This is a genomic window from Protofrankia sp. Cas8 (genome assembly GCF_963555845.1).
Lineage (GTDB): Bacteria > Actinomycetota > Actinomycetes > Frankiales > Frankiaceae > Protofrankia.
Genome location: NZ_CAUVXI010000003.1, coordinates 35,709 through 85,083, shown reverse-complemented (window position 1 = coordinate 85,083; position 49,375 = coordinate 35,709). Strand labels below are relative to the sequence as shown.

Genomic DNA, 49,375 nt, shown 5'->3' with positions numbered 1-49,375 from the left:
GCGTAACGGATGGAGAAGCGTTGTGAGTGGTGACGATCATTAACTCTCCATGAAAAAGATCTTCAGTCATGGTCCAACCACCGGATCGGGTCGGGACCCGGCCGGGCGGGCGGATGGCACGCGCCGCCGGGACGCTCGGCGGGGCGTCCGAGCGCCCGGCTGCGCGCCATGCCGTCATCGCGTTGGGCGACAATGCCGTGAGCCCGACATCGAGGCTGCAAGGGCTTCGGGGATCGGAGGGAGTCACCGTGGCACAGGTGGCGGGTCTGCGCTGGGGTATCCGGGCGATGGCGGCACTGGCTCTGGTCGTGGGCGTTGCCACCCTCGGGGTAGCGGTTTACTCCGCGGTCAGGGCCAACCATGCCACCGCCGAACGGGGCAACCGACTGGATCCCGCCGCGACCACCGCGGCCATGCTCCTGGCCGACTACGTCGATCAGGAGAGCAGCGTTCGCGGGTATCTGATCACCGAGGATCGCTCCTTCCTCGACTCGTTCGACGAGGCCGGCAAGTTGATCCCGGTGCACTATGCGCGCCTGGAGATGCTCCTGGATGGTCAGGCCACGTTGGTCACCCAGCTGCACGGCGTCGCCGGGGCATACCAGGCGTGGCGCTCGGACGTGGCGCGGCCAGAACTTGCGGCGATGCGGGACGGTGCTGTTGCGGCTGCCCGCGATGTCGAGAGGTCCTCGACGGCCCGGACCCGGCTGAGTGCACTGCGCGCCGATGTGACCAGCCTTGAGATCGCGATTTCCCAGGAGCAGACATCCACCGTCGGTCGGGTCGCCGGCGCCCAGGACCTGTTGCTCAGTTCACTGGGTACAGCGGTGTTCCTGGTCGCGGTCATTGTGGTCACGCTGAGTGTTGTCGCACGTCGCTGGCTCCTGCGGCCGATCGCCTCGCTGCGTAGGGCGGTCAACGCGGTCGCTGCCGGACGTTATGACACCCGTATCCCGGCGGTCGGGCCCAAGGAGTTGGTCGATCTTGCCGGCAACGTTGAGGCGATGCGGGCGCAGCTGGTACGCCTCGTCCGGCAGAACGACCGGCTCTGGGAGGCGCTCGCTCAGGAGGGACCCGCCGTGGTCGCCCTGCGTGACGCGCTCACCCCGTCCACCCTGCACGCGTCCGGGCTGGTCGTGCGCGGTCGGGTAGATCCGGCCGAGGGGGAGCTGGCTGGCGACTGGTTCGATTCGGTGGACCTGCCCGGCGGCCGGGTCGGGGTGGTTGTGGGCGATGTGTCCGGCCACGGCTCGGCGGCTGGTGTGTACGCGCTGCGGCTCAAACAGCTGCTGGGCGCGGCACTGACCGGCGGGGTGTCCGACCCCGGAGCTGCCATCGAGTGGGTCGTGGACAACCTGGGCGAGACCGACGAGGTCTTCGCCACGGCCGTGGTCGCGGTGGTCGACCCGGCGACCGGGACGGTCGAATATGCCAACGCCGGCCATCCGCAGGGGCTTCTGCTGCGCCGGTCCGGCCCGGCGGTCGAGCTGTTCGCCGGCGCCGGGGTCCCTGCCGCCGGGGTCCCTGCCGCCGGGCTTCCGGCTGTATCGGCGAAGCCGGTCGGGGCGGTTCGCGCGGAGCCGCCGGGGTCCCCACGCGATCCGGGGCCTGCTCGTGATCCGGGGTCGCCGCCCGATCGGAGGCCGCCGCCCGATCGGGGGTCGCCGCCCGATCGGGGGTCGCCGCCCGATCGGGGGTCGCCGCCCGATCGGGGGTCGCCGCCCGATCGGGGGTCGTCGCCGGACAGACGGGGCCGATCCGGCCGGTCCGGGGGCCGCCCCGGCCGAGCAGGAGAGCTCCCGGCGACTCCGCCGGGGGAATCGCCGACCGCTGATGTCGTCACGCTCACCGCCATCGGGCCGCTGGTGTCCAGCCTGCTGGCGGCCCCGGGCGCTTGGGCGACCGCGACCATTCGGCTACAGCCCGGCGACGCTCTGTTCATCTACACCGACGGCCTCATCGAGGCCCGCAACGAAAAAGGTGAGCAGTTCGGCGAGGACCGGTTGGTCGCGGAGATCCTGCGGGTCCCTTCGCGGGGCCCGCAGGAACTGCTCGACGCGGTTTTCGAAGCCGTCCGCGCGTACGCTCCCGGGCGTCCGAGCGACGACCGCACCGCGATCATTCTTGCGCGGACGGATGCGAGCGGGTCCGGCGACGGCGGGGTTCTCGTGCCCGCTGCTCGTCCACCGTCGGACCGGTACGGGCCCGGCGGCGCGGGCCGGGCGGGGTCGGGTCGGTGACTTCGGATCATCTTGCAGCCGGGCTGCGGGTGCAGATGGTCGTTTGCGGGTACAAACGTTGCCATGAGTGAAAGGTCTGGCATCGGGTCCGGTATCAGGTCGGGTTTCGTCGCGCTGCTGCGGGTCCGCCTTGGTGTCGCGCGGCTGTTGCTCATCGTCGTCGGTGCCGTGCTGGTTCTCGCCGGCATCGGGTTCGTCAGCGGCTGGCGGCCGTCGCTGACCAATCCGTTCGGTCAGGAGAGGATCGACCGCAGTCCGCCCGCGGTGCTGCGGTCCCTGACCGATCTCAGCGAGTACCACGCGGCCAGCGCCCATTTTGAAGTCGTCGTCGATCTGGCGGATGAGACCAGGTTCATACCGGCCTCGTTGCGTGGCGAGCGGACCTTGTTCGTGGGTGTCGGCAGTGTCGACTCCGTGGTCGATTTCGGAAAGCTCGGTGCGGATGCGGTGACGGTCTCCGAAGACCGGCGGACGGTGTCGGTCCATCTGCCCGCGCCGACGCTGTCGGAACCGCGGGTTGATCCGGAACACAGTTACGTCGTGGCACGCCAAAAAGGCGTGCTGGACCGGATCGGTGGCTTTCTCACCGGCAGCGCCAGCGATGATCGCGAACTCTATGTGGTAGCCGCGGACAGGATGACACAGGCGGCGAAGGCCGATGGTTCCGTCCTGACCCTGGCCCAACGCAATACCACTGGAATGCTGCGAGGTCTGTTCAGCGCGCTGGGTTTCACGACGATCAACGTCAGCTACGCGGACGCACGGTAGCGAGCCGCGCTCGTCCGGTCCGGCTCGCCGAGCCAGGCCGACCACGAGCCAGGTCGACCACGAGCCAGGCCGACCACGAGCCGGGGTGGAGCGCGCCGTCGAAGACAGGCATGTCACCGGGCCGGACCCTCACGTCGCCTGGTGGGGGTGGAGTCGTCTCCCGGCGGCGAGCGCCGGCTCGCGCCTGCCTGGCGGAAAGTCAACCGTCGAGCAGGTGCACGGGAGGCCGTGGGTAGGTGACCGTCGGTCCGGAGCACAGCTACTGGACCGAGACTGCTTCCCGGTTCCGTCATAAGTCTGAGTCTGTTAGGCTCAACAAACATGACATGAGCCCGATCCGTGCGGGGATCGAGCGTGACAGGAACCGCCCTTGAAGGGAGAAGTCATGACCGCCTACCTGTGGGATCCGTTCGCCGCGTTCGGACGTCTGGACCGGGAGTTCGACGAGATCGTTCGTCGTACCTGGGGTGTCCCTGACCGGACGCGGATGGCTCGCACCGGTTTCGTCCCCGCGGCCGATGTCGTCACCGATGGGGATGACATCGTCGTGCAGCTGGAGCTTCCCGGAGTTGACGTCGACCGGGACGTCACGGTCGAGCTGGAGCGGGGCCGCCTGGTCGTCCGTGGGGAACGGACCGAGGCCCGCGCGGGCGACGGCCATCCCGATGACGGCCGTACGGTCGTGCTACGGGAACGTCGCCATGGCGGCTTCCAGCGTGAGTTCAACTTGCCGGACGGCGTCGGCGCGGACCAGATTTCCGCGACCTACGACAACGGCGTCCTGTCGGTGCGGCTTGCCGGCGCCATGACGGTCGGTCGCGGCAGGCGTATCCCGGTCATCGCCGGCGCGCCGCAACGCGATCGGGCCAGCGACCCGGCGGACGCGCCGGCAGGGTCAGGTGCTGAGCCGCGCGTGGCCACCCAGGCACGGACGGCTGACGGGGTACAGGCGGGCTGACCCGCGACCTGCTCACCGCCTGCGGGCCGGCCGCGAGGGTCTCGCCAGCCGGTCAGCCCCGGTCAGCCCCGGTCGGCTTGCGCTGTGCGCGGGGTGAGGGAGGCGGGACCATCGGGCCGATGTCGCCGTCGGGTGCCTCGTCGATGTCGACGACCACCGGCGCGTGGTCCGATGTGCCCGCACCCTTGCGGGCCGCCCGGTCCACCCAGATCGCCCGTACCCGCTCGGCAACCGGAGCGCTGGCAAGGGCGAGATCGATGCGCATGCCCTTGTTCTTGGGGAACATCAGCGACCGGTAGTCCCAGTAGGTGAAGACCTGTTCGTCTGGCCACCGTGCGCGCGTGACGTCCACCAGGCCGAGGTCGGTCAGTCCTCGCAGGGCCTGGCGTTCGGCGTCGGTGACGTGGGTGGCGTCGACGAAGTCGGCCGGGTCCCACACGTCGGCGTCGGTGGGAGCGACGTTGAAATCACCGCAGGCGAGTACCGGCGTGGTCGCCAGGGCCTTTTCCAGGCATGCCCGCAGCGCGGCGAGCCACGTGATCTTGTAGGCGTAGTGCGGATCGTCCAGCGCCCGGCCGTTGGGCACATAAAGCGACCAGACCCGGATGCCGCCACACGTCGCGGCCAGTGCCCGAGGTTCTGGCTCCGGGAAGCCGGGACCATCGGCGAGCCCGCGTTCGACGTCGCCCAGGCCGACCCGCGAGAAGATCGCTACCCCGTTCCACCGGCCGTTTCCGTGATGTGCGACGGTGTAGCCGCGCCGGAAGAGATCTTCATCGAAGAGCTCGAGGAAGGCGTCGTCGGCGAGCTTGGTCTCCTGGAGGCAGACTACGTCCGGCTGGACTCGGTCCAACCATTCGATCAGACGCGCCTGCCGTGCCTTCGCCGAGTTGATGTTCCATGTCGCTACCCGCACCATCCGACGTTAGCGTCGATTCTCGCGCAGCTCTCGGGCACCCCCGCCGGGTCAGTTGGGGCCAGCGGGTGGTCGCCCTGGTGTGCAGCCGCTGGGACAGCGACGCCTTGATGGGTGGCCGGTCCAGCACGAGTGGATGGTTGACATACATTTTCCGCCCGAAAACCGGCGCCTCCTGACGTCTTCCTTCCACTCGTCGCACCGAAGGGAATGCGGATCAAGGAGCGGGGCCGGGGTGCGTGCATCGCGCGGTGGCAGTCCTGGACCCGGCCGAGCTGGGCGTAGATCCAGCCTTCGCGGGTTGCGAGCATCGCCGTCATGCGCGGCATCGGGGTGCGCCGGATGCCGTGCTGAGCGAGCTGGATGAGGTCCAGAACAGCGGTGTAACTCCAATGTCACAATCTGTGCATACGCGCAGGTAGAGGAGGCACCAGATGACCAGCGCGACGACCGAGCCGGCGACGGAGACGATCACGAACAGACCGGCCGGCGCCGACGCGGCGGCACCGGTGCTCGACGAGGCGCTCGCGCGGCGCCTCGTCGAGCAGGCCCGGGCCGAGGGGACGTCGCTGACCGGGCCAGCCGGTCGGACCGGTCGAGCTCCGCTCTCTCCTGCACACGCCGTGTCAGCCCCTCGTTGAGGGGAAACTGCGCCGCCATGTCCACGTCGGCGCAGCCGGTTGACATCCGGCCGGTTCCCTCACACCGCGTCGCCGCCTGCCGCGTCGCCGCCTGCCGCGTCGTCACCGCCACTATTCCGTAGCAGTGCGGCGCCGGCGGCGTCCGTGGTGTGCAAGTGGTATGACTGCATGTACCAAATTGCTCGCAGAAAGTGGCAGGTGACGTTACCGTTCGCACACGGATTTCGGCCTACATGGGCACGGGGAGTAAATGATGTACTTACGGCGGCGGGGAACCGACACTTGGCTCACTGGGCAGTGTCGGACGCCGGGGAGCGCGGGATGCGACAAGCAGATGCCGACCGGCGATCACTCATCGCCCTCGCCGCCGCCGGCCTCGCAGGTCTGGTCACGACCGGGGTGCCCGGCATGACGACACCGGCAGGTTCTCCATGCCCGTACGCAGGCCATGCGGGCCTCTGCTCTGTCCGACGCCGGACGTCCCGCGCAGGCGGTCAAGGCCGCGTCGATGGCCCGAACGATCGCCCGGCATGCAGGTGACACCAGCACCGCCGCACATGCCACGGTGACCCTCGCGGAGCTCGCCGCCGACAGCTTCCAGGATCCGGGCACGGCGCTCACGTTGACGATGTCCGCGCAGACCATGGCGAAGGGCAGCCACGTTGCCGTCCTTGCCGCCGTCATCGAGGCGAACGTCAGGGCCGGCCTCGGCGACGCCCCGGACACGGTCCGCGGGATTGTCGACCAGGCCGAACGACTCCAGGTCGGTGCAGCCAAGGGTCCGATCGGCTATCAGCTGGACGGGGTTCACCCCGGCTATGTCGCCGCGTTCGCAGGCGCTGCGTTGGCTACCGCCGGCGATGCGGACCAGGCCACACCACGGCTGGACATGGCAGCGGACATGTTCGACCCGGTACACGCGAACGGCGCCATGTCCGCCGTCCGGATCTACCAGGCCCGGACGGCGTTGGGACAGCGGCAGTTCGACGAGGCTGAGGCTCTGACAACACAGGCGTTGGCGATCAGCGCGGGCCGTCCGGCGTCCTGGCTGTCCGCTGGGATCATGTCGCTGGCGGACAATGCCCGGCAGGCGGGTGTGGACTGGTCGACGCTGCGCACGCAGGCCCAGGAGTGGGCGCCTGTCATCTGACTGGCTGCCAGCCCGACGACTGATGCTCCGGGTACGGCGAGCCGACGGGCACCACCGGTCGAGGCGGTGTCCTCAAACGGACTCCTGTGGATCGGCGTGGTCGGCCCGGATGCGCCGTCGCGGGCGATAGCGTCAGCAGGTATCGGCGGATGTAGGCGGCGCGCCCTTGCGCCCCTTGCGCCCGATGTGCCGAACGCCCAGAGGGAGGCCGACCGTGGCTCGCAACCGCACCCGGTTCTTACCGATGACGGGGTCGGCGCTCGCGGTCGCGGTGCTCGCGGTGGCGGTGCTCGTCGGACTGGTCGGCTGCGGCTCGGTGTCGAAGGAGACGAAGCAGGCGGGCGCCGATGCGGTCTGCGCCCAGATCGATGCACGGTCGGCCGACGTCCGTTCGAGCGCGCAGACTGCGCGGTTGGTGGCCCTTGTCGTTCGTGATCTTGCACCGGACGAGAACATCCGCGGAATCGCCGACCGTGTCTCGCGGAACCCGGGGGAGATCAACCTGCGGGGACAGCTCGCCGACTGGGTCAACGACACGTGCTCACGATGACAAGTCCGTAACAGGGGTCTTCCGGCAAAGATCGTCCAGGCGGGCAAGGGTCTTTCTGACGAAGGTCATACCGATGCAGTTGTCATGTGATTTGCAGATCGTCGCCCTCTTCCTGCCGCCGGTACCGCACGCACGCGCCGAACGTCCGGCGTCACGTCCGGCGACGCAACGTGATCGTCGGCCAGGGGTCCGCCCCGATGAAGCGCCGTCCCAGCCCGGGGACGCTCTGGATGGTTCGGCTGGTGGGCCAAAGGGCGCGCCACGATCGTCAGATCGCGCGCCCGCAGGCCGCAGTCCTCGGGGCACTGGTGGGAATGCTGTTGGAGGTGAGGCAACTCATGCGACCATCAGGCCGTGAGCATCCCGGCAAGCGCCTCTGCGGTTGAGGATCTGGTCCTGCTGGAACAGGCTGGGCACGCTCTGGATCTTCTTTTCTTCTGGGGGCACCATCCGCCGCGTGGCGGCGGCCGTGGCGTCGGCGTGGGCTGCCTGAGCCAGTGGTGGCCCTCCGCGTTCACTGTTGACGGCCTGCGTTATCCGACGGCTGAGCATTTCATGATGGAACGCAAGGCCCGGCTGTTCGGCGACGTGGCCGCGGCTCGGGCGGTTCTTGCCACCGCCGAGCCGGCCGCCGCGAAGAAGCACGGCCGGCAGGTACGCGGCTTCGATGAGACTGTGTGGAGCGAATGCTCCTTCGACATCGTCGTCCAGGGCAACGTCGCGAAGTTCAGTCAGCATCCGCCGTTGCGTAATTATCTGCTCGGCACCGGCGAGCGGGTGCTGGTGGAGGCGAGTCCGTTGGACCGGGTGTGGGGGATCGGTCTGGCCGCCGACGACGCCCGGGCACAGGTTCCGTCGGCCTGGCCGGGACGCAATCTCCTCGGATTCGCGCTCATGGCGGTCCGGGCAATGATGCGCGCGTCCACCCCGAGCACCGCCGGGTAGTACGACACCCGGGTAGCCCGACAGCCGCGTCGCGCGAGCCCGGGTAGCGGTTCCCGTCTCCGTCCGACGTCTCCGTCCGACGTCTCCGTCACTGTGCCCGGATGCGTCCGGCACCCGGCCGCCCTCGGCCTCATGATCAAAACGAGTGGCGCTCACAACGGGTCCTCGGTCGGGCGTAGGGAGGACGGCGATGACAGACGGTAGCAGCCTGGCTCTACCAGGGATCGTTGTCGGCGTGGACGGCTCGCCGGGTTCCGTCGAGGCGTTGCGGTGGGCCTGGCACACCGCGGCCATGCATCGACGGTCGGTGACCGCCATGCTGGCATGGACCGCGGACGGCCAGCCCAGGCTCGTCCACCGACAGGTGCACACTGCAGATCGTGATGGGTTGACGGCGGCGGCGGCTGCGGTTCTCGAGACGGCACTTGGTCGACTCCCGGCCTGCGACCCATCTCCCGACATCGTCCGGCGGGTGGTCCACGAGCCCGCGCCGCTCGCCCTGTTGGCAGCGTCGAAGCACGCGTTGATGCTGGTCGTGGGCTCGCACGAGCGCGGTCTGTTGCACCGCTCTGTCGGTGGGACGGTGGGCCGGGCGGTCGTCGACCACGGCGAGGTTCCGGCTGTCGTCGTCCGCGGCCGGGGCTTTGGCGTGCCCGGCGACCGCCGTCCGGTGGCCGTCGGGGTAGATGGTTCGCCATCGTCGTTGGCCGCCCTGCGGTGGGCGGCTCGTGAGGCGACGTACCGCGATGTGCCGCTGCGGGTGGTACATGCGCTGGCGGTCGCGTCCACGCCCTATCCGGATTTTCTCGCATCCGTCGGTCGGGCCCTTGTCGATCATGCGAACGATCTGCTCGACGATGCGCTGGCCACGGGGTTGCGGGACGCTCCACCGCAGCTGTGTGTCAGCAGCGAGGTGGTCGTCGACTCCGCCGCCCGCGCGCTGTTGCTGGAGTCCACGACATCGCAGTTGCTCGTGGTGGGCGCCCGTGGTCACGGCGGCTTCGCCGAGCTCCTCCTCGGTTCGGTCGGCGATCAGTGCGTCCAGCACGCTGTGTGCCCGGTCGCGGTCATTCGCCCGCACTGTAGTCCGCACTACAGTTCGCACTACAGTTTGTACTACAATTGATCAACTGTGGTGATGTGCAGGACAGCCGCCCCGGCTTCGTCCGAGGCGGCAAGGTCCACCTCGGCGCTGATGCCCCAGTCGTGGTCGCCGGCCGGATCGTCGAAGATCTGCCGGAGCGTCCAGCGCCCGGGTTCGGAGTTGATGATGAGGAGTCCCGGTCCGCGGGCGTCGGGGCCGGTGCCGATCTCGCCGTGCAGGTCGAAGTACGGCTCCAGGGCTCCCGCCCATCGCTCACGGTCCCAGCCCGCGTCGGCATCGAGCGCACCGAGATCGTCGTAACGGCGCAGCGCGGCCAGCTCCACCCGGCGGAACAGGGCGTTGCGCACGAGTACCCGGAATGCGCGGATGTTGGCCGTCACCGCGGGCGGCCGCTCGTCGATCGCAGCGGATGACGCCTCCGGCGTCGGATTGCGCAGCTTCTCCCACTCGTCGAACAGGCTCGAGTCGACTTGGCGGACCAGTTCGCCGAGCCATTCGGTCAGGTCGGTGAGCTCCTCGGTCCGGGCGTCCTCGGGCACCGTCTGCCGCAGGGCCTTGAAGGTGTCGGCCAGGTAGCGCAGCAGCAGGCCCTCGGATCGGGCCAGGCCGTAGAAGCCGACGTACTCGACGAAGGTCATGGCCCGCTCGTACATGTCCCGGGCCACCGATTTGGGTGCGAGCTCGTGGTCGTCGACCCACGGGTGGCCGCGTCGGTAGATCGCGAACGCGGCCCCGAGGAGCTCGTCCAGCGGCTTGGGGTAGGTGACCGTGTCGAGCAGCTCAAGGCGCCGCTCGTACTCGACGCCGTCCGCCTTCATCTGGGCCACGGCCTCCCCGCGGGCCTTGAACTGCTGCGCGGAGAGGACCTGGCGTGGGTTGTCCAAGGTGGCTTCGATGATGGACAGAACGTCCAGCGGATAGCTTGGCGAGCCCCGGTCGAGCAGGTCCAGGGAGGCCAGCGCAAAGGGCGACAGCGGCTGGTTGAGGGCGAAGTCGAGCTGAAGGTCGACGGTGACCCGCACGGTGCGACCGGTCTCGTCCGGGGTGGCGAGTTTCTCGACGATTCCGGCCGCGAGCAACGCCCGGTAGATCGCGATGGCCCGGCGGATGTGGCGGCGCTGCGCGGGGCGGCTCTCGTGGTTGTCGGTGAGCAGGTGCCGCATGCCGGTGAACGCGTCGCCCGGTCGGTTGATCACGTTGAGCAGCATCGCGTGGCTGACAGTGAAGCTCGACGTCAGGGGTTCGGGCTCCGCGGCCACCAGTCGCTCGAACGTCGGCACACCCCAGGAGACGAACCCCTCCGGCGGCTTCTTTCGGACGATCTTTCGTCGCTTCTTGGGGTCATCACCGGCCTTGGCCAGGGCACGCTCGTTGTCCACCGTGTGCTCGGGCGCCTGCACGACGACGGTGCCGACCGTGTCATAGCCGGCCCGGCCGGCCCGGCCGGCGATCTGGTGGAACTCCCGGGCGCTCAGGTGCCGGGTCCGGGTTCCGTCGTACTTGGACAGCGCGGTGAACACGACCGTGCGGATCGGTACGTTGATCCCGACCCCGAGGGTGTCGGTGCCACATATGATCTTCAGGAGCCCGGCCTGGGCGAGCAGCTCCACCAGTCGCCGGTACTTGGGGAGCATCCCGGCATGGTGGACGCCGATGCCGTGGCGGACCAGGCGGGACAGGGTCCGACCGAACCCGGCCGTGAACCGGAACCCGCCGATCATCTCGGCGATGGCGTCCTTCTCCGCCCGGGTGCACACGTTGATGCTCATCAGTGACTGGGCCCGTTCCAACGCCGCCGCCTGGGTGAAGTGGACGACGTAGACGGGTGCCTGATGGGTGTTGAGAAGCTCTTCGAGGGTCTCGTGCAGCGGGGTGAGCACGTAATGGTGATAAAGCGGCACCGGACGTACGGCGGAGCGGACGACCGCGGTCGGGCGGCTGGTCCGGCGGGTGAGGTCCGCTTCGAACCGGCTCACGTCGCCCAGGGTCGCCGACATGAGGATGAACTGCGTGCGGGGTAGTTCCAGCAGTGGTACCTGCCATGCCCAGCCTCGGTCGGGGTCGGCGTAGAAGTGGAACTCGTCCATCACGACCTGGTCGACGTCGGCGCCGGCTCCGTCCCGCAGGGCGATGTTCGCCAGGATCTCGGCGGTGCAGCAGATGACGGGCGCACTCTCGTTGACGCTGGCGTCCCCGGTCAGCATCCCGACCCTGCTCGCTCCGAACGTGGCGCACAGGGCGAAGAACTTCTCCGACACCAGGGCCTTGATGGGTGCGGTGTAGAAACTGCGCTGCTTGGCGGCCATGGCGGCGAAATGGGCGCCGGTGGCCACGAGGCTCTTTCCGGACCCGGTCGGGGTCGCCACGACGACGTTGGAACCGGACACGATCTCGATGAGGGCCTCGGACTGGGCGGGGTACAGGGTAAGCCCCTGCCCGTGGGCCCACGCGGTGAACGCGTCGAAGATGTCGTCGGGTTCCGGCGTTGCGGGCAGCTGGTCGGCGAGCGTCATGGTAAGTCCGATGGTGCCTGACGGATCGGCGAGCCGGCGCTCGCCTCGATGACCTGGCCGGCCTTGACCTGCCACCGACGGGTGGTATGGACCGCTTGGAGCATCCGGCGGTCATGGGTGACCAGAAGCAGGGTGCCGGTGTAGCCGGCCAGCGCGGCCTCCAGCTGTTCGATCGCGGGGAGGTCGAGATGGTTCGTCGGCTCGTCCAGTACCAGCAGGTTGACCCCGCGTGCCGCCAGCAGCGCCAGCGCCGCCCGGGTACGTTCGCCGGGCGACAGGGTGGCGGCCGCCCGCTTCATGTGGTCCGCCCGGAGACCGAACTTGGCCAGCAGGGTGCGCAGGTCGGCGGTGACCAGGTCGGGTAGCAACCGGGCGAAGACGTCGAGAACCGGGGCGTCCACCGCGAACAGCCCACGCGCCTGGTCGACCTCGCCGATCAGCACTCCGGAACCGAGCGACGCCTGGCCGCGGTCAACCGGGCACCGGCCGAGCAGCGCGGCCAGCAGCGTCGACTTCCCGGACCCGTTGGGCCCGGTGATGGCCACCCGGTCGCCACGGCCGAGCTGGGTGGTCACCGGTCCCAGGGTGAAGTCGCCGCGACGCACGACCGCGTCGGTCAGCACGGCGACCACGGCCCCGGAGCGCGGAGCCGCCGCGATCTGCATCCGCAGGTCCCATTCCTTGCGCGGTTCGGGGACTGCATCGAGGCGCTCGATCAGACGTTCGGTCTGGCGGACCTTGGCGGCCTGCTTCTCCGACGTCTCGCCACGGAGGTTTCGGCCGATCTTGTCGTTGTCGGTGGACTTGCGGCGGGCGTTCCGCACGCCCTTGTCCATCCAGCTCCGTTGGGTCTGGGCCCGTTCGGTCAGCGCGCCGCGGCGGTCGGCGTACTGCTCAAAGGCTTCCCGGGCGTGCCGCCGAGCCACCTCCCGTTCGTCGAGGTAGGCCTGATAACCGCCGCCGAAGAAGCTGATCTGTTGCTGTGCGAGATCTAGCTCCAGCACGCCGGTGACGGTGCGGGCGAGGAACTCCCGATCGTGGCTGACCACCACGACACCGGCCCGCAGTCCCGTGACGAACTCCTCCAGGCGGGCCAGTCCGTCGAGGTCGAGGTCGTTGGTCGGTTCGTCGAGCAGGAAGAGGTCGAACCTGCTGAGCAGCAGTGCGGCGAGCCCCGCCCGCGCCGCCTGGCCACCGGACAGCGCCGTTGTCGGCATCGCCAGGTCGATCGCGAGCCCGATGTCGGCTGCCACCACCGCCACGCGTTCGTCGAAGTCGGCGGCCCCCAGGGTCAGCCAGCGGTCCAGCGCCGTCGCGTAGCTGTCGTCCGAACCGGGCTCCTGTCGGGACAGGGCAACCGATGCGGCGTCCAGTTGGCCCTGGGCGTCGGTCACGCCGGTGCGCCGGGCAAGGAAGGCGTGCACACTCTCGTCGGGATGCCGGTCGGGTTCCTGCGCCAGGTACCCCACCGAGGCGCTCGGCGGGGTGAGCCCGACCGTACCGTGTTCGGGGCTGGCCAGGCCCGCAAGCAGGCGCAGCAGGGTGGACTTGCCCGCGCCGTTCGCTCCGACCAGCCCGATCACATCACCAGGGCTGACGACCAGATCGAGCTGGCTGAACAGCGCCCGCCCGCCGTATCCGGCGGCCAGGCCCTTGGCGACAAGGATGGCGCTCACACATGAACGTTACCGGCACCACCGAGCGGAATCCGCACAGGGCGGGCCGCCTCCAGCCGGTGGCCATCTACTGTCGGTGTTTACTGCCGGCGTTTACTGTCGGTATCCAATGATAGCGTTTCCGTACCCGTCGTGCAGAACGCGACGGCCTGTCGCAATCGGTGTCGCACTCGGTGAGGAGAAACGCGGTGGCTGGTGTCGCACGCTTGGCAGCGATCTCGCTGGACTGCTCCGAGCCCCATGCGTTGGCCCGGTTCTACGCCGCGTTGACCGGCGGTGAGATCGCTTTCAGCAGCGCGGACTTCGTCGCGGTCAAGGGGCCGGCTGTCTGGATCACAGCGCAACGGGTCCCGGACCATCGACCCCCCACGTGGCCCACGGGCGGCATCCCGCAGCAGGTGCACATAGAGTTCGCGGTCGAGGATCTTGAAGCGGCACAGACTCAGGCGCTTGCCATCGGCGCACGACTTGCCGACGAGCAGCCATCCCCGGACCGGTGGCGGGTACTGCTCGATCCGGCGGGGCACCCGTTCTGTCTGACGACTCTCGTGCCGTCGACCTGACGGCCGACGCACTGACGGCCGGGCACCGCGCCGTGGGGGTTCCAGGGGGCTCGGCCCCCGGGTTGGCATGGCGGAACGACCTGGTCCGGCGTATGTCGGACACGGCCCACCCAGAGTGGAGCGGGTGACCGGGATCGAACCGGCATGGCCAGCTTGGAAGGCTGGGGCTCTACCATTGAGCTACACCCGCGGCGCATCGCTTACACTACCCCGTAGGATAGTGAAGCAACGCCTCGGGGCGTAGCGTAGTGGCTAGCGCGCCTGCTTTGGGTGCAGGAGATCGGGAGTTCGAGTCTCCCCGCCCCGACCGGTACTCTCGGCGCGTCCATCCGATCCACCGCCGCATCAGGAGTTAGCCGCGCCGTGAAGGCCACCAAGGAGACCCTCAGTCCCACCCGGGTCAAGCTGACCGTCGAGGTGCCCTTCGACGAGCTCAAGCCGTCCGTCGACGCCGCCTACCGCAAGCTCGCGCGCGAGGTCCGGGTTTCCGGCTTTCGGCCGGGAAAGGTTCCACCGCGCATCCTCGACCAGCGCCTCGGCCGGGGTGTGATCCTCGAGGAGGCCATCCAGAACGCTTTGCCGCGGTTCTACACCGATGCCGTGCAGCAGGAGGAAGTCGACGTCCTGTCCCGGCCCGAGGTCGACATCAGTTCGTTCGCGGACGGTGCCCCGCTGGTCTTCACCGCGGAGGTGGACGTCCGGCCGGACATCTCGCTGCCCGACTACCACGGCCTTGAGGTCACCGTTGACGCGGTCGAGGTGACCGACGAGCAGGTGGACGAGCTGTTGACGACCATGCGTGAGCGGTCCGCCGTGCTCAAGCCGGTCGAGCGCCCGGTGCAGGCCGGCGACTTCATCTCGCTCGATCTGTCCGCGACCGTGGCCGGCGAGGTGATCGACGATGCCGAGGCCGCCGGCATGTCCTATGAGGTCGGCAGCGAGAGTCTGATCGACGGTCTGGACGCGGCGATCACCGGTGCCGGCGAAGGGGAGAGTCGCACGTTTGCGACCGAACTGCTTGCCGGCGAGCTCGCCGGCAGTGTGGCTGAGGTCACTGTCACGGTCCGGGGCGTCAAGGAGCGCGAGCTCCCCGAGCTCGATGATGACTTCGCCACGACGGCCAGCGAGTTTGATTCGCTCGCAGAGCTGATCGCGGACATCCGCGGGCGCCTTGTCCGTGAGGCCGAGATCGGCCAGCTCGGTCAGGCGCGCGAGCGCGTCCTCGACGTCCTGATCGAGCGGGTCGACGCACCCCTGCCGGATTCGGTCCTCGACGACGAGGTTGCGGCCCGCGAGCACCGTTTCGCCCACGAGCTTGAGCGGATGGGCGTTGACCGCGCTGCCTACCTGGAGACGCTCGGCCAGACTGACGAGGAACATCTCGCCGACGTGCGGCAGCTCGCGGCGAAGGCCCTGAAGTCGCAGTTCATCCTGGACGCTGTGATCAATGCCGAGCAGCTCCGGATCGATCAGGGCGAGCTGATGGAGCAGGTGATCAGCCGGGCGCAGCGCATGGGGGTGAGTCCCGACGTCTTCGCCCAGCAGCTGACCCAGGGGGACGGCCTTTCAGCGATCATGGCCGACACGCTGCGGAACAAGGCACTCACGTTCCTGCTGCGGCAGGCGACGGTCCTCGACCCGGCCGGAAGCGAGGTCGAGCTGGCGCTGCCTGCTCCGTGGGTACCGGGCGCTAGCGCGGCCGAGGACGCCGCAGTCGTGGAGGACGACCTCGACGACGATCTTGATAAAGATCTTGATGACGACCTCGACGACGATGTTGACGATGACGCCGACGGTGATCTCGATGCACCCGGTGGCATCAGTGCGGAGAAGGCGGGCGGGTCTACCGATCCCGCACCCAGCGCCTGAACTCTGGCGGCGGCGAACGACGAACCAGCGGCGGCCCCCGGACATCTCGTCCGGGGGCCGCCGCATTCCGACGGGCCAAAGGCGATGCGATCGTGGTTCTTCTCGCATCGCCGGCGGCCGAAGTCCCCGGATCGTCGGCGGGAGGGCGGGCCGGGCGGTCGGACGGCCCGCCGTTGATCGATTGCCCGGAATACCCGGATTGAGCGGCGCCGGGCTCGCTCGCCCTCACGCCCAGCGCGAACATCGAGCGCTAAGCCCCGGAACTGACTCGGGTCACAGATAGTGTCGAGCCGGTCAGATCAACCGTCGCCAGCGCGAGGAAGCCGAGGAGCTAACCGTGAGTGACATCGCAGCCCCGAGCCTGGTCGTCCCACAGCTGCGTTCGCCGGGGCAGAGCGGGGTCGGTTTCGACGAGCAGGTCTTCAACCGTCTGCTGCGCGAGCGGATCATTTTTCTGGGTTCGGTGGTGGAGGACCAGATTGCCAACGCGATCTGTGCCCAGCTGCTACTGCTCAACGCCGAGGACCCGAGCCGGGACATCTTCCTCTACATCAACTCTCCCGGTGGATCCGTCAGTGCCGGTATGGCAATCTACGACACGATGCAGTACGTGGAGAACGACGTGGCGACGGTTGCGCTCGGACTCGCCGCATCCATGGGACAGTTCCTGCTGTGCGCGGGTGCGGCCGGCAAGCGGTACTCACTTCCACATGCGAAGATCATGATGCACCAGCCGTCGGGTGGCATCGGTGGTACCGCGTCAGACATCGCCATCCAGGCCGAGCAGATGCTCTATACCAAGCGGATGATGCAGGAACGGATCGCATTCCACACCGGCCAGGCGATCGAGCAGATCGAGCGGGATTCCGACCGTGACCGTTGGTTCACAGCCGAGGAGGCCAAGGACTACGGGTTCGTCGACCACGTCGTGGCTCAGGCCCGCCAGGTCCCCAGCGAGGGCCCGGTCAGCTAGCCGCGTCCCGCGGACACCCGGCCGACACCGCCGACATCCGGCAACCGACCATCACCCGCCGTCGCGGAGGCACCCATCATGTACCAGCCGATTATTGGCCAGATCTCAGGTAACGGTCTGCCCGTCAGCCACTACGGGATCCCTCGGGTCATCGAGAAGACCAGCCGTGGCGATCTTTACCTTAATCCCTACGAGAAGCTGCTGCGGGAACGTATCGTCTTTCTCGGTATCCCGATCGACGACCTCTCCGCCAACGACGTGATGGCGCAGCTGCTGTTCCTGGAGTCCGAGGACCCCGACCGGGACATCTCGATCTATATAAACTCGCCGGGCGGATCCTTCACCTCGCTGACCGCCATTTACGACACGATGCAGTTTGTCCGGCCGGACATCCAGACGATCTGCATGGGCCAGGCTGCGTCCGCGGCGGCGGTGCTGCTCACCGCGGGGACGCCGGGCAAGCGTTTCGCGCTGGAGAACAGCCGGATCCTGCTGCACCAACCCTCCGGGCAGGGCGAGGGGCAGTCCAGCGACATCGAGATTCAGGCCAGGGAGATCCTCCGGATGCGTTCCCTGTTGGAGCGGATGCTCGCCCGGCACACCAAGCACACCGAGGAAGAGATCCGCCGCGACATCGAGCGTGACAAGATTTTCAGCGCGGCCGAGGCGCAGGAGTACGGCTTGATCGACGAGGTCATCCTGACCCGGAAGTCGTCGCAGTTGACGACCGCGCCGCCAGCGGGTCGCTAGGGCTTGTAGTGATTGGCCCAGCCGAAGGGTGCGCGATCATGGTTTTTCGCGCGCCCGGAGGCTTGTAGTGGTTGGCCCAGCCGAAGGGTGCGTGATCATGGTTTTTCGCGCGCCCGGAGGCGGCGGGGATCCGGCCTCCACCGCGGTTGCCGGGACGGGTGGCGCGTCCACGTTGTTCAAAGGTTCTATCCGGACGGCGTGGACGCGCAAGGACGTGGCAGGTGACCGTAGGCTGACCCACACGAGCCGCGCGATAGGGCTCTCACCGGGCGGCTTCAGGGGGTACGGTCCCCACGGGGAGACAGGCCCTTGCCCATCGCGGCCGGCGCAACGACAGAGCCGTCGGCAGTTTTGGGCAGCAGCAGATGTGGATATGCCGCAGATGTGGATATGCAGCCCGAAGCCGCTGGCGTCATGACGCAGCCGCTGGCGGCAGAGGGCAGGATGGTAACAGACAGGCGACGACCGGGCGGCCTGGCCGCCCCTGACCTGCAGGCGACACCATCGTCTGGACGAAGGGACTGAGTCCTCGGTGGCACGCATAGGTGACGGCGGTGACCTGCTCAAGTGCTCGTTCTGTGGCAAGTCCCAGAAGCAGGTGAAGAAGCTCATCGCCGGGCCCGGCGTCTACATCTGCGACGAGTGTATTGATCTTTGCAACGAGATCATCGAAGAGGAGCTGTCGGAGTCCTCTGATCTCAAGTGGGACGAGCTGCCGAAGCCGCGCGAGATCTATGAGTTCCTGGACGGCTACGTGGTCGGTCAGGAGCAGGCCAAGAAGACCCTGTCGGTTGCTGTCTACAACCATTACAAACGCGTTCAGGTGGGCGGTGGTGACAGCAAGGGTGATGTTGAACTGGCGAAGAGCAACATCCTCCTGCTGGGGCCCACCGGATGTGGTAAGACGCTGCTTGCGCAGACCCTGGCGCGGATGCTCAACGTTCCGTTCGCGATCGCCGATGCCACCGCGCTCACCGAGGCCGGATATGTCGGTGAGGACGTGGAGAACATCCTGCTCAAACTCATTCAGGCCGCCGACTACGACGTCAAAAAGGCCGAGACCGGCATCATCTACATTGACGAGGTCGACAAGATCGCGCGCAAGTCGGAGAACCCGAGTATCACCCGGGACGTCTCCGGCGAGGGCGTCCAGCAGGCGCTGCTGAAGATACTGGAGGGAACGACCGCCAGTGTTCCCCCGCAGGGTGGTCGCAAGCATCCGCACCAGGAATTCATCCAGATCGACACGACGAACGTCCTGTTCATCGTCGGTGGGGCCTTTGCCGGGCTCGATCGGATCATCGATTCGCGGATCGGGAAGAAATCGCTGGGGTTCCGCGCGGTCCTGCATGGCAAGGACGATCCGGATGTGGCCAACATCTTCACCGACGTCATGCCGGAGGATCTGCTCAAATATGGAATGATTCCCGAGTTCATAGGTCGACTGCCAGTGATCACCAGCGTGTCGAGTCTTGACCGGGAAGCGCTCATCCGCATCCTCACCGAACCGAAGAACGCTCTGGTGCGTCAGTACAAGAAGTTGTTCGAGCTGGATAATGTCGATCTTGACTTTACGGGTGACGCGTTGGACGCGATCGCGGACCAGGCAATACTGCGAGGGACTGGTGCGCGTGGGCTCCGAGCAATCATGGAGGAGGTCCTGCTGTCGGTCATGTACGATATTCCCAGCCGCAAGGACGTCGCCCGGGCAGTGGTGACCCGCGAGGTCGTTCTGGAGCATGTCAACCCGACGCTCGTGCCGCGCGACGTCGCCGCATCCAAGCGGGGTCCCCGCCAGGAGAAGTCGGCCTGACATGACAAGTCAGCCGGACACTGTCGTGGACGCCGACACGGCCGCTCTCATCCGGGTGAGCAGGGCGCTGGCCGAACGCTTCCCGCATCGGATGCTGCCCGATCTGGAACGCATGCGGGACCTGGTCGACCTGCTGGGCCAACCCCAGCGGGCCTACCCCTCGATCCATCTGACGGGGACCAACGGCAAGACCTCCACCGCCCGCATGGTGGATTCGTTGCTGTGCGCCTTCGGAATCAGACCCGGCCGTTACACGTCCCCGCACCTGGAGAGCGTCACTGAACGTATCTGTCTGGCTGGTCGACCCGCTCCGGCTGCCACCTTCACCCAGGCGTACGACGACGTCATCCCCTACGTTGAGCTTGTCGACAGCAAGCATCCCGAACGTGTCACCTTCTTCGAGCTGCTGACCGCGATGGCTTTCGCCGCTTTCGCCGACGCGCCGGTCGATGTCGGTGTCATCGAGGTCGGCATGGGCGGGACCTGGGACGCGACCAACGTGCTGAATGCGGCCGTGACGGTGGTGACCCCGATCTCTCTTGATCATCAGGAACTTGGTGCCACCCTCGACGCGGTGGCGGCGGAGAAGGCCGGCATCATTCACGCCGACGCGCTCGTCGTGCTCGGCCAGCAGCCGTTGGAGGCGGCGGAGGTGCTGCTGCGCCGGGCCGGCGAAGTCGGAGCGACGGTGGCGCGCGAGGGGCTGGAGTTCGGGGTTCTCGCTCGCGATCTTGCTGTTGGCGGTCAGAGGGTTACTATCCGTGGGCTTGGTGGTGTCTATGAGGATCTGTTGCTGCACCTGCACGGCGCGCATCAGGCTCACAACGCCGCGTGTGCGCTTGCGGCGGTCGAGGGATTTCTCGGTGGCGGTCGGGAGATTCTCGACCTCGCCGCCGTCCGCGCCGGGTTCGCGCAGGCCGATTCGCCAGGGCGACTGGAGATCGTCCGCCGCTCGCCGACGGTCCTGTTGGACGGCGCACACAACGTCGCGGGCGCACACGCGCTGGTCGCGGCGGTCGAGGAATCGTTCAGCTTCGATCACCTCGTCGGTGTCGTGGGGATGCTCGCGGACAAGGACGCGGCCGGCATTCTGGCTGCGCTGGAGCCCGTGCTGAATGCCGTGGTCGTCACCCAGAGCCGTTCGCCACGGGCCATGCCGGTGGATGATCTCGCTGCGATCGCTGTGGATGTGTTCGGCTCTGACCGGGTGGAGGTTGCCTCGCGTCTGGATGACGCTCTCGACGCGGGGGTTCGCCTGGCAGAGGAGGATTCCCACCTGGCCGGTGCCGGGGTGCTGGTGACCGGTTCCCTTGTGACGGTGGGGGAGGCCCGCCGTCTCCTGCGTCGCTGACCGGTAGGTTGCTAGTGGGCCAAAGGCGGCGCGATCATGTCGTTCGCGCGCTGCCGGCGGTCGTACGGGTCATGTCTGGGCCAAAGGCGGCGCGATGAGTCTTTCGCGCCGCTGGTGGCCGTATGGGCCTAATATCACGTCTGTCCATCTGAGTGACAAGAAGGAGTTCCGTGTCAGGCGAACGCACACTCGTGCTGGTCAAGCCCGACGGCGTGAGCCGTGGCCTCGTCGGTGAGGTCGTCGGTCGGCTGGAACGCAAGGGTCTGACCTTGGTCGCACTTGAACTGCGCACGCTGGAGCGGTCGGTGGCCGAGACCCACTACGCCGAGCACGCAGCTAAGCCGTTCTTTGGCGAGCTGGTCGACTTCATCGTTTCCGGCCCGTTGGTCGCATTGGTCGCCCAGGGGCCGCGGGCGATCGAGGCGGTGCGTGGCCTCATCGGCGCCACCGATCCGGTCAAGGCGGCGCCAGGATCCCTGCGTGGTGACCACGCACTGGAGATCGGGCAGAACCTCGTCCACGGATCCGACTCGCCGGAGTCGGCCAAGCGCGAGATCGACTTGTTTTTCCCGGGGTTGATCTAACTCCACGGCGAGATCCCGGGGCGAGATCGTGATCGGTTCGGCATTGAGGATCATGTGGTCGGTGATGTCGGACCGTTTGCCCGGACCGTTCGCCCGGATTTTTGCCCGGATTATCGAACACCGACGCTCCGGGCGCGCCCCTCGGTCTCCTCGGGTAGCATTCTCGTGACTCCGGGTGTTAGAACTGGTCGTACGGGTTGGGGCTGGCAGGCAGGTTGACCCGACATGGCGAGTGGACCGTCACACGTCATGGATCCCTCACCGGGACGGCAGGCTCGGTTAGCCCGGTTTAGGCTTTTGGTGTCTGCGGGAGCGTCTCTACTGGATTGCCGGACCACTGGATGGGGCTCATCGGGGAAGCAGTGGATACGCCCACGTCACGGACACCGCCTGCCTTACAACTCCAGCACGCCCAGCGTGCGCACCCAGACCGCACACCCGGGAAGGCCGGCATCCGACGATGTCCAGTTCGTTGTCGTTCCTAGGCCGTGACATGGCCGTCGACCTTGGCACCGCCAACACCCTTGTCTACGTGCGTGGTCGCGGGATCGTGCTGAACGAGCCCAGCGTGGTAGCGATCAACACCACCACCACGGGGATCCTCGCGGTCGGTACCGAGGCGAAGCGGATGATCGGCCGCACGCCGGGCAACGTGGTGGCGATCCGTCCCCTCAAGGACGGCGTCATCGCCGACTTCGACACGACCGAGCGTATGTTGCGGTACTTCATCCAGAAGGTCCACCGGCGGCGCCACTTCGCCAAACCGCGGTTGGTCGTGTGCGTCCCCTCCGGAATCACCGGGGTCGAGCAGCGGGCCGTGAAGGACGCCGGATATCAGGCTGGTGCCCGAAAAGTCTACATCATCGAGGAGCCGATGGCGGCGGCGATCGGTGCCGGGCTGCCCGTCCACGAACCCACCGGGAACATGGTCGTCGACATCGGTGGTGGGACAACGGAGGTGGCGGTCATCTCCCTTGGCGGGATCGTGACGAGCCAGTCCATCCGAACCGCGGGGGACGAGCTTGACACAGCGATCATCTCCTATGTCAAGAAGGAGTACTCGCTCATGCTCGGCGAGCGGACGGCGGAAGAGATCAAGATGGCGATCGGGTCCGCCCACAAGATGTCGGACGAGCCCAGCGCGGAAATCCGCGGCCGGGACCTGGTCTCCGGCCTACCCAAGACCATCGTCGTCACTGCCGAGGAGATTCGTAAGGCCATCGAGGAACCGGTGAACGCGGTGATCGATGCCGTCAAGGTCACCCTCGACAAGTGCCCGCCGGAGTTGTCCGGCGACATCATGGACCGCGGCATCGTCCTGACTGGTGGGGGAGCGCTGCTGCGCGGTCTGGACGAGCGTCTGCGCCACGAGACCGGGATGCCGATCCATATCGCGGACAATCCACTGCACTCGGTCGCCATGGGTTCCGGCAAGTGCGTCGAGGAGTTCGAGGCGCTGCAGCAGGTGCTCATATCCGAGCCTCGCCGTTGACCCGACCTGACGTCATCCGATCTGTTCAGATCGTACCGAGTGGGATGTCGATCGGCAGGAACACTGACCGGCGGTTCGCTCGTCCGATGTACTGACGCGGTTCCAGTTTGGCGTCGCCGGGCACCGCGATGCCCGAAGTGGCATCGTCGTCGACGGCGTTGGCACGGACGGCAGGGCCGTGGATGGAATTGCCAGGTATGGAGGCCGGCGGTGGGACGTGAGAACCGGCGCTCCCGGGTGGTCGTCATCGGACTGCTGGTCGTGGCGTTCATTCTGATCACAGTCGACTACCGCTCGAGCGACAGCTCGTCAGGATTGCGGGGCGCGCTGCGAGGCGGATTCGCAACGGTCGAGGGCGCTCTGACCGCCGTTACCCGCCCGATCGGGCGGACGGTGTCCTCCCTGGCGCACCCCAATCGTTACCAACGGCGTGCCGACGCACTAGCCGCGGAGAACGCCGACCTCAAGCGCCAGCTTGCCGATGACGCCGAGGTACGGCGGCAGGCCGCCGGGCTGGCCAACCTGCGGTTGCTCGCGGACAGGGGGCAGTATTCGATCATAGCGGCAAGGGTGATCGCGATTGGCGACATCACCGGGACCGAATGGTCGGTCACCGTCAACGCCGGCAGTGCGGACGGAGTCATGCCGGACAGACTGGTGCTCGACAGCGACGGACTCGTCGGGACCGTGCTGTCCTCGACCGCCCACACCGCGGTGATCCGCCTCGCCTGCGATCCCGCGAGTCACATCGGCGCCCGCTTGGAGGGTGCCCGGTTGCTCGGCGCAGTCGCTGGCACAGGTAGCCCGGACGCCTTGGCATTCACCCTCTACGACGCGACGCGCCAGGTGAAGGTTGGCGACCGGGTGGTCTCCTTCGGCAGTGCGGATTATGTCGGTGGGGTACCAATCGGCGTGGTCACGAAAGTCCTCGACATGAGCGAAGGGCTTTCACGGTCGGCCGAGGTGACCCCCTTCGCCGCCACTGGGTCACTCGACCTGGTCGGGATAGTCGTGGGAAAACTCCCGGCCGACGCGGGCGACCGGGTACTACCCCCGCGGCCTGTGCCCACGCCCGCATCGCCCGCATCGCCCGCATCGCCCGCATCGCCCGCCGCGCCACCCGCCAAGGTTCCGGTGACACCGGCTCTCGCCCCCGCGGCGACCGCTGCGGTCGGCTGAGGTTCGTCGTGTGGGACATGGGAACACGCGACGACGAAATTCGGGGTATGGCCGTCGTGGTCACCGTGATCGCGATGGTCGTTCTGATCGTTGTGCAACTGTCGGTCATAGCCGCACTCGATCTCCCGTTGGGGAGCCCCGACGTTGTCCTGATCGTGTTGACCTTTGTGGCGCTTGCGCGGGGACCGCTGTTCGGCGTGGTCGTCGGGTTCGCGGTCGGACTGATCGCGGACCTGCTTTCGACGCACGTTCTCGGCCAGACCGCGATGGTCTTCTGCCTGGTCGGCTACGGCGTGGGACTGGCCCACGGCGAGATCGGGCGGACGGCCCACGTCCCCATGGCCGCGGCGGCGGCCGCCTCAGCGCTGGGCACGGCCGGCCATGCGGCGGTGGCCGGCATTCTCGGCAATGCCAGCCTGGCCGGAACGCAGGTGCTCCTGCGCTCGGTCGGTGCCGCGCTCTACTCGCTGGTCCTGACCCCGTTCCTGTTCCCGCTGGTGATGGCTGGGATGCGGCGTCTGCACCGCGACCAACCGTGACCCGGCGGCCACGATGGGACGGCCACGATGGGATGGGTGGGACCATGAGGCGGCCACGATGAGACAGGTTGGACCATGAGATGGCGGCGATCATGAGACGGCGGCGACCATGAGGCGGCAGCGGTCCGGTGACGGGTCGCTGGACGACCGCGTCGGGATCAGGCTGGTTGTGCTGCGGGTTCTGGTCGTGTCGTTGCTCGTGACTCTTGGTGCTCGCCTGTGGGCTCTGCAGGTCCTCAACGGGGAGCACTACCGTCAGGTCGCGGAGACCAACCGGGTGCGCGACGTGGTTACACCCGCACCCCGCGGCCTGATCGTGGACGACCGGGGGCGTGCCCTCGTCCGCAACCGCACGTCGTTGGTCATCTCGGTGAATCGGTCGGTGACCGACCGGCAGAAGGACTCCGGGCGGGCAGTGCTGGAGCGCTTGTCAAACGTGATCGGTATGTCCGTCGCCGATGTCACCAAGCGCATCCAGTACTGCTCTGCCACCGTGAAGCCACCGTGCTGGAACGGTTCGCCCTACCAGCCGGTGCCGGTCGCCAAGGACGTCACCCCGAGCCAGGCGCTGGCCGTCATCGAACATCCCGACCGGTTTCTTGGTGTATCTGCTGAGCTGCAGGCTGTGCGCGAGTACCCCTACGGGGCGGTGGCCGCGCACGAACTGGGATATCTCAGCCCGGTCACGCAGGAGCAGCTCGACTCCGACGGTGGCCGGCACGGTTTCCACAACAACAGTCTGGTCGGTGTCGCCGGACTGGAATACACCTACGACAGCGCCCTGCGCGGCGCTGACGGGGTGCAGCGCCTTGAGGTCGACAGGTTCGGAAGGGTCGCGGGCACGGCCTCGTCCAGCGCGCCGCGCAGTGGCGACACCCTGGTCCTCTCGATCGATGCCGGTGTCCAGCAGGCAGTCGAGCAGACTCTGAAGAAAACCGTGGACTCCCTCGGCGGGCGCGCGCGTACCGCGTCCGGGGTCGTCCTGGACGCGAAAACCGGGCGTGTCATCGCGATGGCCAGCCTGCCCTCATACGACCCGTCGGTTTTTGTGGGCGGTATCTCCGAATCCGACTACCAGGCGCTGTCAGATCCAGCCAATGGCATTCCGTTGCTGTCGCGGGCATACCAGGGTTCGAGTGCGCCCGGTTCGACCTTCAAGGGCGTGTCCACCACCACCGTGTTGACCAACCTCGGCGCGTCGACGAGCGGCAACTACGACTGCGGGCCGTCGCTGCAGATCGGCTCCCAGACGTTTCACAACTTCGAGGGATCATCGGCCGGGCCGATCACCCTGCACCAGGCGTTGGTGATCTCCTGCGACGTCATCTTCGACAAGTTCGCCTATGACGCCTGGCTCGCCGACGGCGGACTTCGCAACGGCCGTGGCCCCTATCCTGCGGCCAACGAGTACTTCGTGAAGATGGCCCGGGCCATGGGTTTCGGCAGTAGGACAGGCGTTGATCTGCCGGGAGAGGCCGCCGGGTCGGTCGTCGGGCGTGACGGTGCGAAGGCGATCTGGACGCAGCTGAAGGATTCCTACTGTCGCCGGGCACAGAACGGCTACCCGGAGGTCGCCGATCCGACCAAGGCCGAGCGGTTCCGCCAGTACGCGGCCGAGGCATGCATTGACGGTTACCTGTACAACGGGGGTGCAGCGACCCAGTTCGCGATCGGTCAGGGCCAGTACCTCTCGGTCAGCCCGTTGCAGCTCGCGGTTGCCTATTCCGCCATCGCCAACGGCGGGACGGTGTACCAGCCGACGCTCGCCAAGGCGGTGATCTCGCCGGACGGCACGGACGTGATGCCCATCACGCCCAAGGTTGTCGGGCGGCTTCCGGTCGCACCCGAGACACTCGCCTATATCCGGGCCGCCCTGCACGGCGTGACCAGCGAGGCCGGTGGAACGGCCGCCGGTGTGTTCGCGGACTGGCCCAATGACACCATCCCGATCGCGGGTAAGACCGGTACCGCCGAAGTCGAAGGATCCAAGGACACGTCCTGGTTCGCGTCGTTCGCGCCCGCGAACGACCCGCAGTTCGTCGTGGTCGTGACCATCCCGGATTCCGGCACCGGTGCTGAGTATGCGGCGCCGGCCGTGAAGGCCATCTACCAGAGCATCTATGGCGTCGGGCGCGACGCGGCCCTGTCCGGCGGCGTGCCCCCGGCGGACCTGCCGAAGGTGGAGCAGGACGGGACGTTCACGCCGGCCGGCGCCCCGCCCGATCAGTCCGCTGTCCCGTCCACCACGCCTTCGGGTGGTGGTTCGGCTACCGGTGGCGCCGCGGCTGCGGGGCTCGCGCAGACCGGTGGGGTGGGCGTTCCCGCGCTCGCCGAGCGTGGTCCACCGCCGGCCACAGCGCGGGGCGAACCCGCCGCTGTGGACGCCGGTCGCGCTCCCGCACGCGTCGGGCGGGGACCGCCGTGACCGGTCGGTCCCCGCTGTTGTAATTGATCAAAGATGGAGCGCTCATGACGAGTCCGACGGCCTTGCGATCGTCCCCGGTCCCGCCGCGTGGTCGGATCGGGCAACTGCGCGACCGGGCGTCCGGGCGGCATTCGCCCCTGCGCCGGCTGGACTGGCCGTTGCAGATCGCCGTGATCGCGCTGTCGATTCTCGGCGGGCTGCTGGTCTGGTCCGCCACCCGGAATCGCGAGGCCGACAGTGGCGCAGACCCGCAGCTGTTCCTCAAGCGTCATCTGCTCAACCTGGCCATCGGGCTCGTTCTCGCGGGTGTCGCGACCGTGGTGGACTACCGTATTCTGCGGGCATATGCACCATTTGTCTACCTGGCATCACTGGTTGGTCTGGTCGCGGTCCTGCTGGTGGGGAGCACGATCAACGGTGCGCATTCCTGGATCGTGCTGCCGGCCGGATTTCAACTGCAGCCCTCGGAGTTCGCCAAGGTCGCCCTCATCGTCGGAGTGGCGATGATTCTCGGGGAGAAACACGACGACCGCGACACCGGGATCCGCCTCAATCCCGGCCACTGGGACGTGGTGGGAGTCCTGGGGCTGGCTGGTGTGCCGATGCTGTTGATCATGATGCAGCCGGACTTCGGTACGTTCATGGTCTTCGTGTTCGTCATCCTCGGCATGCTCGCGGTCAGCGGCGCACCGAGCCGATGGGTGATCGGCCTCATCCTTTTCGGCATTCTGTTCGGCGGGGCGATCCTGCAGTTCCACCTGCTCAAGCCCTATCAGGAGGCCCGCCTGACCCAATTCGTCCAAAGTAACCAGAACGCCTCGTCCACCGGATACAACGTCGACCAGGCCATGACGGCGATCGCCAACGGCGGCGTCACCGGCCGTGGGTTGTTCCATGGCACGCAGACCCAGGGTCAGTTCGTGCCCGAGCAGCAGACCGACTTCGTGTTTACGGTGGCCGGGGAGGAACTGGGCTTTCTCGGCGCCGGCGGCGTCCTGCTGCTACTGGGGCTGGTGCTGTGGCGGGCACTGGCGACGGCCTTCGACTCGGGTGACTCCTTTGGAGCGATGATCGCAACGGGTGTGGTGTGTTGGTTCGCCTTCCAGATGTTCGTCAATATCGGGATGACGCTGGGGATCATGCCGGTAACGGGGTTGCCGCTACCGTTTCTCTCCTATGGCGGATCGTCGATGTTCGCGAACCTGTTGGCGGTCGGACTGCTGCAGAATGTCCGGTTGCGGGCCCGTTCCGATCCTTACGCTCTGTGATGCCGCCGCGGGGGGCGGCGAATGTGCCGTAGGCTCGCGGGCATGTCCGGACAGTCGCTGTTCCCCCGTCTGGAACCGTTGCTTCCGCGGGTCCGCAAGCCCGTGCGCTATCTCGGCGGCGAAGGAAACTCCCAGGTCAAGCCTTGGGCGGACGCGGTCGTCCGCTGGTGCCTGATGTACCCGGACGCCTACGAGATCGGCCTGCCCAACCAGGGCATCCAGATCCTTTACGAGATCCTCAACGAGCAGCCGGATGTCCTGGCCGAGCGCACCTACTCGGTCTGGTCAGACCTGGAAGAGCTGCTGCGTGAGCACGGCGTCCCCCAGTTCACCGTGGACGGCCACCGTTCGGTGGCCGACTTCGACCTGCTCGGCGTCAGCTTCTCCACCGAGCTGGGGTACACCAATCTGCTGACCGCGCTCGACCTTGCGGGCATCCCCCTGCACGGCGCGGACCGGGGTGACGAACATCCCATCGTGATTGCCGGTGGACATGCCGCGTTCAATCCCGAACCGGTCGCGCTCTTCGTCGACGCGGTCGTGCTCGGCGACGGCGAGCAGGCGGTCCTGGCGATCACGGACGTGGTTCGTGCCTTCAGGACCGCGGGTTCCCCCGGTGGACGCGACGAGTTGCTCATGCGGCTGGCCCGCCGTGGCCTTGCCTATGTGCCGTCCTTCTACGATGTGGACTACCGGCCCGACGGTCGCATCCGAGCGGTCACCGCGAACCGTCCCGGGGTGCCGGCGCGCCCGGCCAAGCACACCGTCAGCGACCTGGACGCCTGGCCCTACCCGAAGGCACCGCTGGTACCGCTTGCGGAGACCGTGCACGAACGGATGAGCGTGGAGATCTTCCGTGGGTGCACCCGCGGCTGCCGGTTCTGTCAGGCCGGCATGATCACCCGTCCGGTCCGGGAACGGACCATCAGTACGATCGGCGACATGGTGGCCCGGGGCCTGGATGCGTCGGGGTTCGCCGAGGTCGGTCTGTTGTCGTTGTCCAGCGCGGACCACAGCGAGATAGGCGAGATCGCCAAGGGGCTGGCCGACCGCTACGAGGGCACTCATACCTCGCTCAGCCTGCCCTCGACCCGGGTGGACGCGTTCAACGTCACACTTGCCAACGAGTTCTCCCGCAACGGCCGGCGCAGCGGACTGACCTTCGCGCCCGAGGGCGGCTCCGAACGTCTGCGCAAGGTCATCAACAAGATGGTCAGCGAGGATGATCTGGTCCGCACGGTCAGTACGGCCTACGCCCAGGGCTGGCGGCAGGTCAAGCTCTACTTCATGTGCGGGCTGCCGACCGAGACCGACGACGACGTGCTCGCGATCGCGGATCTCGCCCGCAAGGTGATCAAGGCGGGGCGCCTCGCCAGCGGGCACCGTGACATCCGCTGCACGGTCTCGATCGGCGGTTTCGTCCCCAAGCCGCACACCCCGTTCCAGTGGGTCGCGCAGGCCTCGCACGAGGTCACCGACCATCGGCTGCAGCTGCTGCGCAACGCCATCCGCGGTGATCGGGAGGTCGGGCGGGCGATTGGCTTCCGTTACCATGACGGGCGTCCCGGCATCATCGAGGGCCTTCTCGCCCGTGGTGACCGCAGAGTCGGCGCGGTGATCGAACAGGTGTGGCGTGACGGTGGCCGGTTCGACGGTTGGAGCGAGCACTTCTCCTTCGAGCGGTGGGCGCTGGCCTGCGCACGTGTGCTGGAACCACTCGGCGTGTCCCTGGACTGGTACACCACCCGCGAGCGCGACGAACGCGAAGTGCTGCCCTGGGATCACCTCGATGCCGGCCTCGATCGTGACTGGCTGTGGTCGGACTGGCAGGAGGCGCTGCGCGAGACCGAGCTGGACGACTGCCGCTGGACCCCCTGCTACGACTGCGGGGTCTGCCCGACCATGGGGACCGAAAACCAGATCGGCCCGACCGGGCGGACCCTGCTCCCACTGACGCCGACCGGACCCGCCCGTGCCCCGGCGTCCTGAGGGTCCGCCACCACCGCCCGTGGTTGCGCGGGTGCGGGTGCGCTTCGCCAAACGCGGCCGGCTGCGATTTCTGTCTCACCGCGACATCGCGAGGACCTTTGAGCGGGCACTGCGACGCGCGGGCATCCCGATGGCCTACTCGGCCGGCTTCAGCCCGCATCCGCGTATCTCCTGGCTCGGTGCCGCACCGACGGGCGCCGCCAGCGAGGCCGAGTACGTGGAGCTCGCACTGGCCGAACACTGTGATCCCCAGGCGTTGCGACTGGCTCTGGACGCCGCGTTACCACCCGGTCTGGACGTCCTGGCATGTGCGCCCGTCACCGCCACACCTCTTGCGGAGCTGGTGGACGCGTCGCGGTGGCGGTTGCGGATGCCAGGGGTCGGACTCGGCGACCTGACCGCCGCCGTGGCCGCGCTCCTCGCCCGTGACCGGGTCGAGGTGGAGCGGGTGACCAAGGACGGACATCGGCGGTTCGATGTTCGTCAGGCAGTGGTCTCGATGGTTTGTCGTGCGGAGAACGACACCTGTGCGATACTGGACGTGGTTGTGCGGCACACGACGCCCGCCGTGCGACCCGACGACGTGCTGACCGCCCTTTGCGTGGTCGCTGTTTTTCGGCCGCCAGTGCCACCCGAGTCGATTCGGCTCGGTCAAGGTCGGCTGCTGGAGGACGGCACCGTGGCGGATCCGCTCATGCCGGACCGCGACGATGCAGGCCGGCTGGTCGGTCGACTCGATGCGTGATGCAGGGCGTCGCAGGATTCGCCGGCGGTACCCCGTCGGACCGAGACAGCGGTTCCTGAGCGGCCGCGACTGCGCAAGCAGCGCGCCCGGGGACCCCGAGAGGCTTCATAACCCGTGCCCGATGACATCCCGACAGACTCCGATGAGACACCGACCACTCGTTCCGCCCCGCGACGGCGGCGCGCCGCCGGACGGTCCGCAGGACCTCCGCCGGACGTCCTGACCGAGGCCTCGCTTGAGGCTTCGCTGGCGAGCGAACCCCTTCCCGGCACGCTTTCCCCTGGTGGCGGCGAGCCGTCAGAGTCGACCATGAGGTCGGCGGTTGACGCCGATCCGTCGCCACCGGAGCTGCCGCTATCTGATCTTACCGGTATCCCGCCCGTGGCCGGTGCCATGCCCGTGATCGGGGATGGACCTCCGCCGGCGGGCTCGCAGGTGCGTCCGCGCCGTGGGCGGGCGGTCACCATGGTGACCTTCCAGGCGCCCGACACCGCGGCTCTTGACCTGGTACCCCGTCGTCGCCGGCGTGCTACCTCGCCGTTCGACGTCGACCTGGCCGACGTGCCCGACACGGACGCCGCGAACAGCGTCGGCAGGCCGGCCGGTGCCGGACCTGGCCAGACCGCGACGAACGGGGGAAACCCGCGATCAAAATCCGGGCGCGCTCTCGACCTGGCCCACGAGCCCGAGCCCGAGCCCGACCGCCCCACGGCCTACGCCGACGTGGACGAGGAGGAGCTCCCCGACCCGGCCGCGGCTGACGACGGCGACGGTGACGGTGATGGCGACAATTCGACGCGACGCCGCCGCAGAGGCCGCCGAGGTAGGGGCCGTGCCCGGGTCGACGAGGAGCTCGAGGGCGCCGACGATGAGTTCGCGATCACCGTCGATCGGCCGGGCACGCGTTCGGATGAGTTCGACGACGGTGACGGGTCCGGTCGGTCAGGCCGTATCGAGGCCGGAGACTCCCGCGACCCCCGCGACGACGATGATCTCGACGACTCCGATGCCGAAGGCGCCGGGCTTGCGCCCGGCGCAGCGGCGGGCACAGCGGCGGGCACAGCGGCGGGCGGGTACGACGAGGACCAGCCGGTGGGAAGCTCGCGCCGGCGCCGTAGGCGGCGTCGCCGGGATGGCACCGCGATCCCGGACGACATCGCCCCGGACGACCCCCCGGCCACGGTTGTACATGTTCGCGAAAACCGCGTTCGGGACGACGAGGTGCGCGGGGTCAGCGGTTCGACCAGACTGGAGGCGAAGCGCCAACGTCGCAAGGAGGGCAGGGACAACGGCCGCCGCCGTCCGCCGATCGTCACCGAAGCCGAGTTCCTGGCCCGTCGCGAGGCCGTCGAGCGACGCATGGTCGTGCGCAACGCCGGTGACCGTACGCAGATCGCGGTGCTTGAGGACGGGGTGCTTGTCGAGCATTTCGTGACCCGGGCGAGTTCCTGGTCGTATGCCGGGAACGTCTATCTCGGCCGGGTCCAGAACGTGCTTGCGAGCATGGAGGCGGCGTTCGTCGACGTCGGCAAGGGCCGCAATGCCGTCCTCTACGCCGGGGAGGTCAACTACGACGCCTCCGGGCTCGACGGGCGGCCCCGTAAGATCGAACAGGTGCTGAAGTCGGGCCAGTCGATCGTCGTTCAGGTTTCCAAGGACCCGATGGGGCACAAGGGTGCTCGCCTGACCAGCCAGGTGAGTCTGCCCGGTCGATATCTGGTGTACGTGCCGGATGGGCAGAACGCGGGGATCAGCCGGAAGCTTCCCGACACCGAGCGCGCCCGTCTGAAGACGATCCTCAAGAAGATCACTCCTGAGAACGGCGGTGTGATCGTTAGGACCGCGGCGGAGGGCGCCAGCGAGCAGGAACTCGCGCTGGACGTCGCTCGGCTGTCGGCCCAGTGGGAGGACATCCGCCGCAAGGCGGGGAAGGCCACCGCCCCCGCATTGCTCTACGGCGAACCCGATCTGGTGATCAGGGTCATTCGGGACATCTTCAACGAGGATTTCGCCGAGCTGGTGGTCCAGGGAGTCGAGGAGGCCACGATGATCGAGGACTATGTCGACATGGTGGCGCCGGACCTGCGCGAGCGAGTCCGCCGGCATGCCGACACGGTTGACGTGTTCGACGAGTACCGCGTCGACGAGCAGCTTGCCAAGGCCCTTGACCGCAAGGTCTGGCTGCCGTCGGGGGGATCACTCGTGATCGACCGGACCGAGGCCATGACCGTCATCGACGTCAATACCGGCAAGTTCACCGGTAAAGGCGGAAATCTCGAGGAGACCGTTACCAAGAACAACCTGGAGGCCGCCGAAGAGATCGTCCGTCAGCTCCGGCTCCGTGACATCGGTGGCATCATCGTCATCGACTTCATCGACATGGTCCTGGAGAGCAACCGCGAGCTTGTGTTGCGGCGCCTGACCGAATGCCTCGGTCGGGACCGTACCCGTCATCAGGTCGCCGAGGTCACCAGCCTCGGGCTGGTGCAGATGACCCGCAAGCGGGTGGGCCAGGGGCTGCTCGAGGCGTACAGCGAGCCCTGTGCCCACTGCGGTGGGCGTGGTGTCATCGTGCATCTGGACGGCCAGGCTGCGCCGCCCGGGCGGGCCTCCGGTCCGCCGGATCTGCCGGCACTGGACGATCCGCTGGCACCGGACGATGCGCCGGCAGATGCGGCGGCCGACGCCGACCCGAACGGTGAGACGGTGGCCGCCGGCGTCGGGGCTCCGCAGGCCGTGAGCGCGGATCCGAACCCGACTTACGCCGGACCCGGGCAGGAGCCCACGCTCGACGGTGTCACGTCCGACGGTGGCACGTCCGACGGCGTCACGTCCGACGGTGGCACGTCCGACGGTGGCACGTCAGATGGGGCGACGAGCGGTTCGGGGCTGCCGTCGTCCAACGGTCCCCGAGCGGCCGGCGCCCGTGCCGCCGGCCGCCGGCGTGCGTCGCGTGCGGCAGCCGCACCGCAGGAGGCCGGCGAGGCGGCCCACACCCTGTAGCGACCCGGGCGCTCTTTGGCCTTCGGCGGTGCGAGAGGAACCACGATCGCATCGCCGAAGGCCATCTAGATCTTTTTGTTGGTGAGCTGCGGTGGTAGGCGCCCGGTCCAGGGCGAGGCGCTGGACCGGGCAGCTCGGCGGGGCCAGCTCAGTGCCGGCGGGGCCAGCTCAGTGCCGGCGGGGTCAGCTCAGTGCCGGCGGGGTCAGCTCAGTGCCGGACGGGTGACGCGTCGCCGACGGCACGGTAGTGCGTCGGCTCCCTGCGGACGAGGTCGCAGCGTGGGTCGCCCTCGTGCAGGAGCGCGTCCAGCCGTGCGCGGGACCGCCGCAGTGCGCCGTCAACCGCAGCGCTGGCGCGGCTGTTGTCGCCCATCTGCAGGGCGTACGAGGCTACGACCAGGGCCTGGACGACGTCATCCTGAGCTGAGAGCGCATCGCTGTTGGTATCGGGGGCCGGTGCCCGCCCACCGGTGGCGAAGGCGTCGGTCGAAAGCCCGCGAGCACGTACCGCAAGCCAGCATGCCGCGCAGGCTGTGCTCAGCGCCCACGCCGCGCGCACTCCGGCAGGCAGGCCCACCAGGCTGTTTACGGCGACCCCGATCACGGTTGTGACGATGACAGTGGATGCGGCGATCGTGGCTGACCGTCGCCGTGGGTCGACCGTCCGAGCCGAGGTCATCAACGGCCAGCCCACGGTCAGGACAGCGGTGACCGTGGCGGCACCAGCCGCCCAGATCACGACCTGCCAACCCACCGCGACCCAACCCCCGTCCAGGCGAAGGGCGATGCGAGAATCTTGCTTCGCGCCGCCGTCGGCCACACGTTGCACCTGCCAGCCCCGCTCGGGCGCCGGCCCCGTCAGTCCGGGCGCTTGTACCCGTTCGTCCACGTTCCTACCGCCACAGTGCCACCGGTCCGCTCCGTCCGATCGGATGTTCATCCGATGCTCAGCCGAACGGGCATCGGCGGGTCCGCGACGATCCGATGGTCGCGCGATAGTCGGCGACACGCCATGGTCCATCGGTGCCATGGCGGGATGCGTCCCCAGACCCTGACCGATGCCGGGGCCGGCGGTGTCAGGTCGGCGTGCGCGCCTGTTAAGCTAATGCAATCAGGGCCGGACACGGCTGTGTTTTCGCCGTGTGGGAGATGCCCGTCCGACTTCAGCAAGGAGAATCCGGTGTACGCGGTCGTGGCCAGCGGCGGCAAGCAGCACAAGGTCGCCGTCGGCGATGTCGTCGATGTCGAGCTCGTCAAGGGCGAGCCGGGCGCGGCCGTCAACCTGCCGGCGCTTCTGCTCGTCGACGGCGACGTGGTTACCCACGACAGGGACGTGCTCGCGTCCGTCGAGGTGACCGCGGAGGTCGTCGAGATCGTCAAGGGTCCTAAGATCAGGATTCACAAGTTCAAGAGCAAGACCGGCTATCACAAGCGGCAGGGCCACCGTCAGAAGTTCACCCGCCTGCGGGTGACCGGTATCGAGACCGGGAAGGCCTGAACGACATGGCACACAAGAAGGGCGCGAGCTCCTCGCGCAACGGTCGTGACTCCAACGCTCAGCGGCTCGGTGTCAAGCGTTTCGGTGGTCAGTATGTCAAGGCGGGCGAGATCATTGTTCGCCAGCGGGGCACGCACTTCCACCCCGGCTCGCAGGTGGGCCGGGGCAGTGACGACACGCTGTTCGCGCTGGTCGCCGGGCATGTCCAGTTTGGTACCCGTCGGGGTCGTCGGGTCATCAACATCATCTCCGTGGAGGAGCTGGTGGCCGCCTGAGGTCGGCGGCAATCCGATCAACTGGGCCGATGCCGGCGTGAGATGAGGTCGTTCGTGCGTCCGCAGGTTCCACGGCGGGCGCGCTGCGAGTGACGTGCGGCGAGTGACGTAACGACGATGGAGAAAGGCAGCTGTGCCCACCTTCATCGACCGGGTTATCCTTCACGTCATCGCAGGGGATGGCGGGAATGGCTGCGCCTCGGTTCATCGCGAGAAGTTCAAACCGCTCGGCGGCCCGGACGGCGGCAACGGCGGTCGTGGCGGGGACGTCATCCTCCGGGTCGACCCGAGCGTGACGACCCTGCTCGACTTCCACTTCCATCCCCATCAGCGGGCCTCGAGCGGTCGTCCGGGTCAGGGCTCCAACCGGCACGGCGCCGACGGTGTGGATCTTGTGCTGTCGGTGCCGGACGGCACTGTCGTCCTGCGGCCGGACGGCGAGCAGATCGCGGACCTGGTCGGCGTTGGGAGTGACCTGGTCCTCGCCGGTGGCGGCCGCGGTGGTCGCGGCAACGCGGGGCTGGCCTCCGCCCGGCGCAAGGCCCCGGGGTTCGCGGAGCTCGGTGAGCCGGGGGAGCAGCTTGACGCCGTCCTGGAACTCAAGACCGTCGCGGATGTGGCGCTGGTGGGTTTTCCCAGCGCGGGTAAGTCCTCGCTGGTCTCGGTGCTCAGCGCGGCCAAGCCCAAGATCGCAGACTACCCTTTCACCACCCTCGTGCCGAACCTCGGCGTGGCGCTGGCCGGTGATCTTCCCCCGTACACGGTGGCCGACGTCCCAGGTCTGATCCCCGGGGCCAGCTCCGGGCGCGGCCTGGGCCTTGAGTTCCTGCGCCATATCGAACGCTGCTCGCTCATCGTGCATGTGCTGGACTGCGCCACGCTCGAACCCGGCCGTGATCCCGTCAGCGATCTCGACGTCATCGAGGCGGAGCTGGCTGCGTACTCCGCGGACCTCTCGAACCGGCCGCGGGTGGTCGTCCTGAACAAGATCGATGTTCCGGACGGCCGTGACCTGGCGGAACTGGTCACGGCCGAGATCGCCGCTCGCGGGCTGGGTGTGTTCGCGGTGAGCAGCGCCACCCGTGAGGGCGTCCGCGCGCTCTCACTCGCCCTGGCCGAACAGGTTGCCGCACACCGGGCAGCCATGCCGACGCACTCCTCCCCGCGGGTCGTTCTGCGTCCCCGTGCGGTCGATGAGGCCGACTTCACCGTCCGCGCGCACGAGGACGGATTCGTCGTGACCGGTGCCAAGCCGCTGCGATGGGTGCGTCAGACCGACTTCGGTAACGATGAGGCGATCGGTTTCCTCGCCGACCGGCTGGCCCGTCTCGGGCTGGAGGCCGAGCTTGCCCGGATGGGGGCAGAGCCCGGAGTCGCGGTTACCATCGGTGACGTCACTTTTGACTGGGAACCGCACCTGAGCGGACGTGGTGGGCGCGCCGCCCGTCGCGATGCCCTGGTTGCCGATTCTGTTGCCGCCGGATCCGTCGCCGCTGGATCTGTTGCGGCTGGATCCGTTGTCGCCGACTCCGTTTCCGGTGGGTCTGTTGCCGGTGGTTCGCGAGACGGCGAGACCGTTGCGGTCGGCGCCACCCTCGGCCCGCGTGGCAGTGACGACAGGCTCACCGCCACCACCCGACTGACCAGGGCCCAGCGGTTCGCCCGCCGGGCGGCTGATCGCGACGCTGGAAGCGGGTGGGATGACGACGTCGACTCGTGACAGGGTCGACTCGTGACCATTCGTGACTTTGTGATCCGGGCTGACCGGGTCGTGGTGAAGGTGGGATCGTCGTCGTTGACGACCGCGAGCGGCGGTATTGACGGTGATCGTCTCGATGCCCTGGTGCGGGCGCTGGTGGCACGCGCCGGCCGGTTGGTACTGGTGTCCTCGGGTGCAATCGCCGCAGGCCTCGCGCCACTGGGGCTGGCCCGGCGTCCCCGGGATCTCGCGACCCTGCAGGCGGCGGCGAGCGTCGGTCAGAGCATTTTGGTGCACCGATATGCCACCGAGTTCGGGACGGCCGGGCACCGGGTCGGCCAGGTGCTGCTCACCGCTACCGATGTGATCCGCCGCACCCACTACCGCAACGCCCGGACCACCCTGGACCGGCTGCTGGACCTCGGTGTCGTGCCCATCGTCAACGAGAACGACGCCGTTGCCACGCAGGAGATCCGCCTCGGCGACAACGACCGCCTCGCGGCGATCGTCGCGCATCTCGTCTCCGCGGATCTCCTGGTCCTGCTGTCCGATGTGGACGGTGTCTATGACGCCAATCCGCGGCGCGGCCCGGCCACCATGGTCCGCGAGGTTCGGACCGATGCGGATCTCGACGGGGTCGGCACCCGGGGCACCGGCAGCGCCGGAGTCGGGGTCGGGGGTATGGCAACGAAGATCGAAGCAGCTCGGATGGCCGCCTCGGGCGGGGTCGCGACCATCATCACGTCGGCGGAGAACGCAGCCGACGCCCTTGCCGGCGCCGAGGTGGGCACGGTCTTCCACCCGACCGGACCGCGCCGGGCGTCCCGCCTGCTGTGGCTGGAGCACGCGACAATCCCGCAGGGCCGGCTCTTTCTTGACGACGGCGCGGTGGCCGCAGTGGTCGACCGCCGGGTGTCGCTGTTGCCCGCCGGCGTCACGAAGGTCGACGGCGATTTCTCCGCCGGCGACCCGGTGGACCTGGTCAGCCCGGCGGGCCTGCCGGTCGCCCGGGGCCTGGTCGCCTACGATGCGGCGGAGCTGCCGGGCATGCTGGGTCGTTCGACGTCCGACCTTGCCGCCGAGTTCGGCTCATCCTATGAGCGTGAGATCGTCCACCGCGACGACCTCGTCATCCTCCAGCGTCACCATCATCGGCCTAGTTGATTTTTCGAGGTTTGTTCGTCCGAACCGGTAGCACAGATCTCACAACCTCGGCTGTGGCGTCCACACGGGTCCCGCCCCCAGGCTGTGAGATTTGCCGTGTTCTTTCGCGCGAAAGAACGACCTCCGGATCGGACAACTGGGCGGACCTGAGATGATTTGTCTGAAATACAAAACCCCGGGGGCTTGCCGCTCGAGGCGGTAGAGGCCATCCGGGGTGTCCCCGCTGATTATAGAAGTACGGTGACGCGATGTCCAACCCCCAGACCCCGGCGCCCTCGCTCACACCCCTGCTTCGGCAGAGGCTCAGCCCCGAACGGTTTCGTCCCTACGAGATGGCCTGCTCCCACGACGGTGCCCGTGCGGTCCACCTCTACGAGTGGAACATGGAGATCAGTGCTGCCTTTCACGAGAGCCTCGGCCTTCTTGAGGTCGTGCTTCGTAACGCTCTGCACGATCAGTTGACGGTCTGGCATGGTCAAACAGGCAGAAGAGATCACTGGTATGACGATCCCGTCGGGATCCTCGAGGCTCATCGACGTCATGACATCGCTGCCACCCGCGTCAGACTTCAGCGGGAAGGCAAGGCCGTAGCGCCTGGACGGATCATCGCCGAGTTATCCTTTGGTTTCTGGCGGTATCTACTGACCAGACGTTATGAAGCGACGCTCTGGACCCCCGCGCTCAGGCACGCTTTCCCGGGTCTTCGACCAACCCGTCGGGCCAGCGTTTACGCTCCGACTAACGATCTTGTTCGTCTGCGGAACCGAATCGCACACCACGAACCGATTCACAATCGACCGCTTGCCACCCTTCAAGACGACATCTTCCTTGTCGCGGGCTATATCGATCCGGCCGTCGAAGCGTGGATCCGTGGTCTCAGCCGCGTGGGGAACCTCCTGGAGCAGAGGCCCTGAACGGGTCGGTTCCAGAACAGCAGCAGGGCTGCAGATTGTCTGTCGATTGCGCCACCCGGAGCTCCCTCTGCGCCCTGCGCCGCATAGTCACCTCCACCGCGACGACCTCGTCATCCTCCAGCGTCACCATCATCGGCCTAGTTGATTTTTCGAGGTTTGTTCGCCTGAAACGGTGTTATTGATCGTACAAACCTCGAAAAATCATCGCGCGCGCAGTGACAACCGGGATCGGCTGGTGTCAGCGCAGGGTGGTCCGCACCTGGCTGCCGCGGGTGCCCTTGACGACGGTGATCTGGGTGGGGATGCGTTGCCGCAGATCGGCGACATGGCTGACGACGCCGACGAGCCGGCCGCCGGAGCGCAGGTCGTCCAGGACGTTCATGACCTCCTCCAGGCTGTCGGGGTCGAGGCTGCCGAAGCCCTCGTCGATGAACAGCGCATCCATGGCCTGACCGCCGGACTCGGCGGTGACCACGTCGGCGAGCCCCAGCGCCAGGGACAGCGCGGCCTGAAAGGTCTCCCCACCGGACAGGGTCGCGGTGTCACGCCGCCGGCCCGTCCAGGCGTCCTCGACGAGCAGCCCGAGCCCGGCTCGGCGGCGTCGGTCGCGGCGTTCACCGGCGTCGTGGACCAGGGTGAACCGGCCGCCGCTCATCGCCGACAGCCGCCCGCTCGCCGCGGTTGCGACCTCCTCGAGACGGGCTGCGAGCACAAAGCTCGACAGGGGCATGCCCTGGCGGTTCTCACCTCGCCCCACGGCCACATCGGCGAGGCCGCGCACGTGCTCGGCGGCATCGCGCAACGGTGCCACGGCCGCGAACGCCGCGGCGAAGACCGCAACGAGATCGAACAGGCATCTGGCCCGGTCGCCGGCACGCGCAGCGTCGGCAAGGGCCTCCTCATGGGCGTCCCGGGCGCCCAGCGTGGCGGCCACATGATCGGCCACCGGTGCCGGCGCGTGCAGGTCAACGGCCAGCTGGGGGCTGGCCAACCGGGACCGCACCGCAACCAGGTCGTCTCGGTGGGCCTCCAACTGCGTCCGGGCCTCGGCGAGCCAGCGCTCGTCCCGGCAGGCGGCCCGGGCGGTCGCCGCGTCCGGGAAGCCCGCAGCGCGGGCGTCGCCGTCGGCCGTGGCCACCGCCCGACGGTGTTCCTCCTGCGCCAACGCCGTCGCGGCGGCAGCCGTGTGGCATTCGGCGTACGCGTCCGCGAACTGTGCGACCTCACGCTGACGGGCTGCCAGCTGGTCGGCGTCCCGAAGCTCAGGTGGGATGCCCGAACGCGCCCGGGCGGCTCGCGTCCGGAATTCCTCAGCGTGGGTAGCGGCGAGTTGCCGGGCCGATGAGTGGCCGGCCAACTCGGCGGTTGCCCGGGTCTCCTCCTCGCGGAACAGGGCCAGCGCCCGCTCGGCGAGTGGGACGTCGTCCGCGGCGGCGGCGAGTGCCTCGGCATGCGCGGCGAGCTCTGCCGCGGTCCGCTCGAACTCCTCGGCGGGACGTTCGGCGGGAATCTCGGGAGCAGCCGGCAGCGCCGGGCGCCACGAGCCGGCGTCAGCGGCGCTGCGGTGACTGTCATGGCCACCAGCGACATCGCTGGCGTCGCCGGTGCTGCCACCGTCGCCGTGCGACGCCGAGTCGATGATTCCGACCACGGTGACCGTCGCGAACGACTCGACCGCCCGGGACGATTCGCCGTCCGTGTGTGCCGAAATCATGTCCGCCGTCGCCCGGGCGGGTTCCCCGCGGTTGGTCAGTTCACTGCGCAGCGTGCGGATTCGTCCATCGAGCCGGTCTGCGTCGCGGCGCGCGCCGGTTGCCGTCGCTGCCAGCCGGCCGGCCTCGGCTTCGGCGGCCAGCTCGTCGTCCTTGTTGATATGGTCCGCCCGAACTTCGGCCGGGTCGGGATGCACGAACGACCCGCAGACCGGGCAGGGGGAGTCGTCGACGAGCGCGGCGGCCAGCTCCGCGGTGATCGCGTCGAACCGCTGCCGGCGGATGTCGCCGGCCCGGGTGTGGGCGTCACGGGCGGCTCGCTCCGCCTCGTGGGCACGGGCCGTGGCGTCGTGGCGTTGCAGCACGGTGATGGCCAGTTCTGTGGCCACCCGGGCCTGTTCCCGCACCCCGGGCAGCGCCGCCGCGCCGGCACGGGCCCGGTCCAGCCTGGCGTCAAGGACCTGGCGCTGCTGGGGTAGGTCGGTCCGCAGGTATTCGGTGAGCCTGGCGACCGCTGCCGCATGAGTCCCGGCGTCGGCGTCGGCAGCCTGTGCGCCGGCATCGTCGGCTTCCGCCCCGGCCAGGACGTGGGAGAGCTGCTCCAGACGTCCCACGTCGGTGTGGGCGAGGCGGGCCAGCCGCGCCAGCTCGTCGACAGAGGCGTCGTGGCGGGCACCGAGCAGTCGTAGCCGGTTGCGTCCAGCCTCCTGGACACGACGCGCTTGCTCGAGGTTGTCCACGCGTTCCTCCACGTGGTCAACGGCACGGCGCACCGGATTGGCGCGCTGCGCCGCGTCGAGTTCCGCGGCCGTCGTCGTCACCACGGTGAGCTCCGCTTCAAGTGTTTCAAGCCGCGCGACCAGGTCGCGCCGTTCGGACTGGCGCTCGGCGAGATGGCGAGTCTGCTCAAGGGCGTCCTCGGCGCGCCGACGGGTTTGCGCCGCAACAGCGGCCCGATCGCCTGCGGTCGTCGCGGCGGCTGCTGCGTCGGCGGCTAGGCGGGCGACCCATTCCGGGTCGGACTCGGGGTCGGCGGGTTCCGCCGACTCCGCGGCTTGCGCTGCGCGTGCCACCACCCGGGCAAGCTCCCCGCGCGCGCTGGTCACCCTCTCATCCGCGATCTTGGCATGCTCGACGAGCCACTGCTCGGCGTGCTCGAACCGGTCGACTCCGAACAATCGCTTGAGCAACCGTTCCCGGGCATCGTGGTCGGCCTGCAGGAAATCGGCGAAGTGGCCCTGTGGCAACATGATCACCTGGAAGAACTGTTCGGCGGTCATGCCCAGTAGCCGGCTGATCTCCAGCCCCACGTCATCGTTGCGCTGGGCCACAACCTCCCAGCCGGGCTCGGCCCACCGTTCGAGCAGCGCGGTCGGGTTCACCCGCACGCTGCCGCCTCCGCCGCGTTTGGGTCGTTCCCAGGAGGCGGTGCGGGCGATCCGGTAGCGCCGACCGGACAGGCTGAACTCCAGCCGGACCCACGGTTCGGTCCTGGTATCGGCATGGTGCGACCGCAGGTCCCGCGCGCGGGAGCGCAGGCCCGGGACGGTGCCGTACAGGGCGAACCCGAGCGCGTCGAGCAGGGTGGTCTTCCCCCCGCCGGTCTCGCCGCACAACAGCACCAGACCGCCTGCCCGCAGCCGGTCGAAGTCCAGTTCGACACCATCGGGGAACGCCCCGAAGGCGGTGAGTTCCAGCCGGTGGGGACGCATCAGGCGGCATCCTCGGACAGTCGGGCGTCGTCCAGCGCGGCCCGCAGCAACGACCGTTCGCGCTCGCTCGGTTCAGCCCGTACGTGTGTGACGAAGGCCTCGGCGATGGCCAGGTCGGTGCGCCCTGCGATCCGTTGCCGGTAATCGAGCCCGTCGGCGACCGGGCCGACGGCCGGCTCATGGCTCAGGGTGAGCGCGAAGGGGAACCGGCGCTGCAGCGTCGTCATCGCGTCCATCGGGCGGATCGGGTCGGTGAGCACGACCGAGACGAAGTCATCCGTGTGTGCGTCGTGGACGGGCGAGGTCATGAGCTCGGCCAGCTGGCCCCGCAGCCGGGTGAGCCTGCGGTGTACCGGTACCGGGATCTCCTCGACCCCGGCCAGGCCGGTCGCGTCCAGCTCGACCAGCAGGGACGACTTGGTGTCGGATGCCTCCGAGAACGAGTAGGCCAGCGGCGAGCCGCTGTAGCGCAGGCCGTCACGCAGTGTCTGCGGCCGGTGGAGATGGCCGAGGGCGGTGTAGGTGATCCCGCTGAACAGTTCCGCTGGGACGGCCGCCATCCCGCCGACAGTGATGTCGCGCTCACTTTCGCTGCTTTCGCCGCCGTTCACCCATGCGTGGGCGCAGACGATGCTGCGCCCCCCGTAGCGGGCCCGTGCGGCGTGCACGGCACGCATCGCCCGTCGCATGGTTGCGGCGTGGGTCGGCGTCGTCCTGGCAGGTATCGCGCTGGCAGGTACCGCGCTGGCCGGTACCGCGCTGGCCGGCACCGCATCCGTCAGGGTCGTGGCGACCGCAGCCGGTTCAAGGTAGGGAAGGGCATAGACGTGGACCGGGCCGTGGGAGTCCTCGACCGTTACGGGGTCGGCGATGCCGGCCACCTCCGTGCGGATGCGGACCCGGGGATCGAGTAGCCCCGCCTTGTCACCAAGGCGTGCGGGGGCGTCATGATTACCGCTGATCACCACAATCTGCGCGCCGGCGTCGCGTATCCGCGAGAGCGCCTCGTCGAACAGCCGCATGGCCGCGACCGGCGGGATGGCCCGGTCGTGCACGTCCCCGCTGACGAGGACGAGATCGACCTGCTCGGCCCGGACGACCTCGACGAGGTGGTCGACGAACGCGGCTTGGGCCGCTGACAGGTCGAACCGGTGCAGGGCCCGGCCAAGATGCCAGTCGGATGTGTGCAGCACGAGCATGCCATGCACGGTAGGGCGAGCCTCCGACAGTTCCACACGCGGGTCCCGGGTGGATGGTTGCCGTCCCGCCTTGGAGCCCGGGGTCCGCAGCGCCGCGCCGAACGCGCTGCACTGCGCAGGGCCGGTAACCTCGTAGCCGCGTGCCGCGTGCCGGCCGCCGGGTCGGGAGGAACTGGTCATGAACACCCTTGCGGAGGATGTCCGCGAGACCGCGGTCCGGGCCCGTGCGGCCGCGGCCGTCCTCGCGCCGTTGTCCCGCGCGGACAAGGACCGCGCATTGTCCGCGATGGCGGACGCCCTGATTGCCGGCAGCGAACAGATTCTCCATGCCAACGCCGGGGATGTCGCCACCGCCCGCGGCGCAGGCACCGGCGAGGCCATGGTTGACCGGCTGACCCTCAGCGCGGACCGCCTTGTCGCCATTGCCGACGGTCTGCGTAGGGTCGCGGCCCTCGACGACCCGGTCGGCACGGTGGTTCGTGGTCGGTTGCTGCCCAACGGGATGGAGCTGCGCCAGGTCAGGGTGCCTCTCGGCGTGATCGGGATCATCTACGAGGCGCGTCCGAACGTGACGGTGGACGCGGCCGGGCTGTGTCTCAAGAGCGGCAACGCCGTGTTGCTACGCGGCAGCGCTTCGGCCGCACGCACCAATGCGGCGCTGGTCGGGGTGCTGCGGGATGCCGCGGCCGGGGTCGGGCTGCCCGCCGACGCGGTTGCGCTCGTGCCCGGTGCCGACCACGAGTCCGTCAAACACCTCATGCGCCTGCGTGGTCTGGTGGACGTGTTGATCCCGCGGGGTGGGGCCGGTCTGATCCGTGCCGTGGTGGCGGAGTCCACCGTTCCGGTGATCGAGACCGGGGTCGGCAACTGCCATGTATACGTCGACGTCGACGCAGATCTCGACATGGCGTTGGCGATCGTTCTCAACGCGAAGACCCAGCGGGTGTCGGTGTGTAACGCGGCCGAGACGCTGCTGGTGCACGCCGGCGTCGCCGAGGTCTTCCTGCCCCGGGTGCTCGTGGCGCTGCGCCAGGCCGGGGTGACGGTCCACGGCGACGACGCGGTCCGCTCCCACGACCCCGCGGTGCTGCCCGCGACGGAGCAGGACTGGGCCACCGAGTATCTGTCGCTGGACATGGCCGTCCGGGTGGTGGACTCCCTGGACGACGCCGTGGCCCACATCCGCCAGTGGGGCAGCGGGCACACCGAGGCGATCGTCACCCGGTCGCTGGATGCGTCCCGCCGGTTCATCGCGACCTGTGACAGCGCCGCGGTCATGGTCAACGCTTCAACCCGCTTCACCGACGGTGAACGGTTCGGTTTCGGTGCCGAGATCGGCATCTCCACGCAGAAGCTGCACGCTCGCGGGCCGATGGGCCTCACCGAGCTCACCTCGACGACCTGGGTGGGCGTCGGCGACGGCCACCTGGTGCTCTGACGTCGGGATACGGTTCTCACCCAGCAACGGACACGGCTGGACATCCTGTTACCGGTTGCATACACGATCATGCGAAGTTCGGGCGTGGTTGTGCGAGATCAGGTACCCATTGGGTGGGTGTAGTCATGACGGTGTCGAAGGGGACGGATTGTCGATTCGCGAGTCGGACAGCCCATGCGTGGGCGCTGAGTCCGCATCCAGGTCCCGTGCCGCCGATTTGATCATTTCGGGATGTGGCCTCGCGGGGGTCACCGCGGCGGCGGGGGCACTGCTGCCGTGGACGGGCGCGACGCTGTCCGATCGCGGGGCGGTGCTCCTCCCCGTCAGCCGGTCCGGGGTGGAGTTGTCGTCCAACGGCATGGTCGTGCTGGTCCTGGGTGTTGTCTGCGCCGTATCCAGCGTGGTGCCGCGGGATTCGCGGTGGGCGCGTCCGCTGACCCTTGTGCTGGCGCCAGCCGGTCTCGCGATCGCGGTCCTCGCCGCTGTCACGATCAATGCGGGGGATTCCGTGGCTGCGGAACTCCTCCGGTTACGGATCGGTACCTTCCAGACGGACCATCCTGTGGCCGCAGCGCATGTGGGTCCGGGCCTGTGGCTCAGCCTCGCGGCCGGTGGCGCGCTCATCCTCGGCGGGGTCGGATGGCAGCTGGTTGGTCGCTCCACCCGGGAATCGTCGGATCACAACCGGTCCCACCTGTCGAGAACGGGCCGATCTTGGTGGCGTTCCCCCCGTCCCCGGTGGGTTCGTGCGTCGCGGAACGGCATGTGACGCGTGCCGTGGCGCCGCTTCGAACCTGTTGGCGGCATGACCTATTGGAATAGAATTGGCCTACGACTACACGTCCTCTTCGAATCTCGCGGGTCCGCTCACGCTGCCGGCTGCGGACGGAAAATATCGGGTCACCTATCGCCGGGTGATGGTGGGGCGGGAACTGTGGATGGTTGTGCCGCTGCTGCTGGCCACCGTCGGATTATCGTCGCTGTTCTTCGTGTGGCTGGTCCAGCCGGATCACTTTCCCAAGGGCGCGTACCTGCCGACCCCGGTCCGGCTCGGCAACGCCGTCATGTTCTTGATGATCGTCCTTTCCGAGGGTATCCGGCTGCTCAATTCGATCACGCTCTGCTGGTCCGCGTGTATCATGCGCAATCCGGTACCGGTCCGGCCGCCGGCAGGCCTGCGGATCGCCTTCACCACGACGATCGTGCCGACAAAGGAACCAGTCGATGTCGTACGTGACACACTGATCGCGGCCCGACAGATTCGATATGGCACGCCGATTGACATCTGGTTGCTCGACGAAGGGGATGATCCGGCGGTCCGGGCGATGTGCGCGGAAATCGGAGTCCACCATTTCTCCCGCAACGGCGTGGCGAAGTGGAACGCGCCGAAGGGGCGATTTCGCGCCAGGACCAAGCACGGTAACCACAATTCGTGGCTGGCCGCCCATGGCGGGTCCTACGACGTTGTCATGTCGGTCGACCCCGACCACATTCCGCTGCCGAATTTCGCCGCGCGCATGCTCGGCTACTTCCGGGATCCCGAGGTGGCTTTTGTGGTGGGGCCACAGGTCTACGGCAACTTTCGCACCTTCCTCACCCGCGGCGCCGAGGCCCAGAACTACATGTTCCATTCAGTAATCCAGCGGGCCGCGAACCGGTTCAACTGCGGAATGTTCGTCGGGACCAACCACGCTTACCGGGTCCGCGCGTGGGAGCAGATCGGCGGGTTCCAGGATTCGATCACCGAAGATCTGGCCACATCCCTTGCCGTGCACGGTGCGCGCCACCCGGAAACCGGCCGGCGGTGGAAATCGGTGTACACCCCCGATGTCGTCGCCGTCGGCGAAGGGCCCGCCACCTGGACCGACTTCTTCAGCCAGCAGCTGCGGTGGGCCCGTGGCGCCAACGAGGTCATGGTGACCGAGTCGGTGCGTCGCCTGCGGCAGCTGTCGTGGGGCCACCGCGTGCACTACTCGATTCTGATGCTGCACTATCCGACGGCCGCACTCACCTGGCTGATGGGGATGCTGCTCACCGTCAGTTACATGGCGCTGGGGTCAAGCGGGGTCACCGTGCACATCTCGTCCTGGTTGGCCCTCTACGTCGACGTTGCGGTGGCCAGACTTCTCCTTTACATCTGGCTGCGGCGTTTCAACATCAGTCCGCATGAGGAGAAGGGGACCGCCGGTATCTCCGGAATCTTTGTCTCGATGCTGTGTACCCCCTTTTATTCGACCGCCTTTGTAGGCGCGTTGTTGCGGCGCCCGCTCGGGTTCGTGGTTACGCCCAAGGGGAACAGCGCTAGCCCCGATCGGCTCGTGACTTTTCGGAAACATCTCTTCTGGGCAGTGGTCTCCGCTGGTTCCATCACCATCGCGGCGACCTTCGGTCATGTGTATCCGGCCAACATGGTCTGGGCGGCGCTCTCCCTGCTCATCTGCCTGACGCCCGTTGTCATGTGGTGCGTGTCCACAATCGCCGGCCCATCGCCCGCTCAAATCCCCGGGCCGGTGCCGGTGCCGGTGCCGGTGCAGTCGCAGTCGCCGGCCATATGGTCCACGGTGCAGCCGGGGGTCTACCGCGAGGAGACCACCCGGCGACTGGCTCGTCCCGAGCCCATGTCCGCGCCGGGGAATCCCGGTCGGCTCGACGGGGAGAGTACGCAGAAGGTGGTCAGACCGGCAGCATCGGTCGAACGGGGGAGCTGGCCACATCCGCCAGGCGTGCGGCCGGTGCCCAGGGGCCATTCATTGTCGGCCCGTAACTCGGTGTCTCCCCGTAACTCGGTGTCTCCCCGTAACTCGGTGTCTCCCCGCAGTCCGGTTTCCCCCCACGATTCGGTGTACGCCGCTAATTCGGCGGCGGGGGGGTATTCGGCGGCGGGAGGTTATATGGAGGATGTCACGATGAAGCTCCGGCCGCGGCGCCGGCGCGTGTCCCGCGACGGTCTGCTTGAGGAGCTCACCTGATGGCTGCGGTGCTGACATCGTCGGCTCAGGCCAAGCGGCTGCGTCGGTGGCGGATCCTGCGGTTGGGTGCATTCCTGTTCGCCATCATTGTGGGCAACGGCCCGTTTGCCGTGTCGTGGACTGCCACCCGGTACGAACAGTGGCAGTCCCACCGGCCGGACTACATGCGCGCTTACGGGCGCTGGGATGTTGTCGCGGACAGTGCCACGCGGTCGATTCACGCGGCGATGTTGCGCACCGGGAAGGTCCTGCTCATGGCCGGCTCCGGTAACGACCAGGGAAATTTCGACGCGAAAAAGTTCAGGACCGTACTGTGGGATCCGATCGCGAACACATTTGCCGATGTCCACACACCCTGGGATGTCTTCTGTTCGGGGCACGCCTTTCTCCCCGATGGTAATCTGCTGATAGCCGGCGGGACCAAGAAGTATGAACTCCTGGCGGCGGACGCTCCGGACGGAAAGAAGCACGAGTACGAGGGGCTGAAGGACTCCTACATTTTCGATCCGGCGACCGAGCGGTATGAGAAGACCGGCGATCTGAACCACGCCCGGTGGTACCCGACGCTGGTAACCCTTGCCAACGGCCTGGTCGTCGCCGTCTCCGGCCTCGACGACAACGGCAACATCGATCAGGGCAACACCGAGTCGTTCAACCCTGCCGTCAGGACGTGGAATGATCATCCGGATCTCCGGAAGGTCTTTCCCACCTATCCGTCCCTGCTACTCGCCGGCGACGGCCGGTTGTTCTTCTCCGGTGCCAACGCCGGCTACGGCCCGGCGGGCGTCGC

Annotated in this window: 37 protein-coding genes, 2 tRNA genes and 1 pseudogene; 33 read left to right on the top strand and 7 right to left on the bottom strand. The window is 68.0% G+C overall.

The window, feature by feature from the left end; genetic code table 11:
- Nucleotides 1-68 precede the first annotated feature (68 nt).
- The 3 genes from U9977_RS01455 to U9977_RS01445 all read left to right on the top strand — a co-directional run bounded on the left by U9977_RS01455 (nt 69) and on the right by U9977_RS01445 (nt 3,966).
- Nucleotides 69-2,240 carry a SpoIIE family protein phosphatase gene (locus tag U9977_RS01455; protein ID WP_322747305.1) on the top strand — a complete coding sequence of 724 codons (2,172 nt, stop codon included), beginning with the start codon at nt 69-71 and terminating at the stop codon, nt 2,238-2,240.
- A gap of 63 nt (nt 2,241-2,303) precedes the next feature.
- Nucleotides 2,304-3,008 carry a DUF4230 domain-containing protein gene (locus tag U9977_RS01450; protein WP_322747304.1) on the top strand — a complete coding sequence of 235 codons (705 nt, stop codon included), beginning with the start codon at nt 2,304-2,306 and terminating at the stop codon, nt 3,006-3,008.
- A 385-nt stretch (nt 3,009-3,393) separates the two neighbouring features.
- Entirely contained in the window at nt 3,394-3,966 is a 573-nt protein-coding gene (locus U9977_RS01445; RefSeq protein ID WP_322747303.1) for an Hsp20/alpha crystallin family protein, read from the top strand.
- 52 nt (nt 3,967-4,018) lie between these two features.
- Here the strand turns inward: U9977_RS01445 and U9977_RS01440 are convergent, their stop codons facing one another.
- Nucleotides 4,019-4,882 (bottom strand): exodeoxyribonuclease III, encoded by an 864-nt coding sequence (locus U9977_RS01440; RefSeq protein ID WP_322747302.1) that lies wholly within the window; start codon nt 4,880-4,882, stop codon nt 4,019-4,021.
- Between the two features lie 434 nt (nt 4,883-5,316).
- Between U9977_RS01440 and U9977_RS01435 the strand changes: the two genes are divergently transcribed.
- The 5 genes from U9977_RS01435 (at nt 5,317) to U9977_RS01415 (ending at nt 9,294) form a co-directional block, all read left to right on the top strand.
- Nucleotides 5,317-5,523: a hypothetical protein gene (locus U9977_RS01435; protein WP_322747301.1), complete on the top strand. Its 207-nt coding sequence runs from the start codon at nt 5,317-5,319 to the stop codon at nt 5,521-5,523.
- A 448-nt stretch (nt 5,524-5,971) separates the two neighbouring features.
- A complete protein-coding gene (locus U9977_RS01430; protein ID WP_322747300.1) occupies nt 5,972-6,673 on the top strand; it encodes a hypothetical protein in 702 nt (233 codons plus the stop codon).
- Between the two features lie 214 nt (nt 6,674-6,887).
- Entirely contained in the window at nt 6,888-7,223 is a 336-nt protein-coding gene (locus U9977_RS01425; RefSeq protein ID WP_322747299.1) for a hypothetical protein, read from the top strand.
- 360 nt (nt 7,224-7,583) lie between these two features.
- Nucleotides 7,584-8,168: an NADAR family protein gene (locus U9977_RS01420; RefSeq protein ID WP_416210223.1), complete on the top strand. Its 585-nt coding sequence runs from the start codon at nt 7,584-7,586 to the stop codon at nt 8,166-8,168.
- Between the two features lie 190 nt (nt 8,169-8,358).
- Entirely contained in the window at nt 8,359-9,294 is a 936-nt protein-coding gene (locus U9977_RS01415; protein ID WP_322747297.1) for a universal stress protein, read from the top strand.
- Here U9977_RS01415 and U9977_RS01410 read toward each other — a convergent pair.
- Nucleotides 9,285-11,786, bottom strand: coding sequence for a DEAD/DEAH box helicase (locus U9977_RS01410; RefSeq protein WP_322747296.1), 2,502 nt, complete (start codon nt 11,784-11,786; stop codon nt 9,285-9,287). The genes U9977_RS01415 and U9977_RS01410 overlap by 10 nt on opposite strands.
- Entirely contained in the window at nt 11,783-13,462 is a 1,680-nt protein-coding gene (locus U9977_RS01405) for an ABC-F family ATP-binding cassette domain-containing protein (protein ID WP_322747295.1), read from the bottom strand. The genes U9977_RS01410 and U9977_RS01405 overlap by 4 nt, the downstream gene beginning before the upstream one ends.
- A 188-nt stretch (nt 13,463-13,650) precedes the next feature.
- Here U9977_RS01405 and U9977_RS01400 point away from each other — a divergent pair, with 188 nt between their 5' ends.
- Nucleotides 13,651-14,025 carry a VOC family protein gene (locus tag U9977_RS01400; protein WP_322747294.1) on the top strand — a complete coding sequence of 125 codons (375 nt, stop codon included), beginning with the start codon at nt 13,651-13,653 and terminating at the stop codon, nt 14,023-14,025.
- Between the two features lie 116 nt (nt 14,026-14,141).
- On the opposite strand, the gene U9977_RS01395 is transcribed toward U9977_RS01400, so the two are convergent.
- A tRNA-Gly gene (locus tag U9977_RS01395) sits at nt 14,142-14,215 on the bottom strand.
- 44 nt (nt 14,216-14,259) lie between these two features.
- Here U9977_RS01395 and U9977_RS01390 point away from each other — a divergent pair.
- From U9977_RS01390 to U9977_RS01320, 15 genes are all read left to right on the top strand, one after another.
- Nucleotides 14,260-14,332, top strand: a tRNA-Pro gene (locus tag U9977_RS01390).
- Nucleotides 14,333-14,388: 56 nt separating this feature from the next.
- Nucleotides 14,389-15,894, top strand: coding sequence for a trigger factor (gene tig, locus U9977_RS01385; RefSeq protein ID WP_322747293.1), 1,506 nt, complete (start codon nt 14,389-14,391; stop codon nt 15,892-15,894).
- A 337-nt stretch (nt 15,895-16,231) separates the two neighbouring features.
- Nucleotides 16,232-16,867 (top strand): ATP-dependent Clp protease proteolytic subunit, encoded by a 636-nt coding sequence (locus U9977_RS01380; protein ID WP_322747292.1) that lies wholly within the window; start codon nt 16,232-16,234, stop codon nt 16,865-16,867.
- Between the two features lie 78 nt (nt 16,868-16,945).
- Nucleotides 16,946-17,617, top strand: coding sequence for an ATP-dependent Clp protease proteolytic subunit (locus U9977_RS01375; RefSeq protein WP_322747291.1), 672 nt, complete (start codon nt 16,946-16,948; stop codon nt 17,615-17,617).
- Between the two features lie 532 nt (nt 17,618-18,149).
- Nucleotides 18,150-19,430 (top strand): ATP-dependent Clp protease ATP-binding subunit ClpX, encoded by a 1,281-nt coding sequence (gene clpX, locus U9977_RS01370; protein ID WP_322747290.1) that lies wholly within the window; start codon nt 18,150-18,152, stop codon nt 19,428-19,430.
- A gap of 1 nt (nt 19,431) precedes the next feature.
- A complete protein-coding gene (locus U9977_RS01365; protein ID WP_322747289.1) occupies nt 19,432-20,781 on the top strand; it encodes a folylpolyglutamate synthase/dihydrofolate synthase family protein in 1,350 nt (449 codons plus the stop codon).
- Nucleotides 20,782-20,951: 170 nt separating this feature from the next.
- Nucleotides 20,952-21,365 carry a nucleoside-diphosphate kinase gene (ndk, locus tag U9977_RS01360; protein WP_322747288.1) on the top strand — a complete coding sequence of 138 codons (414 nt, stop codon included), beginning with the start codon at nt 20,952-20,954 and terminating at the stop codon, nt 21,363-21,365.
- Between the two features lie 460 nt (nt 21,366-21,825).
- On the top strand, nt 21,826-22,857 hold the full coding sequence (locus U9977_RS01355; RefSeq protein WP_013872948.1) for a rod shape-determining protein: 1,032 nt from the start codon (nt 21,826-21,828) through the stop codon (nt 22,855-22,857).
- A gap of 210 nt (nt 22,858-23,067) precedes the next feature.
- Entirely contained in the window at nt 23,068-24,036 is a 969-nt protein-coding gene (mreC, locus tag U9977_RS01350; RefSeq protein ID WP_322747287.1) for a rod shape-determining protein MreC, read from the top strand.
- A gap of 17 nt (nt 24,037-24,053) precedes the next feature.
- On the top strand, nt 24,054-24,575 hold the full coding sequence (gene mreD / locus U9977_RS01345; RefSeq protein WP_322747286.1) for a rod shape-determining protein MreD: 522 nt from the start codon (nt 24,054-24,056) through the stop codon (nt 24,573-24,575).
- A 139-nt stretch (nt 24,576-24,714) separates the two neighbouring features.
- Complete coding sequence (gene mrdA, locus U9977_RS01340) at nt 24,715-27,000, top strand: penicillin-binding protein 2 (protein ID WP_322747314.1); 2,286 nt, start codon at nt 24,715-24,717, stop codon at nt 26,998-27,000.
- Nucleotides 27,001-27,044: 44 nt separating this feature from the next.
- A complete protein-coding gene (rodA, locus tag U9977_RS01335; RefSeq protein WP_322747285.1) occupies nt 27,045-28,268 on the top strand; it encodes a rod shape-determining protein RodA in 1,224 nt (407 codons plus the stop codon).
- 42 nt (nt 28,269-28,310) lie between these two features.
- Nucleotides 28,311-30,257 carry a TIGR03960 family B12-binding radical SAM protein gene (locus U9977_RS01330; protein ID WP_322747284.1) on the top strand — a complete coding sequence of 649 codons (1,947 nt, stop codon included), beginning with the start codon at nt 28,311-28,313 and terminating at the stop codon, nt 30,255-30,257.
- Nucleotides 30,241-31,002, top strand: a complete 762-nt coding sequence (locus U9977_RS01325; RefSeq protein ID WP_322747283.1) for a TIGR03936 family radical SAM-associated protein — start codon at nt 30,241-30,243, stop codon at nt 31,000-31,002. Before U9977_RS01330 ends, U9977_RS01325 begins: the two co-directional genes overlap by 17 nt.
- Before the next feature lie 309 nt (nt 31,003-31,311).
- A complete protein-coding gene (locus U9977_RS01320; protein WP_322747282.1) occupies nt 31,312-34,005 on the top strand; it encodes an Rne/Rng family ribonuclease in 2,694 nt (897 codons plus the stop codon).
- Between the two features lie 208 nt (nt 34,006-34,213).
- Here the strand turns inward: U9977_RS01320 and U9977_RS01315 are convergent, their stop codons facing one another.
- Nucleotides 34,214-34,894 carry an MFS transporter gene (locus tag U9977_RS01315; protein ID WP_322747281.1) on the bottom strand — a complete coding sequence of 227 codons (681 nt, stop codon included), beginning with the start codon at nt 34,892-34,894 and terminating at the stop codon, nt 34,214-34,216.
- 291 nt (nt 34,895-35,185) lie between these two features.
- On the opposite strand from U9977_RS01315, the gene rplU reads away from it, so the two are divergent.
- From rplU to U9977_RS01290, 5 genes are all read left to right on the top strand, one after another.
- Entirely contained in the window at nt 35,186-35,503 is a 318-nt protein-coding gene (gene rplU / locus U9977_RS01310; RefSeq protein WP_322747280.1) for a 50S ribosomal protein L21, read from the top strand.
- Between the two features lie 5 nt (nt 35,504-35,508).
- A complete protein-coding gene (gene rpmA / locus U9977_RS01305) occupies nt 35,509-35,778 on the top strand; it encodes a 50S ribosomal protein L27 (protein ID WP_239332063.1) in 270 nt (89 codons plus the stop codon).
- Nucleotides 35,779-35,911: 133 nt separating this feature from the next.
- The gene (gene obgE, locus U9977_RS01300; protein WP_322747279.1) at nt 35,912-37,498 is read left to right on the top strand and encodes a GTPase ObgE; all 1,587 of its coding nucleotides are present in this window, start codon (nt 35,912-35,914) and stop codon (nt 37,496-37,498) included.
- A gap of 18 nt (nt 37,499-37,516) precedes the next feature.
- Nucleotides 37,517-38,641: a glutamate 5-kinase gene (gene proB, locus U9977_RS01295; RefSeq protein ID WP_322747313.1), complete on the top strand. Its 1,125-nt coding sequence runs from the start codon at nt 37,517-37,519 to the stop codon at nt 38,639-38,641.
- A gap of 383 nt (nt 38,642-39,024) precedes the next feature.
- Complete coding sequence (locus U9977_RS01290; protein WP_322747278.1) at nt 39,025-39,555, top strand: hypothetical protein; 531 nt, start codon at nt 39,025-39,027, stop codon at nt 39,553-39,555.
- Between the two features lie 238 nt (nt 39,556-39,793).
- On the opposite strand, the gene U9977_RS01285 is transcribed toward U9977_RS01290, so the two are convergent.
- Nucleotides 39,794-42,979, bottom strand: a complete 3,186-nt coding sequence (locus U9977_RS01285; protein ID WP_322747277.1) for an AAA family ATPase — start codon at nt 42,977-42,979, stop codon at nt 39,794-39,796.
- Nucleotides 42,979-44,178 carry an exonuclease SbcCD subunit D gene (locus U9977_RS01280; protein ID WP_416210440.1) on the bottom strand — a complete coding sequence of 400 codons (1,200 nt, stop codon included), beginning with the start codon at nt 44,176-44,178 and terminating at the stop codon, nt 42,979-42,981. Before U9977_RS01280 ends, U9977_RS01285 begins: the two co-directional genes overlap by 1 nt.
- A gap of 178 nt (nt 44,179-44,356) precedes the next feature.
- Here U9977_RS01280 and U9977_RS01275 point away from each other — a divergent pair, with 178 nt between their 5' ends.
- The 4 genes and pseudogenes from U9977_RS01275 to U9977_RS01260 form a co-directional block, all read left to right on the top strand.
- Nucleotides 44,357-45,616 (top strand): glutamate-5-semialdehyde dehydrogenase, encoded by a 1,260-nt coding sequence (locus U9977_RS01275; protein ID WP_322747275.1) that lies wholly within the window; start codon nt 44,357-44,359, stop codon nt 45,614-45,616.
- A 178-nt stretch (nt 45,617-45,794) separates the two neighbouring features.
- Entirely contained in the window at nt 45,795-46,385 is a 591-nt protein-coding gene (locus U9977_RS01270) for a hypothetical protein (protein WP_322747274.1), read from the top strand.
- 55 nt (nt 46,386-46,440) lie between these two features.
- On the top strand, nt 46,441-48,585 hold the full coding sequence (locus U9977_RS01265) for a cellulose synthase catalytic subunit (RefSeq protein WP_322747273.1): 2,145 nt from the start codon (nt 46,441-46,443) through the stop codon (nt 48,583-48,585).
- Nucleotides 48,585-49,375, top strand: a pseudogene (locus U9977_RS01260) (galactose oxidase); the annotation flags it as partial. The gene U9977_RS01265 and the pseudogene U9977_RS01260, both read left to right, overlap by 1 nt.

What these genes read in the sequence shown, in the direction of transcription:
- U9977_RS01455 (WP_322747305.1), top strand. Translation starts at nt 69, where the DNA reads ATGGTCCAACCACCGGATCGGGTCGGGACCCGGCCGGGCGGGCGGATG.
- U9977_RS01450 (WP_322747304.1), top strand. Translation starts at nt 2,304, where the DNA reads ATGAGTGAAAGGTCTGGCATCGGGTCCGGTATCAGGTCGGGTTTCGTC.
- U9977_RS01445 (WP_322747303.1), top strand. Translation starts at nt 3,394, where the DNA reads ATGACCGCCTACCTGTGGGATCCGTTCGCCGCGTTCGGACGTCTGGAC.
- U9977_RS01435 (WP_322747301.1), top strand. Translation starts at nt 5,317, where the DNA reads ATGACCAGCGCGACGACCGAGCCGGCGACGGAGACGATCACGAACAGA.
- U9977_RS01430 (WP_322747300.1), top strand. Translation starts at nt 5,972, where the DNA reads ATGCGGGCCTCTGCTCTGTCCGACGCCGGACGTCCCGCGCAGGCGGTC.
- U9977_RS01415 (WP_322747297.1), top strand. Translation starts at nt 8,359, where the DNA reads ATGACAGACGGTAGCAGCCTGGCTCTACCAGGGATCGTTGTCGGCGTG.
- U9977_RS01410 (WP_322747296.1), bottom strand. Translation starts at nt 11,786, where the DNA reads ATGACGCTCGCCGACCAGCTGCCCGCAACGCCGGAACCCGACGACATC.
- U9977_RS01375 (WP_322747291.1), top strand. Translation starts at nt 16,946, where the DNA reads ATGTACCAGCCGATTATTGGCCAGATCTCAGGTAACGGTCTGCCCGTC.
- U9977_RS01365 (WP_322747289.1), top strand. Translation starts at nt 19,432, where the DNA reads ATGACAAGTCAGCCGGACACTGTCGTGGACGCCGACACGGCCGCTCTC.
- U9977_RS01355 (WP_013872948.1), top strand. Translation starts at nt 21,826, where the DNA reads ATGTCCAGTTCGTTGTCGTTCCTAGGCCGTGACATGGCCGTCGACCTT.
- mreD (WP_322747286.1), top strand. Translation starts at nt 24,054, where the DNA reads ATGGGAACACGCGACGACGAAATTCGGGGTATGGCCGTCGTGGTCACC.
- rodA (WP_322747285.1), top strand. Translation starts at nt 27,045, where the DNA reads ATGACGAGTCCGACGGCCTTGCGATCGTCCCCGGTCCCGCCGCGTGGT.
- U9977_RS01330 (WP_322747284.1), top strand. Translation starts at nt 28,311, where the DNA reads ATGTCCGGACAGTCGCTGTTCCCCCGTCTGGAACCGTTGCTTCCGCGG.
- U9977_RS01320 (WP_322747282.1), top strand. Translation starts at nt 31,312, where the DNA reads ATGAGGTCGGCGGTTGACGCCGATCCGTCGCCACCGGAGCTGCCGCTA.
- rpmA (WP_239332063.1), top strand. Translation starts at nt 35,509, where the DNA reads ATGGCACACAAGAAGGGCGCGAGCTCCTCGCGCAACGGTCGTGACTCC.
- U9977_RS01290 (WP_322747278.1), top strand. Translation starts at nt 39,025, where the DNA reads ATGGAGATCAGTGCTGCCTTTCACGAGAGCCTCGGCCTTCTTGAGGTC.
- U9977_RS01285 (WP_322747277.1), bottom strand. Translation starts at nt 42,979, where the DNA reads ATGCGTCCCCACCGGCTGGAACTCACCGCCTTCGGGGCGTTCCCCGAT.
- U9977_RS01280 (WP_416210440.1), bottom strand. Translation starts at nt 44,178, where the DNA reads ATGCTCGTGCTGCACACATCCGACTGGCATCTTGGCCGGGCCCTGCAC.
- U9977_RS01275 (WP_322747275.1), top strand. Translation starts at nt 44,357, where the DNA reads ATGAACACCCTTGCGGAGGATGTCCGCGAGACCGCGGTCCGGGCCCGT.